General features: G+C 69.3%; 53 protein-coding genes and 1 pseudogene (1 of these 54 only partly in view). 29 read left to right on the top strand and 25 right to left on the bottom strand.

Annotated features, from left to right (window positions below; all coding sequences use genetic code 11):
• From ACFXN1_RS17845 to ACFXN1_RS17830, 4 genes are all read left to right on the top strand, one after another.
• Positions 1–1,104 carry the 3' portion of a condensation domain-containing protein gene (locus ACFXN1_RS17845; protein ID WP_379439774.1) on the top strand. The gene continues 168 nt to the left of window position 1, outside the view, so only the last 1,104 of its 1,272 coding nucleotides appear in the window; its start codon lies beyond the left edge, outside the window; its stop codon occupies positions 1,102–1,104.
• Positions 1,101–2,351 carry a glycosyltransferase gene (locus ACFXN1_RS17840; protein ID WP_379439773.1) on the top strand — a complete coding sequence of 417 codons (1,251 nt, stop codon included), beginning with the start codon at positions 1,101–1,103 and terminating at the stop codon, positions 2,349–2,351. The genes ACFXN1_RS17845 and ACFXN1_RS17840 overlap by 4 nt, the downstream gene beginning before the upstream one ends.
• A gap of 162 nt (positions 2,352–2,513) precedes the next feature.
• Positions 2,514–3,677 carry an MlaD family protein gene (locus ACFXN1_RS17835; protein ID WP_379439798.1) on the top strand — a complete coding sequence of 388 codons (1,164 nt, stop codon included), beginning with the start codon at positions 2,514–2,516 and terminating at the stop codon, positions 3,675–3,677.
• 179 nt (positions 3,678–3,856) lie between these two features.
• Positions 3,857–4,372 carry a L,D-transpeptidase gene (locus ACFXN1_RS17830; RefSeq protein ID WP_354846312.1) on the top strand — a complete coding sequence of 172 codons (516 nt, stop codon included), beginning with the start codon at positions 3,857–3,859 and terminating at the stop codon, positions 4,370–4,372.
• Between the two features lie 88 nt (positions 4,373–4,460).
• Here ACFXN1_RS17830 and ACFXN1_RS17825 read toward each other — a convergent pair whose 3' ends face one another.
• Positions 4,461–4,859, bottom strand: coding sequence for an SgcJ/EcaC family oxidoreductase (locus ACFXN1_RS17825; RefSeq protein ID WP_379439771.1), 399 nt, complete (start codon positions 4,857–4,859; stop codon positions 4,461–4,463).
• Between the two features lie 100 nt (positions 4,860–4,959).
• Between ACFXN1_RS17825 and ACFXN1_RS17820 the strand changes: the two genes are divergently transcribed.
• The gene (locus ACFXN1_RS17820) at positions 4,960–5,949 is read left to right on the top strand and encodes a sigma-70 family RNA polymerase sigma factor (protein WP_379439797.1); all 990 of its coding nucleotides are present in this window, start codon (positions 4,960–4,962) and stop codon (positions 5,947–5,949) included.
• A gap of 3 nt (positions 5,950–5,952) precedes the next feature.
• Here the strand turns inward: ACFXN1_RS17820 and ACFXN1_RS17815 are convergent, their stop codons facing one another.
• Complete coding sequence (locus ACFXN1_RS17815; protein WP_379439769.1) at positions 5,953–8,970, bottom strand: helix-turn-helix transcriptional regulator; 3,018 nt, start codon at positions 8,968–8,970, stop codon at positions 5,953–5,955.
• Between the two features lie 130 nt (positions 8,971–9,100).
• On the opposite strand from ACFXN1_RS17815, the gene ACFXN1_RS17810 reads away from it, so the two are divergent.
• Complete coding sequence (locus tag ACFXN1_RS17810) at positions 9,101–9,646, top strand: hypothetical protein (RefSeq protein WP_379439768.1); 546 nt, start codon at positions 9,101–9,103, stop codon at positions 9,644–9,646.
• Positions 9,647–9,674: 28 nt separating this feature from the next.
• Here ACFXN1_RS17810 and ACFXN1_RS17805 read toward each other — a convergent pair whose 3' ends face one another.
• Entirely contained in the window at positions 9,675–10,313 is a 639-nt protein-coding gene (locus ACFXN1_RS17805; RefSeq protein WP_379439767.1) for a TetR/AcrR family transcriptional regulator, read from the bottom strand.
• Between the two features lie 159 nt (positions 10,314–10,472).
• Here ACFXN1_RS17805 and ACFXN1_RS17800 point away from each other — a divergent pair, with 159 nt between their 5' ends.
• The gene (locus ACFXN1_RS17800) at positions 10,473–11,732 is read left to right on the top strand and encodes a PucR family transcriptional regulator (protein ID WP_379439765.1); all 1,260 of its coding nucleotides are present in this window, start codon (positions 10,473–10,475) and stop codon (positions 11,730–11,732) included.
• Here the strand turns inward: ACFXN1_RS17800 and ACFXN1_RS17795 are convergent.
• From ACFXN1_RS17795 to ACFXN1_RS17765, 7 genes and pseudogenes are all read right to left on the bottom strand, one after another.
• On the bottom strand, positions 11,663–12,988 hold the full coding sequence (locus ACFXN1_RS17795) for a lipase family protein (protein WP_379439763.1): 1,326 nt from the start codon (positions 12,986–12,988) through the stop codon (positions 11,663–11,665). The genes ACFXN1_RS17800 and ACFXN1_RS17795 overlap by 70 nt on opposite strands.
• 93 nt (positions 12,989–13,081) lie before the next feature.
• Entirely contained in the window at positions 13,082–14,143 is a 1,062-nt protein-coding gene (locus tag ACFXN1_RS17790; protein ID WP_379439762.1) for an esterase/lipase family protein, read from the bottom strand.
• A 150-nt stretch (positions 14,144–14,293) separates the two neighbouring features.
• Positions 14,294–14,950: a TetR/AcrR family transcriptional regulator gene (locus ACFXN1_RS17785; protein ID WP_379385237.1), complete on the bottom strand. Its 657-nt coding sequence runs from the start codon at positions 14,948–14,950 to the stop codon at positions 14,294–14,296.
• A 211-nt stretch (positions 14,951–15,161) separates the two neighbouring features.
• Positions 15,162–15,542: pseudogene (locus ACFXN1_RS17780) on the bottom strand (AAA family ATPase); the annotation flags it as partial.
• 34 nt (positions 15,543–15,576) lie between these two features.
• Complete coding sequence (locus ACFXN1_RS17775) at positions 15,577–15,834, bottom strand: Ada metal-binding domain-containing protein (protein WP_379385241.1); 258 nt, start codon at positions 15,832–15,834, stop codon at positions 15,577–15,579.
• Positions 15,835–15,846: 12 nt separating this feature from the next.
• Positions 15,847–16,572: a 2OG-Fe(II) oxygenase gene (locus tag ACFXN1_RS17770; RefSeq protein ID WP_379439760.1), complete on the bottom strand. Its 726-nt coding sequence runs from the start codon at positions 16,570–16,572 to the stop codon at positions 15,847–15,849.
• Positions 16,569–17,054 carry a methylated-DNA--[protein]-cysteine S-methyltransferase gene (locus tag ACFXN1_RS17765; protein ID WP_379439758.1) on the bottom strand — a complete coding sequence of 162 codons (486 nt, stop codon included), beginning with the start codon at positions 17,052–17,054 and terminating at the stop codon, positions 16,569–16,571. The genes ACFXN1_RS17770 and ACFXN1_RS17765 overlap by 4 nt, the downstream gene beginning before the upstream one ends.
• A 235-nt stretch (positions 17,055–17,289) precedes the next feature.
• Here ACFXN1_RS17765 and ACFXN1_RS17760 point away from each other — a divergent pair, with 235 nt between their 5' ends.
• From ACFXN1_RS17760 to ACFXN1_RS17740, 5 genes are all read left to right on the top strand, one after another.
• A complete protein-coding gene (locus ACFXN1_RS17760) occupies positions 17,290–18,264 on the top strand; it encodes an alpha/beta hydrolase (RefSeq protein ID WP_379439757.1) in 975 nt (324 codons plus the stop codon).
• A gap of 24 nt (positions 18,265–18,288) precedes the next feature.
• Entirely contained in the window at positions 18,289–18,741 is a 453-nt protein-coding gene (locus tag ACFXN1_RS17755) for a MarR family winged helix-turn-helix transcriptional regulator (RefSeq protein WP_379403588.1), read from the top strand.
• Between the two features lie 33 nt (positions 18,742–18,774).
• The gene (locus ACFXN1_RS17750; RefSeq protein WP_379439756.1) at positions 18,775–19,353 is read left to right on the top strand and encodes a hydrolase; all 579 of its coding nucleotides are present in this window, start codon (positions 18,775–18,777) and stop codon (positions 19,351–19,353) included.
• A gap of 183 nt (positions 19,354–19,536) precedes the next feature.
• Entirely contained in the window at positions 19,537–20,709 is a 1,173-nt protein-coding gene (locus ACFXN1_RS17745; RefSeq protein WP_379439754.1) for a hypothetical protein, read from the top strand.
• Entirely contained in the window at positions 20,706–21,053 is a 348-nt protein-coding gene (locus tag ACFXN1_RS17740; protein WP_379439753.1) for a hypothetical protein, read from the top strand. The genes ACFXN1_RS17745 and ACFXN1_RS17740 overlap by 4 nt, the downstream gene beginning before the upstream one ends.
• 33 nt (positions 21,054–21,086) lie before the next feature.
• On the opposite strand, the gene ACFXN1_RS17735 is transcribed toward ACFXN1_RS17740, so the two are convergent.
• The 3 genes from ACFXN1_RS17735 to ACFXN1_RS17725 all read right to left on the bottom strand — a co-directional run bounded on the left by ACFXN1_RS17735 (position 21,087) and on the right by ACFXN1_RS17725 (position 25,817).
• A complete protein-coding gene (locus ACFXN1_RS17735) occupies positions 21,087–23,918 on the bottom strand; it encodes a hypothetical protein (RefSeq protein ID WP_379439751.1) in 2,832 nt (943 codons plus the stop codon).
• A 109-nt stretch (positions 23,919–24,027) separates the two neighbouring features.
• Positions 24,028–24,396: a P-II family nitrogen regulator gene (locus ACFXN1_RS17730; RefSeq protein WP_354846270.1), complete on the bottom strand. Its 369-nt coding sequence runs from the start codon at positions 24,394–24,396 to the stop codon at positions 24,028–24,030.
• The gene (locus ACFXN1_RS17725) at positions 24,396–25,817 is read right to left on the bottom strand and encodes an ammonium transporter (protein WP_379403593.1); all 1,422 of its coding nucleotides are present in this window, start codon (positions 25,815–25,817) and stop codon (positions 24,396–24,398) included. Before ACFXN1_RS17725 ends, ACFXN1_RS17730 begins: the two co-directional genes overlap by 1 nt.
• Before the next feature lie 360 nt (positions 25,818–26,177).
• Here ACFXN1_RS17725 and ACFXN1_RS17720 point away from each other — a divergent pair, with 360 nt between their 5' ends.
• The 8 genes from ACFXN1_RS17720 to ACFXN1_RS17685 are packed head-to-tail and all read left to right on the top strand — an operon-like array spanning position 26,178 to position 36,091.
• On the top strand, positions 26,178–27,404 hold the full coding sequence (locus ACFXN1_RS17720) for a hypothetical protein (RefSeq protein ID WP_379439749.1): 1,227 nt from the start codon (positions 26,178–26,180) through the stop codon (positions 27,402–27,404).
• 5 nt (positions 27,405–27,409) lie between these two features.
• Positions 27,410–28,369, top strand: a complete 960-nt coding sequence (locus ACFXN1_RS17715; protein WP_379403605.1) for a glutamate ABC transporter substrate-binding protein — start codon at positions 27,410–27,412, stop codon at positions 28,367–28,369.
• A 7-nt stretch (positions 28,370–28,376) separates the two neighbouring features.
• Entirely contained in the window at positions 28,377–29,558 is a 1,182-nt protein-coding gene (locus ACFXN1_RS17710) for a hypothetical protein (RefSeq protein WP_379439748.1), read from the top strand.
• Entirely contained in the window at positions 29,555–31,978 is a 2,424-nt protein-coding gene (locus ACFXN1_RS17705; RefSeq protein WP_379439747.1) for a tetratricopeptide repeat protein, read from the top strand. The genes ACFXN1_RS17710 and ACFXN1_RS17705 overlap by 4 nt, the downstream gene beginning before the upstream one ends.
• Positions 31,975–33,078 (top strand): zinc ribbon domain-containing protein, encoded by a 1,104-nt coding sequence (locus tag ACFXN1_RS17700; RefSeq protein ID WP_379439746.1) that lies wholly within the window; start codon positions 31,975–31,977, stop codon positions 33,076–33,078. The genes ACFXN1_RS17705 and ACFXN1_RS17700 overlap by 4 nt, the downstream gene beginning before the upstream one ends.
• Complete coding sequence (locus ACFXN1_RS17695; protein ID WP_379439744.1) at positions 33,075–34,364, top strand: VWA domain-containing protein; 1,290 nt, start codon at positions 33,075–33,077, stop codon at positions 34,362–34,364. The genes ACFXN1_RS17700 and ACFXN1_RS17695 overlap by 4 nt, the downstream gene beginning before the upstream one ends.
• Entirely contained in the window at positions 34,364–35,032 is a 669-nt protein-coding gene (locus tag ACFXN1_RS17690; protein ID WP_379439742.1) for an FHA domain-containing protein, read from the top strand. The genes ACFXN1_RS17695 and ACFXN1_RS17690 overlap by 1 nt, the downstream gene beginning before the upstream one ends.
• A gap of 60 nt (positions 35,033–35,092) precedes the next feature.
• Complete coding sequence (locus ACFXN1_RS17685) at positions 35,093–36,091, top strand: phosphatidylinositol-specific phospholipase C (protein ID WP_379439741.1); 999 nt, start codon at positions 35,093–35,095, stop codon at positions 36,089–36,091.
• Here the strand turns inward: ACFXN1_RS17685 and ACFXN1_RS17680 are convergent.
• Both ACFXN1_RS17680 and ACFXN1_RS17675 read right to left on the bottom strand, forming a co-directional pair.
• On the bottom strand, positions 36,088–36,603 hold the full coding sequence (locus tag ACFXN1_RS17680; protein WP_379439740.1) for a hypothetical protein: 516 nt from the start codon (positions 36,601–36,603) through the stop codon (positions 36,088–36,090). The genes ACFXN1_RS17685 and ACFXN1_RS17680 overlap by 4 nt on opposite strands.
• 134 nt (positions 36,604–36,737) lie before the next feature.
• Positions 36,738–37,484 (bottom strand): TetR/AcrR family transcriptional regulator, encoded by a 747-nt coding sequence (locus ACFXN1_RS17675; RefSeq protein ID WP_379439738.1) that lies wholly within the window; start codon positions 37,482–37,484, stop codon positions 36,738–36,740.
• A gap of 87 nt (positions 37,485–37,571) precedes the next feature.
• Here ACFXN1_RS17675 and ACFXN1_RS17670 point away from each other — a divergent pair, with 87 nt between their 5' ends.
• From ACFXN1_RS17670 to ACFXN1_RS17660, 3 genes are all read left to right on the top strand, one after another.
• On the top strand, positions 37,572–38,435 hold the full coding sequence (locus ACFXN1_RS17670) for an NAD(P)H-binding protein (RefSeq protein ID WP_379439737.1): 864 nt from the start codon (positions 37,572–37,574) through the stop codon (positions 38,433–38,435).
• A 120-nt stretch (positions 38,436–38,555) separates the two neighbouring features.
• A complete protein-coding gene (locus tag ACFXN1_RS17665; RefSeq protein ID WP_379439735.1) occupies positions 38,556–39,839 on the top strand; it encodes a GDSL-type esterase/lipase family protein in 1,284 nt (427 codons plus the stop codon).
• A 113-nt stretch (positions 39,840–39,952) separates the two neighbouring features.
• Positions 39,953–40,450 (top strand): hypothetical protein, encoded by a 498-nt coding sequence (locus tag ACFXN1_RS17660; protein ID WP_379404286.1) that lies wholly within the window; start codon positions 39,953–39,955, stop codon positions 40,448–40,450.
• On the opposite strand, the gene ACFXN1_RS17655 is transcribed toward ACFXN1_RS17660, so the two are convergent.
• The 5 genes from ACFXN1_RS17655 to ACFXN1_RS17635 form a co-directional block, all read right to left on the bottom strand.
• Positions 40,433–40,669 (bottom strand): hypothetical protein, encoded by a 237-nt coding sequence (locus ACFXN1_RS17655; RefSeq protein WP_379439734.1) that lies wholly within the window; start codon positions 40,667–40,669, stop codon positions 40,433–40,435. The genes ACFXN1_RS17660 and ACFXN1_RS17655 overlap by 18 nt on opposite strands.
• A 257-nt stretch (positions 40,670–40,926) precedes the next feature.
• The gene (locus ACFXN1_RS17650) at positions 40,927–41,793 is read right to left on the bottom strand and encodes a MinD/ParA family protein (protein ID WP_379439732.1); all 867 of its coding nucleotides are present in this window, start codon (positions 41,791–41,793) and stop codon (positions 40,927–40,929) included.
• Between the two features lie 235 nt (positions 41,794–42,028).
• Positions 42,029–42,349, bottom strand: a complete 321-nt coding sequence (locus tag ACFXN1_RS17645; RefSeq protein WP_379439731.1) for a hypothetical protein — start codon at positions 42,347–42,349, stop codon at positions 42,029–42,031.
• 76 nt (positions 42,350–42,425) lie between these two features.
• The gene (locus ACFXN1_RS17640) at positions 42,426–44,801 is read right to left on the bottom strand and encodes a beta-glucosidase (protein ID WP_379439729.1); all 2,376 of its coding nucleotides are present in this window, start codon (positions 44,799–44,801) and stop codon (positions 42,426–42,428) included.
• Positions 44,798–45,643 carry an alpha/beta fold hydrolase gene (locus ACFXN1_RS17635; protein WP_379463629.1) on the bottom strand — a complete coding sequence of 282 codons (846 nt, stop codon included), beginning with the start codon at positions 45,641–45,643 and terminating at the stop codon, positions 44,798–44,800. Before ACFXN1_RS17635 ends, ACFXN1_RS17640 begins: the two co-directional genes overlap by 4 nt.
• 150 nt (positions 45,644–45,793) lie before the next feature.
• Here ACFXN1_RS17635 and ACFXN1_RS17630 point away from each other — a divergent pair, with 150 nt between their 5' ends.
• On the top strand, positions 45,794–46,393 hold the full coding sequence (locus ACFXN1_RS17630; protein ID WP_354843674.1) for a TetR/AcrR family transcriptional regulator: 600 nt from the start codon (positions 45,794–45,796) through the stop codon (positions 46,391–46,393).
• Between the two features lie 48 nt (positions 46,394–46,441).
• On the opposite strand, the gene ACFXN1_RS17625 is transcribed toward ACFXN1_RS17630, so the two are convergent.
• Both ACFXN1_RS17625 and ACFXN1_RS17620 read right to left on the bottom strand, forming a co-directional pair.
• Positions 46,442–46,834: an NUDIX hydrolase gene (locus tag ACFXN1_RS17625; protein WP_379446023.1), complete on the bottom strand. Its 393-nt coding sequence runs from the start codon at positions 46,832–46,834 to the stop codon at positions 46,442–46,444.
• Between the two features lie 32 nt (positions 46,835–46,866).
• Positions 46,867–47,361: a hypothetical protein gene (locus ACFXN1_RS17620; protein ID WP_379404298.1), complete on the bottom strand. Its 495-nt coding sequence runs from the start codon at positions 47,359–47,361 to the stop codon at positions 46,867–46,869.
• Between the two features lie 258 nt (positions 47,362–47,619).
• Here ACFXN1_RS17620 and ACFXN1_RS17615 point away from each other — a divergent pair, with 258 nt between their 5' ends.
• The gene (locus ACFXN1_RS17615) at positions 47,620–49,755 is read left to right on the top strand and encodes a protein kinase (RefSeq protein ID WP_379446024.1); all 2,136 of its coding nucleotides are present in this window, start codon (positions 47,620–47,622) and stop codon (positions 49,753–49,755) included.
• Positions 49,756–49,842: 87 nt separating this feature from the next.
• On the opposite strand, the gene ACFXN1_RS17610 is transcribed toward ACFXN1_RS17615, so the two are convergent.
• From ACFXN1_RS17610 to ACFXN1_RS17600, 3 genes are read right to left on the bottom strand one after another with little or no spacing between them, the layout of a single operon-like run.
• Positions 49,843–51,807 (bottom strand): acetoacetate--CoA ligase, encoded by a 1,965-nt coding sequence (locus tag ACFXN1_RS17610; protein ID WP_379446025.1) that lies wholly within the window; start codon positions 51,805–51,807, stop codon positions 49,843–49,845.
• Positions 51,804–52,550 (bottom strand): 3-hydroxybutyrate dehydrogenase, encoded by a 747-nt coding sequence (locus tag ACFXN1_RS17605; protein WP_379446031.1) that lies wholly within the window; start codon positions 52,548–52,550, stop codon positions 51,804–51,806. The genes ACFXN1_RS17610 and ACFXN1_RS17605 overlap by 4 nt, the downstream gene beginning before the upstream one ends.
• A 17-nt stretch (positions 52,551–52,567) precedes the next feature.
• Positions 52,568–53,962 carry an MFS transporter gene (locus ACFXN1_RS17600; RefSeq protein WP_379446027.1) on the bottom strand — a complete coding sequence of 465 codons (1,395 nt, stop codon included), beginning with the start codon at positions 53,960–53,962 and terminating at the stop codon, positions 52,568–52,570.
• A 140-nt stretch (positions 53,963–54,102) separates the two neighbouring features.
• On the opposite strand from ACFXN1_RS17600, the gene ACFXN1_RS17595 reads away from it, so the two are divergent.
• The 4 genes from ACFXN1_RS17595 (at position 54,103) to ACFXN1_RS17580 (ending at position 56,461) form a co-directional block, all read left to right on the top strand.
• Complete coding sequence (locus ACFXN1_RS17595) at positions 54,103–55,002, top strand: LysR family transcriptional regulator (RefSeq protein WP_379446028.1); 900 nt, start codon at positions 54,103–54,105, stop codon at positions 55,000–55,002.
• A 64-nt stretch (positions 55,003–55,066) separates the two neighbouring features.
• Complete coding sequence (locus tag ACFXN1_RS17590; RefSeq protein WP_379446029.1) at positions 55,067–55,264, top strand: hypothetical protein; 198 nt, start codon at positions 55,067–55,069, stop codon at positions 55,262–55,264.
• A gap of 11 nt (positions 55,265–55,275) precedes the next feature.
• Positions 55,276–55,692, top strand: a complete 417-nt coding sequence (locus ACFXN1_RS17585) for a nuclear transport factor 2 family protein (RefSeq protein WP_379404306.1) — start codon at positions 55,276–55,278, stop codon at positions 55,690–55,692.
• Positions 55,693–55,846: 154 nt separating this feature from the next.
• On the top strand, positions 55,847–56,461 hold the full coding sequence (locus ACFXN1_RS17580) for a class I SAM-dependent methyltransferase (protein ID WP_379404308.1): 615 nt from the start codon (positions 55,847–55,849) through the stop codon (positions 56,459–56,461).
• Positions 56,462–56,690: the final 229 nt, after the last annotated feature.

The raw sequence follows: 56,690 nt of genomic DNA, 5'->3' as shown, positions 1-56,690 counted from the left end.
CTGCGCAGTCGCTACAGCTACGGCGAGGGCGCGGCCTGCGAGATCGAACCCGAATCCGGTGGCGTCATCGACCCGGCCCGCGTCGACGTGCGGACCATCGATATCGAGAGCCTCGACCCCGGCGCGCTCATGGAGCTGATCGACGCGGAGTCCGCCCGGGCCAACCTGCGGCTGGATCCGCCCGCCGGGAAGGTCGTCACCGCGGTACTGCTAACCCGCTCCTACGACGTGAACATTCTGCTGTTCACCGCCCACCACGTCGCCATCGACGGTGTCGCCATGTGGGTGCTGTGGGACGACATCGCCACCTATGTCCGGCAATGGGAAGCGGGAGAGGCGATCTCGCTGCCGCCCGAGACCACCACCGGCTCGGAGTGGGCGGAGTTCCTCGACGGCCACGCGCCCACCCGGGTGGGTGAACGGGACTACTGGCTGGCGGCCTCCGACAGCGAACCCAATCAGCAGATCCGTTCGGCCACACCGAAATCGGCACACTTCGACGGCGTCATCGACGGCGCGCTGGCCCAGCGGCTGCTGGTGGAGCTGCCCGCGGCCTACGACGCCAGCTACACCCGGATCCTGCTCGTGGCACTGGGACTGGCCATCGAGGACGCCACCGGCGTGGCACGGCCCATCCAGGTGCAGAAACACGGCCGCTACAGCCGCCTGCGGCCGGGCACCGACCTGTCGCGCACGGTCGCCTGGATCTCCGACGACTACCCCTGGCTGCTGCGGCCGGTAACGGGCAGCCTCGAGACGCGCCTGCGCGACGCCATCGCCACCTATCCGCCGCACCCGGAGGACTTCACCCTACTGTGCTGGCATCACCCCGAAAGCTGGCCGCACTTCCTGACCTTCAACTTCCCCAAGTTCTACTTCAACTTCCTCGGCGATGTGGGCGTGTGGATTCCGGACGCGCAGTCGCGCGAACAGTCCCGGCTGACCATGTTCGATCTGAGCATGTTCCTCGGCACCAGCAAGCCCGAAGGCGTTGAGCAGGTGCACTATTCGGTGCATTCGCCCGACGGCGGGCTGGGGGCCGAGCGGATGCGGGCCATCGTCACCCGGTGGCTGTCGATCCTCGAGACCGTGGAGGTGCGATGAGCAGGATCATCCTGGTCGGCATCGGCAGCCGCGGTGACATCGCCCCGCTGACGGGACTGGGCGCGGGCCTGCGCGACGCCGGGCACGAGGTCGTGGTGGCCTCGCACTGGATGTTCGCCGAGCAGATCACCGGGTGCGGGCTCGAATTCCGGCAGATGCCGCTCAATATCGACATCGATATGACCGACACCGATATCAACCGGCTCGCGGCAGGCTGGAAGTTCTCCTCCCCCAGCGGCGTTCACAGCATGGGACTCGGCATGATCGAGACGCTGCTCGACGAACCCGCCGACGTGCTGCTGCTGCCGCCGCCCACCGAGTACGCGGGCCTGCCGCTGGCCGAGGCCAAGGGCATCCCCTCGATCGGTCTGCGATTCCAGCCGCTGTCCGCGACCGCCGCCCACGCCCCGGCGGCCCTGGGCGCCTACGACTTCGGCGCCCGCGGCAACCGGCTGGCCGGCGAGTTCGGCGCCTGGTTCAACGACCGCTTCTACGCCGGCACCATCGCCAGGTTCCGCCGCGCACTCGGACTTCCGCCGATCTCGGCCTTCGACCTGCGCCGCGGCCGGACCGCGGCCGAATGGCCCATCCTGAACGGCTTTTCGCCCAGTGTCGTGCCGCGCCCGGGCGATTGGCGGCCCGGCCTGGAAGTGACCGGGTACTGGTGGCCGCCGCGCCCCGACGACTGGCAGCCGCCCGCCGACCTGGTCGATTTCCTCGACGCCGGACCGGCTCCGGTCTTCCTCGGCTTCGGCAGCATGGTCGACAGCGCCGCGGGCAGCGCCAGGATGTCGGCGATCATCGGCGCCGCACTGCGGCGGGCGGGCGTGCGCGGCATCGTGCAGACCGGCTGGCTGCAACTCGATGTCGCCGGCGACGATGTGCTGACCATCGGTGAGGTGCCGCACGATTGGCTGTTCCCGCGCATGTCGGCGCTGGTCCACCACTGCGGCGCCGGAACCACGGCCGCGGGCCTGCGCGCGGGCGTGCCGGCCATCGGCGCGCCGGTGTACGCCGACCAGCCGTTCTGGGCGCAACGCCTGATCGATGTCGGCGTCAGCCCGGCCACCATCCCCTACTCGAAGCTGTCCGAGGACCGGCTCACCGCCGCGCTGAAGCGCGCCACCACCGATACCGCCCTGCGCGACAATGCCACTCGGCTCGCCGCCCGGATCGCCGCGGAGGACGGCGTCGGCCTCGCCGTGAAGGCCGTCGAGGCCCACCTGGCCGCATACGGGACGGCCTGATCCACCACTCACCCTGTGCCCGAGGGCGGTCCGCCCCGCCCGGGCCCGCCCACGCCGGATTCCACGCCCCGACTGTGGTTAGATAGCGCGCAGTTTCGCCTGGTGTTTGCTATGCATCGATCCGATTAGCGCTGATCAGCGGTGGAGGCGGGCCATTTGAGCGTGCTGCGCGGGCACAAGACACTGATCTCGAACCTGGCTCTGATCCTGCTACTCGCAGTCGGGGCGGCGTATCTGGCGATCCATGTGGCGCGGGTGCGCGCACCGGGCAGCACCTACACCGTCACTGTTCAGCTGGATCGCTCCGGCGGTTTGCAGGCGGGTAACGACGTCACCTGGCGCGGGTACCGGGTGGGATCGGTCAAGGCGATCCAGATCATCGGCGGCGGCGCCATGGTGTCGGCGGTCGCGGAAATCGACAAGCGGTACCGGATTCCGGCCGATACCCAGATCGCGGTCTCGGCGCTGTCGGCGGCGGGCGAGCAGTACATCGACTTCCGGCCCAACACCGACAATCCGCCCTATCTGCACGATGGGCAGGTGGTGCGGTTCAACCCCGGCAAGATCACCACACCGACACCCGTCTCCGAGACGCTGACGAACACCAGCGAGCTCATCGCGCAGATCGATCCGGACAAGCTGGCGGTGATCCTCGATAATCTGGACACCGCGCTCAGCGGCGGGCCCGATCAGCTGCGCGGCCTCATCGACGGATTGAGCATCGCCACCACGGGTTTGGACAACCGGCTGCCGCAGACGGTCAGCCTCATCGAGAATCTGCGCGTCATCGCGGGCACCACCTCGCACGCGCAGCCCGATCTCGGCACGCTGACCCGCAATACGTCGGTCGTGGTCGACCAGGCCCGCATCGCCGACGCCGAATTGCGGCAACTCCTCGACCGCGCACCCGGACAGCTGGGCATCGCCGATGCGGTACTGGACCGGAACATGGATCCGATCCACAGCCTGGCCACCACCATGTCCGCCATCGTGCGGGCCGCGCTGTTGCGGGTGCCCGCGCTGCGCGCCCTGTTCCCGGCGTTGGTGGTCGGCTCCTCCGCCATGGGCGTGCCCGCCCACGACGGCGAGTTCTACACCATCGTGGACGCCTGGCTGCGGCCGTGGTGCAACTATCCGACCCGGACCGTGCCCGCGTTCATCGCCACGGTGCCCGTCTTCAACAGCTGGAACTACTGCGACAATCCGCCCGACGACCAGCAGATTCGCGGATCCGCCAACGCGCCGCGCCCGGATGTCGCCAACAATGGCGCGCACCGGCCGACCGGAGTCGACCCGAATCAGCGCACGCTGCCACCTGTTCGGTGAATTCGGGCGTGTCGGCGCGCCTGTCGCGGTTTATCCCGCGAATCTCGATTTCCACCAGTCAGAATGATCACCGGTACCCAGTGGTCCCATGCTTGTGCCAACGAACAATGTCCCTTTGCCCTGAGAGCGGCATCGAACAGGGCGGCGGGCCAAGGTTAGGAGAGGGTCGAAACTCGATGATGAGCAGAAGTTCCCTCGGCTTGGCGGCGCGATCGGCGGTCATCGCCGGTGTGGCGGTCGCAGGATTCGCGGCGGCGCCCGCGCAAGCCGAACCATTGTGGCCCGGTGGTCCGGACGTACCCGGTGTTCCGGCGATCGTCCCCGGCATCGCACCCAGCGATGTCAACGCGCCGTGCCAGACGGCGGGCACTCGCGCCTGCCTCAAGCTCGGCAGCAACGAAGCGTGGCTGATGGACAACGGCAAGGTCGTCTTCGGCCCAACGCCCATCTCGCACGGCATGCCCGGATTCGAGACGCCGCCGGGCGTGTTCCATGTGTCGTTCAAGAAGCCGTTCCACTGGAGCACCATGCACAACGCTCCGATGGAATACGCGGTGTTCTTCAATGGGGACATCGCCTTCCACATCGGACCGGTGGACAAGAAGTCGCACGGCTGCATCCGCATGACGCCGGATGGGGCGCGCGAGTTCTTCAACTACCTGAACCCGGGTGACACCGTCGAGGTCGTGCCGTAACGGCGACGCGAATGCGTGTGCGAGCCCCCTCCGGCGCCTGTCCGGAGGGGGCTCGCTCATGGCCGGGTCGCGCCGGACATTCGGGCGACTACGCGGGGCAGTTGTGGTACGAGGTCACCAGCCAGCGGCCGTCACGCTGGATCAGGGCCCAGGTGGCCACGATCCAGCCGTCGGCCGGCGGCTCGGTCTCCCCGGCGGGCACCACCGCGCTGCGGCTGACCACGATGGCGGTGCCGGGGGCCGGGAAGCGGACCGACTGCGGTTCGTCGACCGTGTGCGAATCCCGCAGCGGGCCCGCGAAACCCGCGGCCATGGAGGTCCGGACCGCCTCGCGGCCCACGTTCACCATGCCCCGCACGACGGTGGTGGCGTCGGGGTCGTAGTCGGCGACGAAGGCATCCGCGTCATTGGCGGCCCAGGCGCGGTAGAGGTTGGTCAGGACGTCGAGGACGGCCTCGCGGTCGGTCTGTACGGCGGTGTCGGTCATGGTTTCCTCCTCGGATCGCGGCCGCGGTGAGCGACTCACGAGTACCTACCGGCGGGCGGTGCCCGATTCATCGCCGCGGGTGTACAAAGTTCGGCAGGGCCTGGATTCGCGGAGCAGGGGCCCGGATTCGAGGAGCAAGAGCATGGCGAACGTGGACTTCGAGGCGGACACCGGCCGCTACCGACGGGAATTGCTCGCGCATTGCTATCGCATGCTCGGGTCGGTACAGGACGCCGAGGATCTGGTGCAGGAGACCTACCTGCGGGCCTGGCGGGCACGCGACAGCTACGACGAGAAGCGGGCCGGGATGCGGACCTGGCTGTACCGGATCGCGACCAATGCCTGCCTGACCGCGCTCGAACAGCGCGGTCGGCGGCCCATGCCCTCCGGACTCGGCCACGAACCCGGTGACGACCCGCGTGAGGCACTGGTGCACGGCGGGGAAATCCCTTGGCTGCAACCGATTCCGGACGCGCTGCTCGGCGATCCGTCGGAAGCCGCGGTGGCCCAGGGCAGTCTGCGGCTGGCGCTGGTCGCGGCCATGCAGCAGCTGCCCGCCCGGCAGCGGGCGGTGCTGGTGCTGCGCGAGGTGCTCGACTGGCCGGCCGCAGAGGTGGCGCGGGCGCTGGACATGACCCCGGCGGCGGTGAACAGCGCGCTGCAGCGGGCCCGGAAGACGCTGAGCCAGAGCGGTATTCGCGAGGACGAGGTGTCCGAGAGCGCCGAGCAGCGGGCCGTCGTCGACAGCTATGTCGCCGCGTTCCGCAATGCCGATCTGGCGGCGCTGGAGAAGCTGCTGTCCGACGACGTGATCATGGAGATGCCGCCCATGCTCAATTGGTACGTCGGGCGCGCGGACTACATCGGGTTCATGGCGCGTGTCTTCGACATCAACGGCAGCGATTGGCGCCTGGTGCCGATCGGGGCCAATGGCCAGCCGGCACTGGCGGCCTACGTCCGCGACGGCGACGGGTACGCCCTGCACACCCTGCAGGTCTTCACGATTCGCGGCGGCCTGGTCACCAACCTGATCGCCTACCAGGTCGAGGAGATCTTCCGGCTCTTCGACCTGCCGGCCCGATTGCCCTGAGCCTCAGTCGTTGTCACCGGAGGACGCCAGCAGGCCGTGATCGTGTGCGAAGGCCGCTGCCTCGGTCCGGCTGGCCACGCCGAGCTTGGTGAGAATCCTGGAGACGTGCACACCGGCGGTGTTGGCGCTGATGAACAGCTCGGCCGCGAGGCCGCGATTGCTCATGCCCTTGGCGACCAGCCGCAGCACCTCCAGCTCGCGCGGAGTCAGGCCGTGCCGGCCGGACACGGTGCCGCCGTGCGGTTTCGGCGCTTCCGCCGTTCGCCCGGCGGTGAGGCGGGCCCGGTCGGCCAGCCGTGCGGCCGCCTCCTGCAACGGCAGTGCACCCAGCCGGGCCGCGATCTCGGCGGCCTCGCGCACGGCCAGGTCTGCGGCCGCTCGATTCCCTTCGGCCGCATACGATTCCGCCGCTTCCAGGAATGCGGCGGCGATCTCGTACGGCCGCTCGACGGCGCGCCAGGCGGCGACCGCCTCCGACCAGCGCGCCGCCGAACCGGCCAGCCGCGCGGTGAAGACGGCGCGATAGGCGGCATCGACCGGCGACACCGCGGGCAGCGTGTCACCCAGCGCGAGCAGTTCGGCGGGCGCTCCGGCGGTTCGGGCGGCCAGCGCCACCAGCGGCCATGCGTCGTGCGGATGCGCGAACAGGGTTGCGGCACCGTCGCCTTGGGCGAGCACGCCGGCCAGCACCGCCGCCGCCCCGGTCTCGTCGCCCGCCGCCGAGTCCACGGCGCAGGTCAATGCGACGAGTTCGAGCCGATATTGCGCGGCCCACCGGCTGTCACCCAGCAACCGCCCGGCCTCGGCCGCCGCTTCCCGCGCCGCGCCGATGTTCCCTTCCGCCAGGGAGATTCGCGCGAGACACAGGGTCAGCGCCGCCCGGCTGAGCGGCGGCAACTGGTCGAACTGCGTCTCGTCGACCACGGCCCGGGCCTCGTCCCAGCGGCCGAGCGCGGCGAGCGCCTGCGCCCATTTGACGAACAGGATCGGTGCGGACTCGGAGAACCGGAACGACTCGTGCGCGGCCCGCAGTCCCTGCCGGACGGCGGCGATGGCGGCTTCGTACCGCCCGGCCGCGACCAGCACCGCCGATTCCCAGGTGGCGACATCCACCACGATCCGCGCGTCCCCGGCCGCGGCGGCCGCCCGGTGCGCTTCGGCGAAATGATCCAGCGCCCAGTCGGTTTCGTCCGCGACCGCCGATTCCGGCCCGGATGAACCATCCCCCGCCACCTCCGCCGCGGCGGCCCCCGCCAGCCCGAGATGGGCGTGCGCCCGCGCCACGAGGGCGTCCGCCCCCAGTCGCTGGGCGATAACCAGCGCGGCACGGGCGTCCGACGCCGACCCGGCGGCGTCCCCTCGGAAGATCCGCGCGGAGGCCGATTGCACCAGCGCCTCCGCCCGCTCCGCACCGGCACCCGCCACCGGCAACAGCTGCAGTGCCCGCGCCAGATCCGTTCCCGGTCCGGCCCCGGTGGTCCCCCGCAGGTACGCCCGCCGCCGATACATGCGCGCCACCCGCTCGACCTCGCACCGGTCGGCGTCCGCATCGGCGGCGCGCTCGCCGTCGTCCCGGCCGGCCGAGCGGCGGCCCGACCTCGACTCGGTACTTCCGGTGGCGGACTCGGCGGGGGCGGTGTCGCCGGTGGGGTCGAGCAGGGCCAGCGCCGCGTCGGCGGCGGCGATGCCGCGCTCGGTCGCGCCGCAGGCCACCGCGACGTCGACGATCTGTTCCAGGACAGCCAGTTTCGTGGTGGGCAGGATCTGCTCGGCAGCGGGCACCCGATCCCAGAGGACGAGGATCTGTTCGAGGAGCCGGAGGCGTTCCGGGTGGGTGGCGGGGACGGCGGTGGCCGCCGACCAGTAGGCGCGCAGGGCCTGCTCCAGATCCCCGGCGGCGCGGGCGTGGCGGGCCAGGTCGGCACGGGATTCGGCGTCGAGGGCCTCGCCGCGGGCGCGCAGCGCCGCGGCCGCGCGGGCGTGCAGGCGGGTGCGCTCACCGGGCAGCAGCCGGTCGTAGATGGCCTGGCGGATGAGGCCGTGCCGGAATTCGTAGCCGGTCTCGGTGGTGTGCAGCAGGTGGCGGTCGACCAATTCCCGTAGGGCGCGGTCCAGTTCGTCCGGGGGTAGGCCGACGATGGCGGCCAGCAGTTCGTGGTGGATCGGGGAGCCGAGGACGGCGGCCGGGGGGACCACGGCGAGAGCGTCTGCGGAGAGGCCGGATTGGAAGCCGAGCAGCAGATCGGTCAGGTCGGCGGGCAGCTGGTCGGGGCACTGGCCGAGCGCCTCGACGAACAGCGGGTTGCCGCCGCTGCGTTCGAAAACCTTGGTGATGAGCCGGGGTTCGGGCTCGCGGGCGAGCAGGGCGGCGAGCTGGCGGCCCACCTCATGGCGGGTCAGCGGGTGCAGTTCCAGCACCCGCACGCCCGGATTGCGGCGCAGTTCGGCGACCAGGCCGCGCAGCGGTCCGGCCTCGCCGGGACGGTAGGTGCCGACCAGCAGGGCGTCCGCGTCGGCGAGATTGGCGGCCAGGAAGGTGAGCAGTTCACGGCTGGCGTCATCGGCCCAGTGCAGATCCTCGAGGATGAGCACCACCGGCCGGGTCATGGCCAGTTGCTCCAGCAGCGTGAGGATTTCGCCGAACAGGCGGATGCGGTCGGCCTCCGGGGCGGCGCCGCCGGTGTGAACGGCCAACTGCGGCAGCCAGTTCGCGAGCGCCGGATGCGGCGGCAGCAGCGTGGCCACCGCCTCGCCGCCGAGCTGCCGCACCAGCCCGCGCAGCACCGCCAGAAACGGCGCGTAGGCCACGCCCCCGGTTCCGAGCTCCGGGCAGCGACCGAGCAGCACCATCGCGCGAGAGTCCAAACGCTCGGTGAACTCCCCCACCAGCCGGGATTTCCCGATCCCGGCCTCCCCCGCGATCAACACCGTCTGTGTACCGGGATCACCCACCGCCTCGACCAGCGCGGACACCTCTGCCGCCCGCCCTACGAGGACACTGCTGCCGGGAAAACTCACCACTCCCTGATCATGCCGTGACTGTCGCAATTCGCCCACTCGACAGGCCATTTCGCACCCCGTTCACAGCTTCGGGCAGCTTATAGTGCACGCGGCGCTAACGCGTGAGCTATCGGTATGTGGATGGGCAGGAATGACAGTCGAGAACCCGGCGGTGGTGTCGGTGCCCGGATTGTGGGCCGCGGCGGATCCCGGCGATCGGCGGCGTTGGTGGCCGGGCTCTACCGCGACCGAGAACGCCACCGACTCGGAAACCGAGATCACCGTCGCGGGCAGCCGGAGCGACCCGTGCGGACCGGACTGCACCGCGATCGAAACCCTGACCAGCGCACGGCAACCCTTCGGCGCGGCAGCGATCCCCGCGTCGCACCCGGACGACATCTCCGTGTGGTACCAGATGGTGCTCACTGTCAACGGGATCGTCATGCCCACACCGCTGTGTACCGGCGTCCAGCCGATGCCGGGAAACGGAACGGCGACGGTGTCCTGCCCGTTCACCATCGACGCGGACGGCGGCACCGTCGACGCGGTCCTGAAGAACCACCCGCTGATGGGCCGGGCACGCGCCGACGCTCTCGTGAGCACCGTCGACAGCAATGCCGCACGCAGCCGGGACAAGACCGCATGCCCGGTGGTGCAGGTCGAGGGCACGGCCTTCTGGACCAAGCCCGGCTGCTGATCGTACGCGGGCCCGAACCCGAAGGGCCTCACCGCTGATCAGGGTTGGTCAGGAAGCCCTCGACGGTCCGGCGCACCTTCGACACCGCACTGTCGTCCCCCAGACGCAGTGCGGTATTCGCCGCTGCGAGCACCGCGTCGATCTGGAAGGCCGCCAGATCGGCGTCCAGAGTGGCGATTTCGCCGTGGTCGCGGGCGTAGGACAGCTCACCGGCCAGCAGGTCGAGCCAGTCCTGCTGATTGGCCACCAGCGCGTCGCGCACCGGCCCGGGGCGGCTGTCGAATTCGGCCAGGTTCGCGGACTGGAAGCAGCCGCCCTCGAAGCAGGGGCCGGCGGCGTAGTCGATCCACAGCTCGATCAGGGCCCGCAGGCGTTCGGCGCCACGGGGTTTCGCCCGGGCGGGCCGGGTGACGGTGTCGATGAAGACCGTGCGGAAGTAGTCGATGGTGGCGAGCTGCAGGGCTTCCTTGGTGCGGAACAGGGTTTGGATGCCCGCCTTGCTGAGGCCGGTGTCGGTGGCCAGGCGACCGAAGCTCAAGCCCTCCAGGCTGTCCAGCGAGGCGATGTCCACGGCCCGGCCGAGCACCACCTTGCGGGTGCGCGAGCCGCGCAGCAGTCGCTTGTCGGTGATCTCGGTGGTGTCCGCTGCCGGAACCGGGCTTTCCATACGGCCGATCGTACTCCTGACCCGCGCCGGAAAAGGTCCTGACAATGGGCCGTGCACGGCGGAAGAGGTCAATCGATATTGCCGCGCCAGGTGACCCACGCTACTGTTACGGGCCAGTAGGAACGCTGGCGTTCCCAGACAGCTGTGGAGGATTCGCGCATGATCAAGGCAACGCAACCCCTCACGGCCGCACCGATTTCCGGACCGCTGCGCGATGCGCGCGGCCTGTCCGCCGCCCTGGTCGCGCACTTCGCCGAACACGTGGCCCGCTGCGGCACCCTGCCCGGGGACGCGCTGCGCGGGGAGGTCACCGCCGTCACCCGCACCTGCCTGGAACTCGCGGCCGGGGTGCTGGAGGGCCGTGACGTGAGCGCCAAGGTCGAACGGCTGCAGCGCGCTGGCGCGGACTGGGCGCGCGAGGGCATTCCCATCGGGACCATCCACCGCGCCGTGCACGACGGCTTCGCCGTGGGTTTCGATCTCATCGTGGACGCCACCGGGCCCGAGGACTACGCCCGGCTCGCGGTCACCGCGCGCCGGCTGTTCGAGGTGCTGGCCATCGTGGATTCGGCGTTCGCGGTGTCCTATGTGCGCGAGCACCGGGCGGTGGTGGCCGAGCATCACACCGCGGTGCACACGGTGGCGTCGGCCCTACTGGCCGGGCATCCCGCCTCGACCATGGCCCGCGCCGGCGGCATCGAGATCGACGAGTCGTATTACGTGCTGGCACTGAGCATTCCGTCGCATCCGGGCGAGGACGATCCCCGGGTGGACGGTGAGGTGGTGGCCCGCCGCAAGCTGCGGCGGGTCCAGTCCGAGCTGGCCCGCGGCGGTCGGGGCCGGGCGCTGTCGCTGCTCAGCGCCGACGGCGGCACGGTGCTGCTGCCCGCGGCCGAGGTGACGCCCGCCGAACTCGGCGACCTGGTCGACGGATTGTCCACGGCCGCACAGGTTCCGGTGACCGCCACCGTCATCCACACCGAGACGCATCGCATTCCGGAGGCCGCCGAGCAGGCGCACGAGCTGCTGGACATGGTGCACCGCCTGGAGTGCGCGCCCGGCCTGTACCGCTTCGACGACCTGGCCATGGAGTACCAGCTGACCCGGCCGGGCCCGGCCCGCGAATACCTCGGCACCCTGCTCGATCCGCTGGACGCCTACCCGGAACTGCTGGAAACCCTGCGCCGCCATATCGGCAACGACCTGAGCCGACGGCATACGGCGCGCGTGCTGGGCGTGCACACCAATACCGTCGACAATCGGCTCAAACGGATCGGGCAGCTCACCGGATTCGATCCGGCCCAGCCGTCCGGGCTGTGGTACCTGCGGTCCGCGCTGGTGGCGCGCAGCTATCGGAAGTCCGAGCGGGTGCGGATCGGGCGGCCGGACACCATGGTCGCCAGCAGCGCGGCGAAGTGACGGTGCTCGGACAGGGCGCGCCGCGAGGCTGCCACCGACCAGACGGTGCGCACCTCCGACGGCGGCAGCGGTCGGTCGGCCAGGCGGTCGGCTAGCCAGTCCACCATCACCGGAATCGCGATGAACTGCAAGGGAAGATGCGTGCTGAGCCGGTCGCGCAGATAGCGGACATGCGCGCCGCGGGCGTGATAGCGCCGCACATGCGCATCGACATCGGCGACCGCGATCACCTCGTCATTGACGCCCTGGACCACGAACAGCGGCATGGCGGGAGCCTGCGCGCCCGGCTGGATGTCGTCGAGCACCGCCCGCATCTCGGGCCGGGTCAGCAGCGCGCCGAGACCACCTTTGATGTGCCGGTTGGCATTTCGGCCGGCATAGCGGGCCAGCAGCGGGAACGTCGCGATCGATTCGGCGCGGTCGAGCAGTTCGAGGTACTCCGCCGACACGAGACCCTGCACACAGCCGTCCAGTTCCGGGTAGGCGCGGCGCAGCCCGGAGGTGAACACCATCGCGAATCCCGCGAAGGGAGAACCGTTCAGGCGTACGAAGGCCGAGGCGGGATCGCCCACGGGTGAGCCCGCGACCGCGCCCACGATATCGAGTTCGGGGGCGTAGCTCGCGGTGAGTTCGGCCGCCCACACCGTGGCCAGACCGCCGCCGGAGTAGCCCCACAGGCCGATTCGGGTGCGCGGATGCAGACCCAGCGGTGCGAAGCGCAGGGCGGCCCGCAGGCCGTCGAGGGCGCGGTGGCCGGGCTCGCGGGCCGCGCCGAAGTGGCCGTTGATGCCCTCGTGGTCGGGCACCGAGACCGCCCAGCCGCGGGCCAGTGCGGCGGCGATGAGCGGGAACTCCACCTGCGGGATGGCGCCCAGCGCGCGGGCGCGGTGCTGTAAAGCGTAGGAGGGGAAGCATTTCGGCGCGACGGCGTCGATGGCGCACTGGAACGACACCAGCGGGCGGTCCGCGGACGGTTCCGCGTCCCAGGGCAGCAGGACGGTGGTGACCGTCGCCTCCGGCCGGCCGTTGAGATCGGTGCTGCGGTACAGCAACTGCCAGGCTCGGACGCGCTGCGGAATGCGCCCGAACAGGCCGAGCCGCACCGGCCGCGACCGCAGGATCGTGCCCGGCGCAACCGATCCCGGGTCGATCGGCGAACGGTAGAACGGATCCTCCCCGGGTAGTAGAGGATGCCCGCGCGGCAGGTCGGATTCCATTGCGAAACTGCCGGTTTCGACGGCATCGCCGATCGTCATCGTGGTCCCTTTCGGAGAGAAGCCAGAGGGCCGGGGCGAGTCCCCGGCCTCCCTCGTGCTGGTGATTCGGGAGCGAGAGCCCCCGGACGTCGCTCAGATGTGCCCGCTGCCGCCGATCATCCAGGGGTTGAAGGTGCAGACCAGGTCGGGATGGGCGGCCGGGTCCAGGGCGTGCAGCGCAATGGAGGCCGCCCGGGGCGAGTACATGATGGTGAGGTGATCGGAGATGTCCTCGGGGCAATCCTGTTGCAGCGTGATGTTTTCCACGGGGGCGTCGGGGCCCGGGGTGAGGAAGGTCCACTCGTAGGGGTTGGAGATCTCGTCGTGGGTGGTGCCGACGGCGGTGTACGCCACGCCGGGCACCGTGTCGCCGTCGGCATTCAGCTTGGCATAGAACGGCGAGCCGAGGACCTGCTCGGTATTGGCCTGGCCGATCAGCGGCTCGTAGAAGCCGAGGATGTTCAGGCCGAGATCGGTGATGATGCGCCCGAGGGTGGCGATGCCGAGCAACGAGGTGCCGTGGGTGGTCGCGCCGAAGCTGATGACCTTGCCGACTTTCCCGAGGCCGCCCTCGAATTTCAGGTACTGGCTGGTGACCGGTCCGCCCTGGGAGTGGGCGATGACGTCGACCGCGGGCGCGCCGGTGGCGGCCAGCACCCGATCGATGAACTGACCGAGCTGCCGAGCGGAGTCCTCCATCGGCCCGACACCGTAGCGGCCCGGCAGGATCGGCCCGACACCGCCGCCGCCCAGCGGCGTCTCACGGCCGAAATTGAAGGCGTAGACACAGAATCCGGCGCGGGCGACCTGCGGGGACAGGAACGAGAAGCTGTCGTAGGTATTGAGCCAGGTGCCGTGCACCAGCACCACGGGATTGGGGTGCTCCGGGGTCGGTTTGCAGTTCCAGTCGTTGGATCCGGGCGGCGCGGTATCCGGGTGGGTCAGGCCGTAGCCGAAAGCGGCCAGGAAGGACGACATCTCCGGGCCCACGCCGACGGTGTCGGAGGCGGTGCTGACGGTCGCCGAGCCGGAACTGCTGCCGGAGTCGGCGATGGAATCCGGCTCGGAGCGCGCCACGCCGGTCGAGAACGCGACCGCGAAGGCGGTGGCACTGGCGAATACGGCACTGCCGAGGGTACGGATGGTCGGCCTCATGAAATCTCCTACTGCGTCCAGCGGATCCGACCGAACGCGTCGAATCCGATTGCGACCGTAGGAGCGTGCTGTGGCCCGTGTCACGGGCGCTGTGCCAGGTGACAGCGCGGCCCGGCGTGGATGCCGGGCGATTGTGGCGACCAACAGCCGTCAGGGGGCCGGAGTGCTCACAATGGCCATGGCCGTGCGGGTGAACAACGGCGCCAGTTCGGGCAGCGCCTGGGCGCCCTTGGTGTGCAGGCAGGCGCGCACCCGATCGTCGATGCCGCCGAGCAGCATGTCGACCAGCTGCCGATCGGGTTCGGCGGTCAGATCGCCGTCGCGCACGCCGACCCGGGCCACCGCCATGATGTAGTCCGCGAATCGCTCGTGGACGCGCAGCCGATGTTCCACCAATCCCGGTCCGGCCGCCAGGGTTTCGACATACAGTGCGCGGGCCGCACCGGGCTGCATGGACAGCACGCCGAGATAGATCTCGAAGGAAATCCGCACCCGGTCGGCGAAATTCACGCCTTCGAGGCCGGTGACGGTCTCCTGCAACTGTTCCAGTGCCGCGCCGACCGCGAGATCGTATGCGGCGGCGAAACATTCGTCCTTCCCGCCGAATACCGCGTAGAAAGTGCGGCGCGCCACCTGCGCCCGGGTCACAATATCGGCGACCGTGGTGGCCGCGAAGCCGAGCTCACCCACCGCCTCCAGCACGGCGGTGCACAGGCGCCGGTACTGCGAGGCCTCCACCTGTTCGCGGGTCAGCCCGTGCCGGCCACGCGGCAGCGGTCCCGGTTCACCGATGGTTTCCACACTCACGTCCCCAGAATAAGTTTCCACGTCACCGAGCGACTAACGGTCCGGCCAATACCAGGGCGGTTCATCCGCTGTTCCCTGTTCGGCCACCGTCGTCACGCCTTCCTGTTCGAGCAATTCGATCATGGTCGCGTCGTCGGCGTACTCGTCGATGACGCCGATCAGTTCGTCCGAATGGCTCACCACCACCAGCTGGGTATCCTCGGCGGGCCAGGGCCAGGGCCAGGGTGCGGGTGCCGATCTGCGGTGCGCGGGCGGGGGCCGCGGCGTCGGTGCGCAGATGGTCGTAGAAGCGCCACGAGCGAATGCGCTCGCGCGGCGCGAGCAGGTCCGGCGCGCGTTGCGGATCGGCCGGCACGAGCGGGGTGTTCGGTCCGGAGCGGCCGGGTCCGGCGAAGATGGTCGATTCGAGCCCGCCCTCGCGGGCCAGGCCGGCGACCGCGCCATTGCGGGCGAAGTCGGCGAGCGGGCGCAGGACGCGGTAGTGGCTGGATTTGCCGCTGCCATTGGCACCGGTGACCACGTTCAGGCGGCCGAGCAGCACCCGCAGTTTGCGCAGGGACCGGCAGTTCTCCACGGCCAACGTGGTCAGCATGGGGTCCAGCGTATTAGCTACCAACCGGTCTCGATCAGTCGGTGAGTCCGGCCCGCCACTCCCGATAGGCCGACCGCGAGCACACCGCGCAGGGGCGATAGCCGGCCGCGACCGCGGTGGCCTCGTCCGCGAAGAAGACCCGATGGGCGGTGTAGCCGCCGCGGGCGAGGGCGCGCAGCGCGGCCGGACAGTCCAGGCGGCCGTAGATCTTCAGGCGGCGATGGCCGCCCAGGACGCCGGGGGTCCGGCTGGCATACGGGCGGCCGTCCGCGCCGAGCAGGGTGTACGCCATCGCCCTCCCCTCTCAGGCGTCGTGGAAGACCAGGCCCAGGGTGTGGCGCTGACCGGACCGCACCAGGCTCACCCCGTGCCGCATGGGCGCGGCCGACCAGCCGCGTGTTCCGCGCACCGGGCGATCGCGGGTGGTGAAGATCAGGCCGTGCCCCTGCGGCAGCGCCATGGCCGCGCCGCGGGATTGCGCGCGCGGGCGCTGCTCGACCATGAGGAATTCACCACCGGTGTAGTCCACGCCCGGTGCGTCCAGACCGATCACGACCTGGAGCGGAAACACCATGTCGCCGAACAGGTCCCGGTGCAGGGCATTCCAGTCGCCGGGACCGTAGCGCAGCAGGATCTGCGAGCCCTTCACCTGACCGGCCCGATGACACTGGGCGATCCACTCGTCCAGGCGTTCCGGCCAGGTGCCGGGCCGGCCCAGCCGGGCGGCCCAATCCCGCGCTATGGGAAGCAGTTTCGGATACAGAGCCCACCGCAGCTCGGCCACGATCTCGGGGAGGTCATGGGTGAAGTAGCGGTATTCGCCCGAGCCGAAACGGTGGCGGGCCATGTCGACCGTCGAACGGAAATGCTCCTCCTCGTCGTAAAGCCCTGCGAGGGTCCGGCATTCGGCGGCGGTGAGCAGCGGACCGGTGAGCGCGTGGCCGTGGTCGTCGAGCTCACCGGCCAGGGCCGCCCATTCCTGCTGGGCGACCCGGCCGGCCCACACCGAGCCGAGGGCAGCGGTGGTCATGCGGCCCGCTCGAGGGCCAGCAGTTGCTGCTTGCGCTCCACTCCCCCGGCGTACCCGGTGAGCGAGCCGTCGAAGCCGATCACGCGGTGACAGGGTCGCACGATCAGCAGCGGATTCGCACCGATGGCCGAACCCACCGCGCGCACGGCTGCCCTGGGTGCGCCGATGCGCGCCGCGATCTCCCCGTAGGTGGTGGTGGTCCCGTAGGGGATCTCTTCCAGGGCACTCCACACGCGCCGCTGGAAATCGGTTCCGGCGCTGCCGAATCGGAGATCGAACTCGCTCCGCTCCCCGGCGAAGTAGGCGGTCAGCTGCCCCACCACCTCGGCGAACGCTTCGGCGTCCGCAGTCCACTCCCCCTCCACCAGCATGCTCTTGCTCCCGGCCATCGATACCGCGGTCAGCTCCACCGAGTCGCCCCGCAGCTCCCCCACCAGCAGCAACTCTCCGACCGGGCTGGCCATCGTGGTGTACACGCGCATCGCTTCCTCCTTCGTCGTCTTCTCTCTTCCTCACCTACTCTGGCCCAGTCGATCCCCGATGACCGGCGGGAATCAGCCATCGCGCTGGCGGCATTCGGACAGACGTCAGCCCGGCCCATGGCCCGGAACGGGAACATTTCTTCAATACCTCCGGCGGGGTGCCGCCGATGCTGGGGGCATGTTCAGACACGACAGGAATGACACGAACCGGGCGGGCACGGGAGAGCGGCCGCCGTTGGGTATTCGGCTGCTGCACGCCCTGCGCACGGACCCGGATTGGGAAACGCTGACGGCGGCGGAGTTGGCTACACACAGTGAGGCGGCCAATCGTCTCTTCGGGTCGCGGGCAGTGCGGGTGATCACCGGTTTTCCGGAGCGCGGCACCACTACTGATTGGGAGGAGGTGGCGCTGGGTGATCGCGTGATCCCGGTCCGGGTGTACCGGCCGTCGGGCGAACGCGGCGGCACGCTGCCGCTGGTGATGCACGTCCACGGTGGCGGGTTCGCGGGGACGGCGGCGCAATGCGATTGGGGGAACAGTCATCTCGCGGCGCGGCTGCCCGCGGTCGTCGTGTCGGTCGAGCATCGCCTGCTCGCGCCGGGGATTCCGCTGTCGGCGGCCGCCGACGACGGCTGGGATGTGCTGCGGCACATTGTGAATCACGCCGGAGAATGGGGAGTCGACCCCACACGGGTGGCCGTCGCCGGGGAGAGCACCGGCGCATTGATCACCGCGCTGTCCGCGATCCGCGCCAAGGCGTCCGGACTGACGCTGCGGGCACAGGTATTGGTCAACCCCGCGAGCGATCTGGCCGGGTCGTTCGATGACTATGCGTCGATCTCCCGGTACGCGGACAGTCCGACGCTCAGCCTGCCGAAGCTGAACCTGTTCCGGCAGTTGGCCGTACCGCCCGGCTCCGATCCTCGTGCGGTATCACCTCTGTATGCCGACGACCTCGGCGGGCTCGCCCCGGCCCTGGTGGTGGTGCCGACCCTGGACCCCCTGGCAGACCAGGGCCGCCGCTATGCCGAGCGGCTGCGCGAGTCCGGCACGCCCACACAGCTTTCCGAGTACCCCGGCGCGACACACGCGTTCATCACGATGCCCGGCCTGGTGCCCCAGGCCAGAGCGGCGCGCGCGGAGATCACCCGCTTCCTCCGCGACCGCTTGGCCGGATCACAAATTCGACAGGCAAACTTGCAAGTTTGACTTTGCTTGTGGCACTCTGGGCCGGTGAGCGTGAACGGAGAGGACAGGTCGGCCGCAGCAGTGGCCGCCGCCGCGAGCGAACTGCGTGTCGCCGCAAGTCGGCTGCTGCGGCAGTTGCGGACGGCCCGGGCCGGGATCGAGATGACGCCCTCGCAGGCCGTGGCGCTGAGCCGGCTCGGACACGAGGGGCCGATGTCGGTCGCCGATCTGGCGCGGGCCGAGCGGGTGCGGCCGCAGTCCATGCGCACCACCCTCGCCGTGCTGGAGGAGCGCGGGCTGGTGGTGCGCGCGCCGCATCCGACCGATCAGCGGCAGGTGCTGCTGTCACTGTCCGAGGCGGGACAGCGGTTGCTGCGGCTGGCGCACGACGCCAAGGAAGACTGGCTGGCCACCGCGATCACGACCAAACTCTCGCCGGGCGAACAGGATTCGCTCATCGCCGCGATCCCGCTGCTCGCCCGGCTCACCGAAGACTGACCGGAATCACCACTCCCAGAGAAGGATTGCACCTTGACCGACACCCTGCTCGATCCCAACACCGCTCTGGTTCTCATCGACCTGCAGCGCGGTATCGTCGCCGCCCCCACCCAGCCCTACCCCGCGGACGAGGTGGTGCGCCGGGGAACCGAGCTGGCCAAGGCCTTCCGCGACAAGGGCCTGCCGGTCGTCCTGGTGCGCGTCACCTTCGCCGCGGACGGCAGCGACATGCCACCCGGCCGCACCATGCAGCCCGCCGGCGCGTTCACCCCGCCGCCCGGCTGGGACGAGCTCCTCGACGAACTCGACATCCAGCCCACCGACATCCGGATCACCAAGCGCCAGTGGGGCGCCTTCCACGGCACCGACCTCGACCTGCACCTGCGCCGCCGCGGCGTCACCGCCATCGTCCTGGGCGGCATCGCCACCAGCATCGGCGTCGAATCCACCGCCCGCGCCGCCCACGAACACGGCTACCACGTCATCGTCGCCACCGACGCCGCCGCCGACCGCGACCCCGCCGCCCACACCCACTCCATCGAGAAGATCTTCCCCCGTCTCGGCGTCACCGCCACCACCGAGGAAGTCCTGGACGCCGTCACCAAGCTCTGACCGGATCAGGAGCATCCAGCAACCAAGATCAGGGAGCTCTCACTGCTGCGGAAATCCGTCCGATTTCCGTCGCTGAGAGCTCCCTGATCTTGTTGCCGACTGCGCACTGCGATCCCGGCTGCCGATGGATCGGGGTGAAAATCGTTGTCGCAGTGGGCCGGGTGGGGAATGTACGTTCGGCTCATGGGGAGTCCGATCGAAATACTTCGACCACACAGGTTTCGGCGTTGGGTTGCGATTCTGGCCTGGCTGCTGGCTGCGTTGTCGGTGGCGGCGTTGGTGCCGGGCTGGTGGTGTGGGCGCGATGCCGATGCGTGGTTCGATGGGGATTCGGGGCGGGTGCGTGGGCTTGCGGAGGAGCTCGTGGCGTTCGAGGATGCCGATGATCAGCTGCGGGAGGGCGGCGCGGGTGGAGAGATCACCGGGATGTGGGGGCTGCTCGCGCATCAGATGACCGCCCTGGGGTTGGCTCAGGTGTGTCTGGCGCACCCGGAATGGCGGGAACGGTTCGCGCCCATCGCGACTCGTGCGGCAGCGAAGAGTCTGCGGCCGGAGATGCGGGACTTGTTCACCGCGGCCTGGAACGGCGAGGATGGGCTGGCGGTTCCGGACAGTCCGCACGGGCACGCGTATCTTTCGTATCCCGCGCTCGCGCTCGGGATGGCGCGGCTGGTCGACCCGGCGTTCCCGCCCGACCTCGCGGCCCAGGATGACGCGCTGGTCGCCTCCTACGAGCGCCGCCTGCTCGCCTCGCCCGCCGCATTGCTGGAAACCTTTCCGGGCGAGGCCTATCCCACCGATGTGGCGGCGGTCGCCGCGGCCATCGCGGTGCACGGCCGCGCGACCGGCGTCGACCACACGGCGGTACTCGCCCATTGGGCGCAACAGGTCCGCGCGGTCCAGATCGATCGAGGCACCGGACTGCTGGTGCAGCGCATGGGAGTCGACGCGCACGCGCACGATGCCCCACGCGCCTCGGGAACCGGGCTGGGCGCCTATTTCGCCGGTTTCGCGAACCGCGCACTGGCCGAGGAGTTGGCGACCGGACTGTTCCACCAGGAGCGAAACATCCTGGGCTTCAGCGCCATCCACGAGTACGGCCGGGGTTCCGATGGCACCGGAGACATCGACAGCGGTCCGGTCATCCTCGGAATATCGGTCTCGGCCACCGGCTTCGCGCTCGCCCCGGCCCGCGCCCTCGGCCACCGCGGCATCTTCACCCGCCTGTTCCGCACCACCGACCTCGCCGGCCTCCCCCTGCGCAGCGGCAACCGCCTGCGCTTCGCCAACGGCGGCGTGATCGGCAACGCCCTCCTACTCGCCTTCCTCACCTCCGGCCCGGAGCTCGCCGCATGAGAATTCCCGCCACCCAGTGGCTGCGCGCAGGATGGCGTCTCATCCGGCTCCCACTGATCCCGATCGTCCTGTACCTCGCCCTGCGCCCCGTCCTGGCGGCACTGTCGGAGCGACACGGATTCGGCTCCCCCGACGGCATGAGCGTGGGCTATCTGGCAGTCGCCGCCACCCTGATAGCGCTGCGCATGGTGTTGCTGGTGATCGTGCCCGCCTACCTCTCGTACCGCGTTGTGGCACACACGGTTACGCGCTTCCTACGCCGAGGCGATCCGCAGAACCTGTCCGAAGCTGTCGACCGGTCGCCGGATTCGATCACGGCGAACAACAGCGACCAGCAACCGTGAGCCCGGTCCGAGAAGCTTCGAGGGAGGGCGACGCTATTCCCGGTGGGCTCGGGACCAGAGGGCCGGCCAGCCGCCGGCGCCGAGCCAGGCGGTCGGGATGAGGAGGCCGTGGTCGGCTATGTGGGCCCAGAAGGTTTCGTGGCCGGGGCCGGGGTCGGGGGTGCCGAGTTCGAGGGCGGCGGGCCAGGCGGTGAGCCAGGGGCCCTCGGGGGCGGAGAGGGAGGTGGCGGGGTAGCCGGGGACGGTGGTGGCTCGGGGGGCGCTGATCGCGGTCACCGGGGTGGAGTGGGTGGGGGTGCAGGTGGTGGCCAGGATCAGGGGGCAGAGCAGATCGGGGGTGGGGTGGCGGCTGATGGCGTGGGTGAGGGCGGGGTCGCCGCGGCGGGCGAGGCGGCCGAGGACGGCGCGGACGCGCTGGGCGATCAGGTCCATGCTGCGGGCGGTGGCGATGTCCGGCTCTTTTATCAAGGCGCGCAGCCGCTTCGACGGTACGGGCGCATCGGCCGTGACGGTGGGCAGGCGGGGGTAGCGGGTCAGGAGGGCGGCGTCCAGGGATTCGATCGCGGCGGCGAGGGGGCGGCTGCCGCCGGCGGTCCACACGGCGGGCAGGGCGGCGGGGTCGGCGTCGAGGAAGGTCGCGCACAGGGCGGTGAGCCGGTCGATGCCCGAACGGCGCAGAGCGGTCAGCGTTTTGGGATCGCCGTCGGTGTCTCCGGCCAGAGCGGCGAGGACGCGCAGGGCGGCTTCCGACTCGACCATCGCCTTGCGGACCGCTTCGTGCAGTGCGGGACCGACCTCACGAACCGGATCAGGTGCCGAGCGCCGGGCCCGAGCGGGCGGCTCGGCAGTCACCAACTCCACCGGATCAGGTTCCGGCTCCTCGACGCGGAGGGTCGCGGCCCAGTCCCGGACCGCCTGCCGCACTGCGGGATCGGCTTCCTGGTTGAATCGCCCGGCGATCTCGCTGACCGTCCACCCGCGGCCGGCGCGGCGCAGTTCGGCATTGACCTGGAGGTGGTCGTGCTCGTCGCGCAGGCCGAGCAGGATGCTGCGCCCGCGCACGGCCTGACTTTGATACCACTGTCCCGCAATGCAATTGCCCATATGGTCCGACCACTCCGCGAGCCGGGTGGCGGTGCGGGCGATCTGAATCCGCAGCGACGTCCCGGGCAACCCGGCACCGTCGTGGGCGAGGACCGGTTCGGCGACCTCGAATTCGCTGGTGAGCGCAGCGGCCACGACACCGCTGCCCACCAGTCCGGCGCACAGGCGCGCCCAGTCCCGGCACCGGGCAGGCACGGTCGCCCCGAGGTCGACCAGCTGGGCGGCTCCGGCGACCGCGAGCGGTATGGAGTCCGACCGCGGCGTCAGCGGATCCGGCTGCGGTGCCGCCGGATTCGTCTCGAAGTCGGGTACCCGGTAGTAGTGCGTCGGCACGGCGGCCTCATGTCCGCGCGCCCGCGCCATGGCATCGGCGAGGTCGGCGAACCACAGCAGGTCGGAGGCATGCTCGGCCGCGGCGGGATCCCCCGCCAGCCGGACCGCGAGGCCGGGCTGACCATGGACGCGCACCATCGGGTCGAAACGCCAGTCCTGGGGTGGCCGCTGCGCGGTGTAACCGGCGACCGCGCGCCAGGCCCGCAGCGAGCTCGAATCCCAGTGTTCCGCCGGGAACGACCGTGCGGGGATATCGATGCCGAGCAACATCCGGCACCGCTCGTCGACCACGATCGCGGAGGCGAGCGCGGTCCGCATCCGGGCGCGCACGAACCGTTCGTAGGCGGCGTTGCGTGGCTGCTGTTGCCGCAGCCACGCGTCGATCTCACGAACATGGACACCGGGCCGCACGGGCAGGGCGTTCAGCTCGCCGACGGGATACCTGGCCGCCTTGATCTCTCGCGAGGTGAGCATCCCCGAGACCACGGCGATCTCCTCGCGCACCCGGTCGATGCCCGCGACCACCCCGAGTTCGTGGACCGCGACCGCGGCCCGCAGCAGCACGGTGGCCGCGAGCGCGTCCTGGATCATCCGTTCGACGCAGTGCTTCCAGAGATTGCGCCAGGTCGGGCGAAATCGAATGGCCGTCGGCAGGGTGAGCGGCCCCGGGGTCGATCCCTGGACGAGTTCGACCAGCTGCTGCTCGTAGAACCGGTCGGAGCGTTCACGCAGCGACTCCAGCACGCTCAGATCATGGCTCGCCAGCAGCCGTTCACGCTCGAGCACGGCGCGCTGCCGCGCGCACACCTGCTCCCACAGATCCAGCACCAGCTCCAGCCGCCGTGGGCGCGAACAGGATTCGAGGACCCGGCCCAGATTCGCCGCCAGCACCGACGCCGCGCCGTCGGGCACCGGATCGATGCCGTCGGGCGCGCGCAGCTCGAGCACACGCACCAGTTGCTCGGGTCCGAGCAGATCCGCCGCCGCGGACGCCAATACCACTGCGGCCCAGCGCCCCTCGCCGATAGCCTGCTCGGCGGCCGCGCCCGCGGGTTTGGTGGCCGTCACCCCGAACAGCGCGACCAGGGTCGCCGTCCGCTCCCCCAGCCGCCACCCGCCGCCGACCTTCAGCACCCGCAGTGCCGCCAGCACCGCGTCCCGCCGGTCACCGCCGGCGCCCGCCAGCCGCGCGGACACGAAGCCGTCGCCCAGATCGATTCCGGCCCCGGCGATTACGGTGCCGCCGAACTCGATGAGCCCGGCCAGGTCGGCGCAGGCGATGGCCACGCGGGCGGGATCGCTGTCCCGTGCGCCCAGGACGACCGCCGCGCCCTCGGGCCCGTCATGCTCGATCGCCTCCCCCGTCTCGACCAGCCAGGCGCGCCGATCACGTTCCGCGACCACGCCGAATGCCAACAGCACTGCCAAACCCGAACTCCCACCGATGAATTGCTACGCCGCCTCGAATCAGCACGGCACACTCCCGCCCCGACCATACGATCGGGGCGGGAGCGCGGCAATCGAGTTTCCCGGCCGTTCACAACCGGCGGGCGTCGATCATCCAGATCTGGATATTGGAGGCTTCGTGGTTGGAGCCGATCCGGCCGATCATGCGCACCAGGTCGGTGACATCCTCGGTCCGGGCGAGTAATTCGACTCGCAGGCCGGCGGAGACATCGGTTTCGAAACGTTGTCCGCGATAGCTTTCGACGCGGTTGTCACGGTCGTCCACACGATAGACCTGGGTGACCACCATGCGCCGCACACCGAAGGCGGCGAGGGCCTGTTTGATCTGATCGAACAGGCCGGGCGGCACCACCAGCGTGAGGAGTTTCGCGTCCGCACCGCCGCCCGGGTCCATATTGTGGTAACCGATCATGCCGCCGAGGTGCAGCGGCGCCGACATCAGGATTCCTTGGCCGGAATCTCCGCTCCGTCCTGCCGCACTGCCGCTTCCGTTCGCACCGCTTTCCGCACGGACGGTTGCGCGTGGACGAGCGTGTCGTCCGGATACGCCTCTTCCTCGTGTGCTCCGACGTCACCGGTCTCGAGCACGTCGTCGGGCATGCGCAGGCTCATGAACAGGCTCAGCACCTTGAGAATGACGAAGGTGACCAGCGCATCCCAGACGATCACCGTCGCGGCCGCACCCGCCTGCCAGAGCAGCAGTTTCGGATTGTGCCCGTAGAGCCAGCCGCCGTAGGTGGCGTCGGCCGCGCCGCCGGTGCCCAGGTACACCCGGATGTTCGGGTCGGCCAGCACACCGACCAGCATGCCGCCCGCCAGCCCGGCCACGCCGTGGGTGTGCACCACGCCGAGGGTGTCGTCGACCTTGCGGAACAGCCGGGTGCGCCCGAGCTTGTTCCAGGACAGCCACACCAGGGTCGAGGCGATCAGACCGATCACCATGGCCCCGAAGCTGTTCACGAAGCCCGCCGCCGGGGTGATGGCGACCAGGCCGGCGATCATGCCGTTGACCGCGCCCAGGAAGTTGGGCCGCCGCGACGGACCGGCCAGCATGTCCCAGATCACCCAGGTCAGCACCGCGACCGCGGTGGCGAGATTGGTATTGATCACCGCGAGTGAGGCATCCGCACCCGAGAAGTACGGGTCGCCGCCGTTGAAGCCGTTCCAGCCCAGCCACAGGATGCCCGCCCCGGCAGCGGCCATGGGCAGGTTGTTGGGCACCGCCCGTTCCCGGTCGCGGGTCAGCCGCGGGCCGATGACCGCCGCGGCCACGAAGCCCGTGGTGCCCGCGGCCAGGTGGATGACATATCCACCCGAGTAGTCGAGCGCACCCATTTGCGACCACCAGCCGCCGCCCCAGATCAGGAATGCATTGACCGAATACGCCAGCGTCGACCAGAGCGGGACGAAGATCAGCCACACCTTGAAATTGATGCGCCCGATCACGCTGCCCAGGAACAGCAGCGGTGTGATGCCGGCGAACACGAACTGGAAGTAGGCCAGCGTGGTCTGGGAGAATCGGAACTTGGGCATGAGTCCGTCGAGCAGCGGAATCACGGCCTGCTCTTGATTATTGGAACTCAGAATTGTGTGCGGCTTGCCGATTGCGGCCCGCAGTATTCCTGGGCCCAGTTTGACGGGCTCGCCGAACCCCATCTTGAAGCCCCACAGCACCCACACCACCAGGACCAGCGAGAATCCGGTGAACGCCATGAGCATGGTATTGACGGCCCATTTGCGTTGCACCAGACCGCCGTACAAGATCGCGATACCGGGAATGCTCATCAGGCCGACTAGAGTCGCAGCTACCAACTGCCAGGCATTGTCGCCGGGATTCAGCCAGTCGGGATACGGTGACATGGTTCAGCGCTACCTCACCGCGGAGCGGGCAGGCACCAGACCCGCTCCAGCACTAAATTACGTTGTGACATAAGGTGTCTAAGGTCACATCGGGTGAACCAAGTGTTGTGCCGGAACATTTCCCGGCGATTACACGCGGTTAAATCTGGATTTCATGGTTCGGTCGTGAATGCACGTGCATTCGAAATGATGGACCCGCTCAGCGAATTCCGACCGGTTGGAACTCGATCGACAGGGTGCGATCGCTACCGTACGATCTGGCTACGGGGAGCATCGGCCGGTCGAACGGGGGAAACGGAGTTGAGGAGTCGCTTACCGGCGACCATTCGCAGTCGCTCAGCGGCGATCACTCGCGGGGGCATGCAATGGACGCGGCGCTTCGTGCGCACCGCGCCCGGCGTCATCGGTGCGGTGGGCGCTGCCCTCGCACTGCTGGCCCTGCTCGGCGGCCTGGTGACCGCCGATCAGCAGAGCACCAAGATCACTCGCCACGACACCGTCCTGGCGCACACCGAACCTCTGGCCAATGCCGCGCAGCGGCTGTACGTGGCACTGTCCACGGCCGACGCGGCGGCGTCCACGGCCTATCTCTCCGGCGGCATCGAGTCGCCCGAGGTGCGGATCCGCTACGAGAACGCGCTGACCGACGCGGCCGCCGCGCTCGCGGAGGCCACCACCGGCGCCGCGGACGCCGAGACCCGCACCATCCTGGGCCGGATCTCGGCCGAATTGCCCAGTTACACCGGCTATGTCGAGGCGGCGCGGGCCAATAACCGGCAGGGCCTGCCGGTCGGCTCCGCGTATCTGCGGCAGGCGTCGGCGCTCATGCAGGGCTCGATCCTGAAGGACGCGGGCGAACTGGAGCACATTCGCCTCGCACAGCTGCACAGCGATCAGGGCGCGATCACCGGGCTGCCCTGGTGGAGCGCGGGCACGCTGGTGCTGCTGCTCGCGGCCTGCGGCTACGGCTCGTGGATTCTGGTGCGGCGCACCAACCGCTGGATCAATCCGGGCGTGGTCACGGCCGGCGGTCTGACGGTGGTCGCGCTGCTGTGGGTCCTGGCCACCACGGCCGCGACCACGGCGGCCATCGACACCGGGGCCACTGCCCGCTTCGAAAAGCTCGCGCAGGCAAGAATTCTCGCCCAGCAGGCGCGCACCGAGGAGACGCTGCAGCTCATCACCCGCGGCGACGTCGACGCCAGCGAGCAGCGCTTCACCGCCGGCAGCGACCAGTTGCGCGCGGATCTGGCCGGCTTGCTGAGCGGCAATTCCGCGGCGTCGAAAGCCTTCTCGGGCTGGCAGGACGGCCATCAGAAGGAGCTCGCCGCCTACAAGTCCAACGACTACCGCGGGGCGGTCGACCAGTCGATCAAGACCGACGGCGCGGGATCCGCGGCCCAGTTCACCGCCCTCGACGACGCCTTGAAGACCGAACTCGAGCGCACCCGCCAGGAAGTGCGCGACGATGTGAACACGGCCGGAAATGCCCTCACCCTGAGCCCGCTGGGCACGCTGGTGCTGCTGCTGGCGGCGGCGGGATCGATCGTCGTCGGGGTATGGCCGCGGTTGAAGGAGTTCCTGTGAAGCGGATGCGGATGCTGATGGTGGCAGCCGTGGCGCTGCTGGCCGCCGCGTGCGGGTCGACGCCGGATGCCGCGCCCTTCCAGCTGCCGTCCGGCAGCCGGCTGCCGGCGGGCGCCACCGTCCTCGCCACCGCGCCCAATCAGCGCGCCGACCAGTCCTGTAACCCGACCGCGAGCCTGCGGCCGCTGAGTCCGCAACCGCAGCCCGGGTCCATGCCCGCCCGGTCGACGATGGCGAACATCGTCGCCGGCGGGAAGATCCGGATCGGGGTGGACCAGAACCAATTCCTGTTCGGTTACCGCAATCCGTCGACCGGCGAGCTCGAGGGCTTCGATATCGATCTCGCCCACGAGATCGCCCGCGACCTGTTCGGTGACCCGGGCCGGGTGGACCTGCATCCCATCGACTCCGCCCACCGCGCGGATGCGCTGGCGAACAACGAGGTCGACCTGGTCGTGCAGAACTTCACGCCGACCTGCGCGCGCCGCCAGCAGGTCCAGTTCTCCGCCGTGTATTTCGAGACCGACCAGCGGGTGCTGGTGACCAAGGGCTCGGGCATTCGCTCGGCGGCCGATCTGGGCGGCAAGAAGGTCTGCGGTATCCCCAACTCGACGACGCTGGACGCGGTGTTCGCACTTCCCCAGCGCCCCATCGTGATCGGGATCGAGAACTGGCTGGACTGCCTGACCGCGCTGCAGCAGGGCGAGGTCGACGCCGCCAGCACCGACCTGCCGCTGCTGTACGGCTTGAAGATCCAGGACCCGAATCTCGAGGTGGTCGGCGACGCCATGGCCACCGATGTGTACGCCATCGGAGTGCAGAAGCAGAACACGGATCTCGTGCAGTTCGTCAATGGCGTGCTGGAGCGGGTGCGCGCCGACGGTACCTGGCAGCGGATCTACAACCAGCGGCTGAGCGTGCTCGGGCCGTCCAACGGTCCCCCGGCGCCCAAGTACAGCGACTGAGCCGGTCATGCACGAGAATCCTGGGCACATTCTCAGCGTCGCCGAGATAGATCGTGAAATCGCCGAGCGGGCACGCGAAATCGAGACCATCGCCGCGACCCTGGTGGAACTGGACAAGCATCCCGGGCTGGTGCTGTTGCGCCGCTTCCCGCCGACCGGTGTCACCGAACAGCGCTGGGCGCCGGCGCGGGCGGCGCTGGAACTCATGTGGGAGGACTTCGGGCGGCTGGGCACCGTGCTGGACCAGGCCCGGACCGCGCGCGGGCGGCGACGCCTGGACGCGCTGGACCGGGAGGAGCTCACGCGCCTGCTGCGCGGACAGCCGGTCGAGGTGTCGCGCAGCACGATTCCGATGTCACAGCGTTCGCTGGGCGGGCCGCGCGAGCAGATCGAACTGATCGGCATCACCGAGATGCTGGACCGCATGCGCGCGGCCTTCCCGACCGTGGTGCGGGTGCTCGACGCGGTGGAGGCGGTGCACACCCGGGTGATGACCGATATCGCGCCGCTGCAGGCGGAGCTGACCCGCACCGGCATGTCGATTCCCGAATTGCAGTCGCTGACAAGCGATATCGATGCCCTCGCCATGCAGGTCGCCACCGATCCCCTGGCCCTGGCACCCGATGCGCTCGACCGTCGCCTGGGCGAGCTGTCCCGGCGCATGCGCGAGGCCGCGACCGTACTGACCGAACTGCGGGCCATCTCGACGGATTGGGACGCGGCGATCGAACGGTCCCGGGCCCGGGTCGAGGCGCTGCGCAAGACCTACGAGCGGGCCGATCGCGCCCGCGCCGAGGTGGAGCACACCATTCTGGCCGCGCCACTCCCCCGGCATCCGGACGACAGTGCCGTGTTCAGCGCGGAACTGACCGCGCTGGAAGCCAATCCGCCCGTGCCCACGGTGCTGTGGGAGCTGCGGCAACGCATCACCGGGGCGCTCGACGCGGCGACCCGCAATGAACAACTCGCGCAGGGGCTGCTCGATCGGCGGATGGAACTGAAGGGGCGGTTCAGTTCCTACCGTGCCAAGGCCGCCCGGCTGGGGGTGGCCGAGGATCAGGATGTGCTCGCCGCCGCCCGCATCGCCGCGGGGCTTCTCTCGCGCCGGCCCTGCGATCTGGCCGCGGTCACCCGCGCCATCACCGACTACCGCCAGCTCATCGACCAGAAATCGGGGAGGCGATCATGAACTGCACCGAGCCCGGCTGCACCGGGACCATCGAGGACGGCTACTGCACCGTCTGCGGCACCGCCCCGAGCGCGGCGCCCGCGGCCACCGGGGGCGGGCCGACCACGTCGACCGGGACCAGCGCTTCCGGCGCGGCGAGCGCTGTCGTCGGCTCCGACCGCTGTGCCGAACCCGGTTGCACCGGAACGATTGTCGACGGCTACTGCGATGTGTGCGGCAGCGCGCCCGCGTCGCCGTCGGCGCCGGCCACCACCGCGCGCGACACCGGGCACGCGGCGGCGATGAGCACGGGATCGACGGTCAGCGGCCGGTCCTCCCGCAGCGGGCGCTCGGTGCGCACCGGGCGGTCGGGAGCCTCCGGGGCCAGCCGCGGCCGGCTCGGTGCGGGCATGGTCAAGGTGCCGTCGGTGCCGCGCCGGAATCCGGCCGAGGCCGTGCTCGTCGATCCGGAGGTGCCGGAGAACCATCGCGAATGCGGTAGGTGCAATCGGCCGGTCGGGCGCAGCCGCAATGGTCAGCCCGGTCGCGCCGAGGGCTTCTGCGCCCACTGCGGGACGCGATTCTCCTTCACCCCCAAGCTGTCCGGCCGGGATGTGGTGGGCGGCCAGTACGAGGTGCTCGGCCCGCTGGCGCACGGCGGCCTGGGCTGGATCTATCTCGCCGTGGACCACAAGGTCGACGACCGGCCGGTAGTCCTCAAGGGCCTGCTCAATACCGGCGACGCGGACGCCATGCGGGCGGCCGTGGCGGAGAAGCGGTTCCTCGCGCAGGTCGATCACCCGAATATCGTGCGGATCTACAACTTCGCCGAGGACACCGGGCCGGACGGCAAGCCGGTCGGGTACATCGTGATGGAGTACGTGGGCGGTAAATCGCTCAAACAGCTGCTGCGCGAACAGCGCACGGCCGATCAGCGGTATCTGCCGCCCGCGCGGGCCATCGCCTACATCCTGGAGATGCTGCCCGCGCTCGAGTACCTCCATGACCGCGGGCTCGCCTACTGCGACTTCAAACCCGACAATGTCATGCAGACCGAGGAGCAGCTCAAGCTCATCGACCTCGGCGCGGTCGTCGGCCTGCACGATCAGAGCGAAACCATCTACGGCACACCGGGTTACCAGGCCAAGGAGATCGCGCAGACCGGGCCGACCGTCGCGTCGGAGGTGTACACGGTGGGCCGCACGCTGGCGGCGCTCATCATGCGGATCCCGCCGGTGAACAACGAACTCGGCCCGCTGCCCGGTCCCGAGCTCGAACCGCTCTTGGCCCGCCACGAATCGCTGTACCGATTCCTGGTGCGCGCCACCGATATCGAGCCGGACGCGCGTTTCACCTCCATGACCGAGATGGGCGATCAGCTCACCGGCATTCTGCGCGAGGTGCTGGCCACCGAGGACGGGCGGCCCCGGCCGGGACTGTCCACCCGGTTCGGCCCGCCGCGCGGGGTGTTCGGCGTCGGTGACCAGCTGCCCGGCGATCCCCGCGCCCTCATTGCGGCGCTGCCGGTTCCGCTGGTCGACCCGAGCGACAGCGGCGCGGCACTGCTGGCCTCCACCAGCGCGGTCACGCCCGAGAACCTGGAGCGCGAGATCACCGCGGGCCTGCAGTCGGTGGTCACCGGCCGCGAGGAGTCGGTGGAGATCCCGCTCCGGCTGATCCGCGCCGCACTGGAATTCGGCGATCCGGACGACGCGCTGCGCCGGCTGGACGCGGTGGGCGAGACGCTGTCCGGCGACTGGCGGCTGACCTGGTTCGCGGGCCTGGCCCGCCTGCTGCAGCGCGATTGGCCCGCCGCCGCAGCCGAATTCGACGCCCTCTACAGCGCCCTGCCGGGCGAGGCCGCCCCGAAGCTGGCCCTGGCCGTCACCGCCGAGCTGATGGCCGCGGACGGACTGGACCCCGAGACCGCGCGCGAGGGGGCCGCCCGCTACTACGACCTGGTCTGGCGCACCGACCGCTCCTTCACCAGCGCCGCCTTCGGCGCGGCCCGGCTGCGGCGCGCGACCGGCGACCGGGCGGGCGCGGTCACGGTGCTCGATCAGGTCGACGCCGCCTCGGCGGTGCACACCGAGGCCGGGGTCACCGCCGTCGAGACGCTGCTGGCCGTCGCCGAGCCCGCCGAGCTGACCGAACAATTGGTTCGCGATGCCGGCAAACGCATCGATGGTCTGACCCTCGACTCGAAACGCCGTGCCGCGCAGGCCCGTCTGCGAGTCCTGGACGCGGCGCTGCGCTGGCTGCGCCTGGGCAGGGTGCCCACCGACCACTCCCCGCTGCTGGGGGTGGCGCTCGATCAACAAGGGGTACGCACCGGTTTGGAACGCTGTTATCGCGACCTGGCGCACGAGACCGAGGACATGTGGGAACGGATCGCCCTGGTGGAGCAGGCCAATGCGGTGCGCCCGAGGACGCTGCTGTGACGGCCCGCTGCCCGCACTGCGGCACCTTCGTCGCCGACACCGACCGGTTCTGCGAGGCCTGCGGCCGCAAACTCGGTATCCGGGTGATCGCGCTGCCGCCCAAGGAATTCCGGCCCGGCTCCGGCTCGACCGTGCCGGTGGCCGAGGCGGCGCGCAGTGCCCGGCTCGCACCCACCGGCACCACGGCCACCGTCGAATCCGGTCCGCCGCCCGACTGCACCGGCTGCGGCGGAAGCGAATTCGACCCGGACGGCTACTGCGCCACCTGTGGTGAGCTCGGGCCCGAGCGGGATCGCTTCGAGTTCGACCTGGGCACCGCGTGCCTGATCACCGATCGCGGCCTGCTGCACGCCCGCAACGAGGACGCGGTCGCGGCGGCGGTGCTGGAGGGCGCGGTGCCGAATCGTCCGGCCGCCGCGGTCGTCACGGTCTGTGACGGGGTGTCGACCTCCGAGGATCCGCAGGCCGCCTCGGGTGCCGCGGCCCGGGCGGGGCTGGATGCCTGCCTGGCCGCCCTCGCTGCGGACCGGCCCGCCGAGGACTGCGTCATGGCAGGGCTCACCGCCGCCGCCGACGCGGTCAAGGCGGTCGGCTCGCCGAACGGCAAAGCACCGTCGTGTACCTATGTCTCGGCGATCGTGCAGTTCGACGCCGAGGGCGGCGCGGACATCACCGTCGCGAATGTCGGTGACAGCCGCGCCTATTGGCTGCGCGGCGACGACTCCGACCGGCTCACCGTCGACGATTCTCTCGCCCAGGCCATGGTCGACAACGGCGTGCTGGACGCGGCCACCGCCATGGACGGCCCGCACGCGCACGTGCTCACCCGCTGGCTGGGGGCCGACAGCGAACACCAGTGGTCGCCCACCTGCGTGCGTACCCTGCACACCGACGCGCCCGGGGTGCTGCTGGTGTGCACCGACGGGTTGTGGAACTACCTCCCGGAGGCAGCGGCCCTGTCCCGCTTCACCGGCTCGCTGGCGCCGTTGCCCGCCGCGCGCGCCCTGGTGGAGCACGCGCTCGGTGCGGGCGGCAAGGACAACATCACCGTCGCCCTCGTACCCGTCCCGTCCCTCGCACCATCAGGAGACACACCGTGACTTCCGCTGAGAACCAAGGCATTTCGGTAGCCATCGACCAGAACGCATTCCTCGCCGAGGGGGTGCGCACGGTCGACGCCATCGTGACCGTCGAGGCCACCGGCGATCTGGTGGTGTCGGTGGCGCCGCCGCCGCGGGTCGAGATCCTGATCATCGACACCTCCGGGTCCATGGGCGCGGCCGACAAGTTCGCGGGCGCCCGGCGGGCCACGCTGGCGGCGCTGGACGTCATGCCCGACGGCACCCGGTTCGCGATCGTGGAGGGTACCGACAAGGCGCAAGTGGTGTTTCCGCATCGCGGGCCCTCGGCGGTGGCCAGCCCGCAGGAGCGCGCCAACGCACGGCGAGCATTGGACAAGCTGGTTCCGCACGGCGGCACCGCGATCGGCACCTGGCTGGGACTGTCACGCCTGATCGCCCAGCAGCACCCGGGGGCCATGGTGCACGCGATCCTGCTCACCGACGGCAAGAACGAGCACGAGACGCCCGAGCGGCTGGCGGAGGAGATCCGCCAGTCCATCGGTGTCTTCACCTGCGACTGCCGTGGCGTCGGGGTGGACTGGGAGCCGAACGAGGTGCGCCCCATCGCCTCCGCGCTGCACGGGACGATCGACACCGTGGCGACCGCGGACCTGCTGGCCCAGGACTTCGCGGCCACGATGGAATCGTCGATGGAGAAGGCGATTCCGGACCTGACCATGCGGGTGTGGACACCGGTGGGCGCGAAGATCGTGTTCCTCAAGCAGGTCGCGCCGTTCATCGAGGATCTCACCGCGCGACGCACCGAGGTGGGGCCGCAGGTGGGCGAATATCCGCTGGGCTCCTGGGGCGCCGAGGATCGCGACTATCACATCCAGCTGGAGCTGGAGCCGGCGGCGCCGGATCGGGAGAAGCTGGCCGCGCGGGTGAGCGTGCTGGCCGAGGGCGACGTGCTCGGGCAGGGTCTGGTCAAGGCGGCCTGGACGACCGATACCGACAAGTCGGCGATCATCAGCCGCCGGGTCGCGCACTACACCGGACAGGCCGAGCTGGCCCAGACCGTTCAGGAGGGCCTGACCGCGCGCAAGCAGGGCGACTTCGCCACGGCCACGGCCAAACTCCAGCGCGCGTACCACCTGGCCAGCGAGTCGGGCAATGAGAACACCGCCAAGCTGCTGCTCAGTGTCGTCGACGTGGTGGACGAGCGGACCGGAACCATCCGCCTGCGCAACAAGATCGATCCCGCCGACGAGATGGCCCTCGACGTCCGCTCCACCAAGACCGCCCGAGTCCGCAAGGAGCCGTGATGGCGCTCTGCATCGAGGGGCACGAAACCACCGCCACCGACTACTGCGATTTCTGTGGTGCGCCGATGGGCGGTCAATTCGGTGGTGCCGCACCGCAACTCGCGGTGTGCCCGTCCTGCGGGGCGCCCTCGGAGGGGCGGTTCTGCGAGAACTGCGGACACGACTCGGCGCTGCCGCCGCCTCCGCTCGCACCAGCGGTGAGCGCGGAGCCGGCGACGACCGGCGGCGAGTCCGGGGCGGTCGAGAACGGAGCCGCAGCGCCGGTCTGGGTCGCCACCATTTCCGCCGACCGGGCGCACTACGCGCGCATGCAGGCGCAGAAGGGTCCCGATCTGGAGCGGGTCGACTTCCCCGGCTACTACCCCGACCGCCGAATCCCCTTGCAGGGGCCCAATATCCTGATCGGCAAGCGCAGCGTCTCGCAGGGCGTGCAACCCGATATCGACCTCTCGGTCGCGCCCGCCGATATCGCGGTCTCGCGCTCGCACGCCATCCTGCACATCGACGGCGGGACGCTCACGGTCACCGACCTGGGTTCCACCAACGGCACCTGTCTCAACGACAGCCCGCACCCCATCCCGCCGAAGACGCCTGTGCCACTGCAGGAGGGTGACCGCATCCACGTGGGCGGCTGGACCACAATCACCCTGACCACCGAACCGGGCTGATCACCCAATTCGGGTAAAACGGCGATGTTGGTCCAATGTCCAGGTTAGGCTCCCCGCTCTATGAGCTTGACCCGCCGAGACTTCGCCCGCACCACCCTGGCCGCCGCCGCAGGCGCGCTCGCCACCGGCCTGAGCAGCCCTGCGGCGCAGGCGATCCCGCACGCGCGAACCGTCGGCGCACCACCGCAGGCATGGATGTCCGCGCTCCCCGACGCCACCTCGCTGCTGCGCCTCACCATCCCCGGCACCCACGACTCCTGCTGCACCAGCGCCGCCAACGGCACCGAGTGGGCGCACACCCAGAACTGGTCGCTCCCGGACCAATTCGCGCACGGCATCCGTTTCCTGGACATCCGCTGCAACGGCCTGCAGGACCACACCGCGGACTCCTTCGGCGTGTACCACAGCGCCTTCTACCAGGGCATCACCTTCGATACGGTGCTCGACCAGTGCCGGGCCTTCCTGGCCGGCAATCCCGGCGAAGTCCTCGTCATGCGGGTCAAGAAGGAGGACGGCACCAATAACGACGTGGGCGCCGATTTCGCGCGAATCTTCAACGGCTACCTGGACACCAAGGGCTACCGCTCACTGTTCTGGCTGGAGAATCGCTTCCCCGCGCTGGGTGAGGCCCGCGGCCGCATCGTCCTCATCGCCCAGTTCGCCAATTCCCTGGGCTGCCTGCAATGGCCCGGCGGCGACAACGGCGTCTTCAGCACCGACCGGATCTATCTACAGGACCACTACAAGGACCACGGCCTGGCCGGCCTCGACTCCGGCTCCTCGAACTTCGGCTCCTCCGGCGGCGACAAATTCGACTACGTCAAAGCCTGTCTCGACAAGGCCGCCGCCGACCCCGCCAACACCCTCGAGTACATCAACTTCACCAGCTTCGCCGACAATGCCTGGCCCAAGGACAACGCGGCAGCGATCATGCCCAAACTCGCCGACTACCTCACCACCCACACCACCCAGTCCGCCCACTACGGAATCGTCCCCATGGACTTCCCCGACCAATACACCCGGGTGCTCGACCTCCTGCTCGCCAAGAACATCGGTTAAGGCTCGACCTTGGCGAGAATCGTGTCGCCGTCGTAGAGTTCGCCACCGAATTTCCAGCCCTGCGCCGCGAACACCGAGACCAGCTCGTCCCATCGGTCCGGCTCGATCTTTCCGGCCAGCCGGACCAGCCGGTAGCCGGTCATCGACCGCAGCGTCACCCAATCGGTGCTCACCACGAACTCATAGTCCTCGGCCGGCTGAACCGACCAGCCGGACCGGCGGAATGCGGCGGCCACTTCCCCGGGGTCCGGGCCGATTCCATCCCCGTATTGCTCGCCGGGCTCGGCGTGGATAGCGAAGTACGCGTTCGGGACTCGGTCCAGGATGTCGGTGAGCCAGCCGGGCATGTGCTCGGGATCCCGTGGGAACCACTCCATCTCCCGGGCGTAATGCTCCGGAATCGCGCCGAGCGAGGCGGGTTCCCCGTCATAGTCGAATTCCGCGCGGAAGGCGCCCTCGGCGTCGATCTCGCAGCTGATCGTGAACCACGTCCCGGTCCTGGGCTGCTCCACGGGTGCCCGGCCGTCTCCACCGCTGCCATCGCCACCCTGGTCCCCCTCACGAAACCGCTGAGGCGCAACCCCTTTCGGGGTCGACGAGTGGATGGCAGCGCCTGGTCGAGCCCCGACCACGCTGCGTGGCGCGGTCAGTGGTCGGTTGCGAGACGGTCCAACCACTCTCGGAGTAGGTGTTGCTCGGCGGTGGTGAGCGTTGTCTCTTCGGGGAGGACGGCGCGCAGAGCGCGAGCAGCGCCCGCCGGGCCGGCGTCTCGAACGGCAGGCTGTTCGGTGGTGACCGCGGAGACCATGGCCTCTCGGAGAGCGGTGAGCAGGGCCGGATTGCGGTCGGCTTCCGGGAGCGACAGCCAGGTCAGGACCGCACCCCGGCCGGTGGCGTGAATAATCCCGGCCGCTAGCTGCTCGTCGACACGTAGCCAGCCGCCCGCGGCGAGCCGACGGACGCGCCCGCGCAGGATCTCCAGTCCGACCTGGAACGCGGCCGACTCGGCGCCGGCGGGTTCGCTGTACATGAGGGTATAGAGCGCGGGGTTGGACAGGCCGAACTCGACCGCGAGGTCCCACCCCGTCCGGAGGTCTTCGATGAGATCGGCCGGGTCGGGGTCGATGCGTTTGCCAGCCACGAATTTCGCGAAACCGTACTCCGCGACGGCGTCCAGCAGCCCGTCCTTGTCACCGAACAGCCGGTAGATCGCCGGTGGCTGCAACCCGGCCGCGTCGGCGACCGCGCGAGTGGTCACCGCGTCCCGGCCCCCACGCTCGAGCAGATCGGCCGCGGCTTCGATGACACGCTGCCGATGCTGATCGCGAGCCGACGCCGTGCCGTCGGATTCGACGTTGGTCGTGGCGCTCGTACGTGACGTGGGCGATGTCATGAATCAACGATAACGCTTGACTGTTTCCAGCGGAAGTATCACTGTTATCGCCATAGCGTTTCCATTGGAATCGACAGGGAGAACAGCATGATCATCGTGACCGGAGCCACCGGGCTACTGGGCCGCCGGATTGTCGAGAGCCTGCTGATGCGGGCGCCCGCGGATCAGGTGGGTGTGAGTGTCCGCGACCCGCGAAAGGCGCAGGACCTCGCCGACCGCGGAGTACGGGTGCGACAGGGCAACTTCACCGACCCCGACAGCCTGTCCCACGCTTTCGAGGGCGCCGACCAGGTGCTCGTCGTCTCGGTCGACAAGCTCGGCGCGGAGGCCATCCGACAACACCGCGCAGCCATCGACGCCGCCGCGGCGGCAGGCGCGCGCCGCATCCTCTACACCAGCCATATGGGCGCCAGCCCAGCCTCCCGCTTCGAGGCCTGCCGCGACCACGCCGCCGACGAGGAGGCGCTGCTCGTCCGCGGCGTGCCATTCACGTCGCTGCGCAACGGTTTCTACGCGGCCAGTGCCTTGCGGTTCTTCGGCCAGGCCGCCGAGACCGGACAGCTAGCGCTGCCCGCGGATGGAGCGGTGAGCTGGACCGCGCACGCCGACCTTGCCGACGCCGCCGCGGCGATCCTCGCCGAGGAAGGTCGATTCGACGGTCCCACACCGCCATTGACCGCCGCACAGGCCGTGGACTTCGACGAGGTCGCCGCCCTCGCCTCCGAGCTCACGGGCCGAACCATCAAGCGCGTCACCGTTTCCGACGAGGAATTCCGGCAGCAGATGGTGAGCTACGGCGTCCCGCTATGGCAGGCGGACATGATGGTGGATATCTTCGCCGCCGCCCGAGCCGGTGAATTCGCCACGGTCGACCCGACATTGGCGGAGTTGATCGGCCGCGAGCCGATCGGCTTCGATACGGTGCTGCGCGAGGCATTGTCGGTGAGCTGATCTTCTTGCCGAAAACTCTGTAAGGAATTACAGGGATTGCTAGGGTCGGCCAGCATGACACCGCGATGCCGCCCGACCTCTCCGTCTGGTCTCGCAAACGCCGGCAGGAGGGGTGGCGCGGTGGCGGTGGCGATGCTGGCGGCCATGGCCTGGCACGGGATCGTTCCGGCTGCGGCCGAGCCATCCGCAGGCGAGGCGGGCGATGGCGGGCACTGGGTGAGCAGTTGGGTGGCCGCGTCGTCGGATTCGTTCGGCGTCGTGGATCCGTCCGAGGCGCCGCAGCTGCACCTGTCCGACCAGACCTACCGGCTGATCGTGACGCCGCATCGGGGCGGCGCGACGGTGCGGATCCACCTCACCAACCGCACCCGCCGCACGCCGGTCGAGTTCGCTCATGTCACCATCGCCAAGCAGTCCGAAGGCGCTGCGGTACAGCCGGAATCCATGCGCGAGGTGACCTTCGACGGCAGCCCGAGCGTGACGGCCGCGGCGTGGGGTGAGGTCGTGAGCGATCCGGTCGATCTGTCCTTCGGCGCTTTCGAGCCCCTGGCCGTGAGCGTCTACGTCGCCGGCCCGGATGTCCTGCCCACCGAGCATTTCGACGCGAACGCCACCAGTTTCTACAGTCTCCCGTTCGCCGGAGACACGGCCGGCGACCCCGCCGGGGCGAGTCTGCCGCTGCACACCACCTCGATGCCGTTCCTGTCCGGTCTCGATGTCCGAGCGCCCGGAACGGTTAGCACCATTGTCGCCCTGGGTGATTCGATCACCGACGGCTACGTCGCCTCGAACTTCCTGGGCCTCCCGCAGGACCCCGGGGTGGTCGACCGTGCCCAGCGCTACCCCGACTTCCTGCAGCGGCGGCTCGATCAGGCCGGTCTGCGCTACAGCGTCGTCAATGCCGGCATCTCCGGAAACAGGGTCACCAGAGACGGATTCATCCCCCAGTTCGGTCCCGCCGCCACCGCCCGGCTCCAGCGCGATGTGCTCGACCAGCCCGGCGTCACCGACGTCATCATCCTCGAGGGCATCAACGACCTGGGCATCCCGATCGGCGCCGACTACAACCAGCTGGTCAGCGGCTACACCGAGCTCATCGACCGACTCCACGCCGCCGGTCTGCGAGTCCACCTCGGCACCATCCTGCCCGCCGCCAACGCCCTCAACGACGGCATCCTCACCTTCCCCACCGCCGACCCCGTTCGCCGGCAACTGAATTCCTGGATCCGCGGGCAGCAGCTCGCCGACAGCGTCATCGACTTCGATGCCGCCCTCCGCGAACCGGCCGACCCCTCCGTCCTGGCCCCGCGCTATGCGGGCCCCGACAACCTCCACCCGAACGCGGCCGGATACCAGGCCATGGCCGATGCCATCGACCTCACCACCTTCCGCGGCCAGGGCTGATAATTCGCCGCATTGCATCGAGAGACAATCGCATTCGGAAATGCCACGCCATGGATTCATGCTCGCCAGTTCGATTGCCGCACAAATGGTCTCGGTTAGATTACGATGATCTTGTGAGTTATCCAATTCCGTCGGCGAAGTTGTTGCTGGAGAGCCGCCTGCGGATGGTGCTCGACGGCAGCCCCTACACCGTGCGCTCGGTCCACGACGGCCTGCGGGTCGAACGGCCCTACGACAAGCACCGCACCCGGACCCCTTACAGCTATTCCCTGCGGCTCAATGAAAAGCACAGCCGAGCACAGTTCTTCCGGTATTACTGGCCCAACAGCGAGGGCGAGGCCCCGCACCACTGGAACCGCGATCCCGACCGGATCGGCGAGTCCATCAAATCGGAACTGGCCACGATGGGATGGCAACTCGGCCGCAGCCCCGCGGAATGGCTCTCCGCCATCCTCGGCACGGTCATCTGGCTGGCGGTCCCGGGCACCATTGCCGCATTCTCCGGCCAGACCTGGTTCCTCGCGGTGTTCGGTTCGGTCCTCCTCGCGGTCGGCATCGTCATCGTCGTCGGGGCAGTCGTTCTGCTGCGCCGATCACGTACCCGAGTGTGATCCCGGGGCCGGGCTGCGCCTGACCGTCCAGAACATCCAGGATCCGGCCCCCAGCGTGAGTGCGGTGAAGGTCGCCATTCCGATCAGCGCCGCGATTGCCCCCGGCCCGGTGGCCCCACCCCCGCTCGCCTCGATCAGGAAACCTGCGGCTACCGGCCCGATGAGCACCAGGCCGAGGGCCGTCAGCAGGAATGCGACGTATGTCGCTCCCGCCGGCAATCGTGTTCTCGCTGCCGAACGCGCATGTCCCCCACCATCAACCTGCCGCTGTAACCGCCGAGCATTCGTCATATGCCCTCGAATCCATGTCTCGTGAGATGCATTCGAACAGGGAATTACGCCAACATCGTGAACTTCTCAGCGGCTGCACCGCAATCGAACGGTCATCGCCACCTCGAATGCGTTCATGGCGTAATCCTGCCAGCAAGAGCCGCGCCGACGGATCAAGCCGCACAGGCATTTCGAAATGTCGGGTACTAGCGGAGCAGGTTCACGAGTTGGCGGTAGGCGGCGCGGGTGGGTGGCGCCAGGCGGCGCCAGCTGATGGGGCCGCCGGAACCCAGGTGGGCGTCATAGGGGATTTCGGCGACCGCCCGGACCACGTCGCCGAGATATTTGCGGACGTGTTCGGTGACCAGCGGCCCGTCCTTCGGGTGCTGACGCGTGACGACGATGACCGCTTCGGCCAGGTGGTATTGGCTGTAGTTGTCGTCGAGCCAGATCAGCGCGGGTTTGAGCCGATTCACGGCGTCGGGGCGGGCGGCGAGGGTGATCACCAGCGAGATCCGGGAGTCCGACAGCAGCGGGGCGACCATGCGGTTGGTGACGGGCGCGCCGCCGTCGTAGACGGGCAGGCAGCCGGCTTCGACCAGGTCGCGATGCACCGACGAGTAGGTCTCGCGGCGGGGCAGCGCCTCGGGGCCGCGGGGCAATACGCCTACGCCGGAGCTGTTTTCGCCGCAGCTGTCGATCACGGTGGACGGCAGGCTGCGGTGGGTCATGCTCAGCCAGGACTGGACGGTCCCCGCGGCATCGATGGTGTCGCACCCGCGGGCGGCCAGGTCGCCGCCGGTGGTGGTGGCATCGACGACGATCGGCGAGTGTTCGCCGTAGTCGTAGGCGGCCGCGCCCGCGATGCCCAGCGCGGTGGTGGTCGCGCCGGAGCCGCCGGAGCTGCCCAGAACGAGAACGGGTGGCAGGTCGGCCCACAGCAGGTAGCCGTTGCGCGGCTGCATGCGCACCATGTCGGTGGGCGCCCCGGGCGGGGCCGGGCGCAACAGCAGGGAAAGGTCGGTGGGAGTGGAAGAAAGAGCGGCGGGATGTTCCGGGAAATTTTCGGACACTCTAGATTCCTTTGGTGCGAGCGGCAGACGATGCTGCGGAATCTTCTGGTCACCACGTCGCGGAGGACGGCTACGCCGGCGTCATCCATCGCGTGCACGATCGGTGGCGCAGCCGGCCCCTGTCATTTCGCCGTCAACACCCCCACCGCGTCGACGAGCGGCCCCTGCGCCTCGACAACTTCGCTGAAGCCTCGAGTTCTGTCCCCCGGATACCCCCTACCCGCCTAGCTGTCGATCAAGAGTGCAAAAGGGTTGCCGTGCAGCCCCTTTCAGTGTGGCCAGATATTACCTGATCTTGGCATGCAAGCAGGAATATCCATAGCCCCACCGAAACTCCGGCACTGAATGTCAGCGCACCGCCCGAATCGGCACAACCGCGGCCGCCCCCCAGCACCGAAAGCAGGCCACCGACCAGGAATAGGGGCGGGTACCCGCCGAAGCTCACCACCGCCGACGCCACCACGAGACCGAGGTTGGCGACCTTCGACGCGGCATCGATGTGCTCGATCTGCAGCGGCAGCAGGACACTGCCGACACCGATGTACAGCGCGTACATCGCGGCGTTCCCGGCGAACAGCAGCGGCAGCAGGCCGCGGGTGGGCGTCGTCCGGGTGGAGGGGACGGTGAGGCGATCAGCCGATGTCGGCGGTGAGGGGGAGGGCGGTCACCGAGGTGCCGACGTGCAGGGTGAAGGTCCCGGGTTCGATGGCCCAGCCCTGATCGGTCCAGTGCTCGAAGGAGCGCTTGGGCACGTCGATGGTGGCGGTGACGGATTCACCCGGGTTCGCCTCCACCACCGCGAATCCGGCCAGCCACCGCACCGGACGGTCGATGTCGCTGTGCTCGCGCGACAGATACGCCTGCACGACCTGACGGCCCCGGCGGTCACCGGTATTGCGGACGGTGACGGTCGCCGTCCGGCCGGACACCGCCAGTTCGTCGAGCTCCCAGGTGGTGTAGCCGAGACCGTGGCCGAACGGATAGGCCGGGGCCACACCCGATTTCAGCCAGGCGCGGTAGCCGATGTGAATGCCCTCGCCGTAGGGCAGCGCATTGTCGGGTGCGGGCTTGGTGTCGAGCACGGGCACGTCGGCCATCGTGTCGGGCCAGGTGGTGGGCAGACGGCCGCCGGGTTCGGCGGCGCCGGTGAGCACGTCGGCGAGCGCCGCGCCGAATTCCTGCCCGGGGAACCAGGCCAGCAGCACGGCCGCGACGTCGTCGCGCCACGGCATCTCCACCGGCGAACCGGAGTTCACCACCACGATGGTGCGCGGGTTCACCGCGGCGACCGCGGCGACCAGATCGTCCTGCCCGCCGGGCAGCCGCAGCGTGGTGCGGTCGAAGCCTTCGGATTCGATCCGCTCGGTCGTGCCGACGACCACCACCGCCACCTCGGAGGTCCGCGCCAATTCGACTGCGGCAGCGAACTCTTCGTCGTCCGATCGGCGCGGACGGCCGACCGCGCAGGTGATGCCCAGGGCAGGGAAGCCGTTGTCCGGCATCATGCGCACCAGCACGTCGACCTCCTGCCCCTCGGCGAGGGTGCGGGTCACGAACCGCTGCGGCGGATTCAGCAGCATCTCGACCGGATCGGCGCCCGCGGGCACCACGGTCTCCGCGAGCACCTGCTCGCCGTCCAGTGTCAGGGTCAGGGTGCCCACACCGGCGAACCCGATGCGCCACTCCCCCGCCACGTCCGCCCGCAGTCGTCCGTGCAGCTCGATGGCCTTGGCCTGCAGGGCATTCGGGTTGCCGAAGAGCATGAGGCTGCCCGCCCGCCGATGCTCGGTATCCAGCACGGCGTCGCCGTCGAGGTACCGCAGCGACAACCCCGGCTCACCGGTCTCGGGGTCGGTGACCAGGTCCAGCGGAACCGGAATCATGTTCTCGCTCAGGTGCACACCCGGTGTGTGGACCACCGGCAGCACCTCCGACAGCCCCTGCAGCGGGGAGGTGGTGTGCGCCGGAATCACGGTCGCACTGCCGCCGCCCATGAAACGCGGTTCGGCGGCGGCGGATCCGAGCAGCGCCACCTGCGCGGGCTTACCGAGCGGCAGGGTGCCGTCGTTGGCGGCGAGCACCATGGCCTTGGCCGCGGCCTCGCGCACCAGGCGCTGCGATGCCTCGTCGCTGAAGGTCGGAACGAGCTTGGGCGTTCCGTTCAACGCGCCGACCCGGACGGCGAATCGCAGAATGCGCCGCACCTTCTCGTCGATCGCGGACTCGGGCACCTCGCCATTGCGGACGGCCGCTTCCAGCGGCGCGCCCCACAGCTCCCACGGACCGGGCATGGCCAGGTCGTTGCCCTTGGCCGCGCCGAGGGTGGAGCGCACCGCGGTCCAGTCCGACACCACCACGCCGTCGAAGCCCCACTCCCCCTTCAACGGTTCGTCGAGCAGGTCGTTCTCGGTCATGGTGACGCCGTTGACCGAGTTGTAGGCGGCCATGATCATCCACGCGCCCGCCTCGACGGACCGCTCGAACGGGTACAGGTACAGCTCCCGCAGGGTCCGCTCGTCCGCGACCACATTCGCGGTGAACCGCTCGGTCTCGGAGTCATTGGCGACGTAGTGTTTCGGGCACGCGCTCACCCCGTGCGCCTGCACCGCCCGCACGTAGGCGTCGGCGATCTCGGCGGTCAGCATCGGGTCCTCGGAGAAGCATTCGAAATGCCTTCCGCCCAGCGGGGATCGGTGCAGGTTGATGGTCGGCCCCAGCACCGCGTACACATCCTTGCGGCGGGCCTCGGCGGCGATGAGCGCGCCGATCTCGGTGAGCAGGTCGCGATCCCAGGTGGCGGCCAGGGCGGTGCCCGAGGGCAGGCTGACCGAGGGGTCGCGCTCGTCCCACTGCTCGCCGCGCACGCCGGACGGGCCGTCGGAGACCGGCATCTCGGCCAGCCCGATGCCCGGTTCGCCCGCGAAGCGGAAGAAGCCCGCGCCCGAGATCAGGCGAATCTTGGCGGGAAGATCCAGCTTCCCGAGGAGGTCGTCGATGACGTCGGTCATTCCTGCTCCTTCCAGAAGGTCACCAGGTCCGCGCTGACCTGCGCGGGCACATCCTCGTTCGGCACATGGCCGGAGCCGTGATAGACGGCGGTCTTCGCGTTCAGCTGCTTCGCGAACCGCTCGTGCGCCTCGGGCGCCCACAGGTCATTGGTGTCGCCGTAGGCGACCAGCAGCGGCACACCCGAATCCCGCAGCATCGCCGGATCTTTCACCGGCGGCTCGGCCATGCAGGTCAGGATGCCGATGATGTTGGCCTTCTTGGTGCGCAGGATCCGCTCCCGCAGGAACTCCCGGCGCTGCGGCGCGGGCTGCTGGTCGGCCTGGGCCATGACCGCGTTCATCTGCTCCCAGATGACCTCCTGCCCACCGGCTTCCACCGCCTGCGCGACCAGCAGCGGCGGCGGGAAATCGATGTCGGCGACCGAGGACGGCCCCGACGCCAGCAGGGTGAAGCTGCGGCACCGCTGCGGACGCTCGATCACCGCGACGCGGGCGACGTAACCGCCGAAGGAATGCCCGACCAGGTGGATGGGCTCGGCCGGCGAGATCTGGTCGACCACGCCCTGCAGGTCGCCGACGAAATCGGCCAGGGTGTACCCCGAAACCTCGTCGGGCCCTTCGGACTCCCACTGACCGCGCTGGTCGTAGGCGACCGCCCGGTACCCGGCCGCCGCGAGCAGCGGCAGCATCTCCTCGAAGTCCTCCTTGGAGCCGGTGAAGCCCGGCACCAGCAGCGCGGTGCCGCGACGCTCGATCCCGGCGGGCGGCTCGACCTCCCATGCGGCCAGCTTCCCGGCCGCTCCGCGCAGCGTGATCGGCGTGATGATCGGGGCCTGACTCATCGGCAATCCCTTCCCTCGTACTGCCCTGTACGGCTGGCACGAGTGTGCCAGTGGAAATCCAGTTTACCGAGTGGCCACTAGGTACTGTTATCACTTCGTGACCATGGTCCGGTTTTGCCTGATCAACCAGGTTGACTAGTGTCCCACCTCATGACGCCCCACCCCCGACGCCGCAGACGGGGCGACGACCGTCGCGAGCAGATCATCGACGAGGCACTGAAAGCCTTCGCCGACAACGGCTATCGCAGTGCCTCCATCGCCGAGATCGCCGACCGCTGCGGCCTGTCCCAGCCCGGGCTGCTGCACTACTTCCCGAACAAGGCCGCGCTGCTGTCGGCGGTCCTCGACTACCGCGACCGCCTCGACTACGACCGCCTCGGATTCGACCAGCAGTTGCGCGGCAAGGACGCACTCGTCCGCCTGGCCCAGCTGGTCGAGCACAATATGCACGTGCCCGGGCTGGTCCGGCTGTTCACCGTGCTCACCAGCGAGGCGGTCACCGCCGACCATCCTGCCCACGAGTGGGCGCTGAACCGCTACCGCCTGCTCCAGGACTACCTGGCCGGAGCGCTACAGGCGGGCATCGACGACGGCAGCATCCGCAAGGACATCGACCCCGCGGCCATAGCCCGCCAGGTCTTCGCCATGATGGACGGCCTGCAGTTGCAGTGGCTGGTGGATCCCGACACGGTCGACATGGCCACCCTCTTCCGCGCCTACGTCGACGAACTCATCGCCTACATCTCCTAGCGCGTCATCCGGCATCTCGCAGCGGCTGGTCCGGCATTTCCTATCGCTTCATCCGGCCACCGCGTCGCGGAAGTGGTCGGCGAGATCGAGCCCGGCGGCCTGCTCCGGCGTGATCCAGGCATGGTCGTCGTGCTCGTCCGGGTTGAGAATCACCGCGCCACTGCCGTTTTCGCGCACATCGAAGACGCGTGCGTGAATCCGCAGCGGACGGCCGGCCACATCCATCCACTCGTGCGCCGAGCGCTCACCGAGGACCTCGATGGTCAGGCCCGTCTCCTCCGCGACCTCGCGTACCGCGGCCTGCTCGGGTCGCTCCCCCGGCTCGACGCCACCGCCCGGCAGCTCCCACCGCCCGGCCAGGAAAACCCCGACGGCCCTGCGGATCAGCAGGATCGTGCCGGCGCGTTCGATCCGGCAGTACACCAAATGCTTTTCTTTCACCCGTTGATCATGCGTGAGCCGACGGGGACGGATTACGCGGAGTCCGCCGCGTACTGGTACTTCCCGCGATCGAGTTTGCGGACATTACTGTTGTCGCGCTGCGCCATTCGCCCCAGCGCGACCGCGACGTGGTGGCGGGCGCTGATCGGCAGCTCCACGCCGCGACTCTGGAGCGCGGCGATCACCTCCGCCGGGGTCCAGGTCTGCTCGGGGTGTTCGGCGAGGAAATCGGCCACCACCCGGGGCAGCGAGCGTCCCTGCGACGGCCCGGCCGACTCGCCGGGCTCCGGCACGTCGGTCAGCTGCTCGTCCCGGGCGGTGTCCAGCCAATTCGCGACCGTGAGCAGCTTCGAGCAGGCAGCACGCAATTCGGCTCCGGGCGAACGGATGTCACCGAGGTTGTACATGGCCTGGTAGTAGCGACCGATATTGGTCAGCAGATCGATGGCTTGCTTCTCGGTGTCGGCGACGATGGCTTCGCTGCTGCGACCCGACTGCGCGGCCGCCGCCACTGCTCCCACGTCCACGTCCGACAATCCCCTTCTCTGTTGATCGACAGATGCACGGCTCACCCGACACTAGCCAAGCGTGGTGGCCGAATTGTGAAAGACTACAAGGTCATTGCCGCCCGCGCGTCCCCAACGGCGTTTCGCGTGACCGGAATGCCGGGTTCACTCTGCGAGAAGCGCTGGTTACCGCGGTCCCGCCCGATCGTCGCGGGGCCGCCCACCCGCGCCCGACACGCTGAACGTTTCGGTGCGGGCGCGTGGCGCGATATTCACTCCGTGGGGAGCACGCTCGAACCAGGCGAGGTCTTCGCCGGCTACCAGATCCTGCGGAAACTGGGGGCCGGCGGGATGGGCGCGGTCTATCAGGCGCGCGATCGGGACCTGCCGCGATTCGTGGCTCTGAAGCTACTGACGCTGCCCGGCGGCGAGTCGCAGCACCGGGTGCGGTTCCGGCGGGAAGCCGATACCGTTGCGCGGCTGCAGCATCCGAACATCGTGACGGTGTACGCGCGCGGCGAGGAGGACGACCGGCTGTGGATCTCCATGACCTTCGTCGACGGCACCGATGTGGCGCGGGCGCTACGGCCGGGAGCCATGCACCCGGCCCGGGCGGTGCGAATCATCGCCGAGACCGCCGCCGCGCTCGATCACGCGCACGACACCGGGATTCTGCACCGGGATGTGAAACCGGCGAACATCCTGCTCTCCGACGGGCGGCCGGAACGGGCGCTGCTCACCGACTTCGGCATCGCCAAGACGCTCGACGAGAGCAGGCAGCTGACCCAGCGCGGCGAGATCCTGGCCAGCTTCCAGTACGCCGCCCCCGAGAGGCTGACCCGGCCGGGCGAGGCCGATCGACGCGCCGACGTCTATTCCCTGGGCTGCACGCTTTACCACATGCTGACCGGCCAGCCGCCGTACCCGGGACAGAACGTCGGCCAGATCATCTACGGACACGCGTACGAGGCAGTGCCGGTGCCGTCGGAGCGAAACCCCGGTCTACCACGGGGTTTCGATGAGCTCATCGCGCGCGCCATGGCCAAGGATCCCGGCCGTCGCTTCACCACCTGCACCCAGATGGCATGGTCGGCGCAACAGATCCTCCGCCAGCCCGCGCCACCCCTGACCGGGCCCCCACCGGCCACCATCGATCTCAGCGGACCGAGACCCGCTGCGACGCAACCCAGACCGGCCGCCACCACCCTGCCGCCCGCGCCCGCCCCCACCCATCCCGTCTCCACCCACCCGCCCTCCACCCCTCCGGCCCCCACCGGCACCGGACCGACCACCACGGTGTCTACTCGAACCGGACCGACCCCGATGCCCAATCGAACCGGCCCGATACCGGCGCCCAGTCGAGTCGACCCGACACCGGCACCCGCGCGAACCGGCACGACACCGATACTCGCGCAAACCTCTCCGGCTCCCGCGCCTGCGCCTGCGCCTGCGCGTACAGAGTCCCCAACTGGACACGCTCGAACTGACCCGACACCCATGCCCATTCGAAGCGGCCCGGCACCGGTGTCCGCGCGAAGGGCTCCGGCCCCTATGCCTACGCGAACTGAGTCCCCAACCGGGCCCGCGCGGATCGGCCCGCCACCTGCGCCTACCCATCCGGTATCCGAGCCCGGACCGTCCGAGTGGGTCGAGCGGGACCCCATCGGTATCGGCATCGGCACGCCCGTGCATGGCAAGCGCGGCAGCGGGTTACGGATTCTCATGGCGCTGCTCCTGGTCGTCGCCCTGGCGGCGGTCGGGTACCTGCTGGTGCGGATCGGCGATCAACACCAGGACCTCACACCGATGGCGACGACCGCACCAATGACCACGACGACCTCACCGGCGGTCACAACCACATCGCCCGTTGCCTATGCCGAACCGACTCCGATCAGTCAGGTCGTGATCCCGCCGGTCACAACGCCGTACACGTCTCCGATCACTTCATACCCACCCAAAACCATTGCGGTGCCGGATGTGGTCGGCACCGCGATCGCGCAGGCGAAGGCACAGTTGGAGAAGGACGGCTTCGTTGTGCAGCAGGCCGAGCGCGAGGACAAACATGCGAAAGGGACTGTGGTGGGACTGGACCCGGCAGCAGGCACGGTGAAGGCGGTCGGTTCCACGGTGACCGTGTACGTCTCGACCGGCGCGGCCACCATCACCCTGCCGACCCTGACCAATCTGACACCCGCGGCCGTGACCACCACGCTGCAAGCCCTCGGCTGGCACGGAACCGTGCAGCAATCCACCGTGAAGGTCACCGATCCCGCGAAGGTCGGCAAGGTGGTCGGCCAGAATCCGGCGGCGGGCACCGCGGTCGCCGTCGGCGCGACGGTGACCATCACGGTCGGCGAGATCGGCACGTCCACCCCGGTGAGCTCATCGATCCCCATCACTTCATATAGCCGGTGAGGTGACCTCGTATGCCGGTGAGTTGACGTCGCGCGCGCCGGTATTCGGCCGAGCCGCGCCCACGCCGACCCGGAATCGCTATGTCAGCTAGGCAGGCGATTGCCCGAGATACCAGGACAGCAGGCCGGGGTCGTCGACCGCGGCGGGGTCGACGACGCGACCGGGGTCTGCGCCCTGTAGCAGGCGTTTGAGCGGGACTTCGAGCTTCTTGCCGGTGCGGGTGTGCGGGATGCCGGGGGCGGCGATGATCACGTCGGGGACGTGGCGGGGCGACAGCGCGGTCCGGATGGTGGCAGCGATCCGCTGCCGCAGCTCGTCGGTGAGCTCGCGTCCCGGGGCGAGCACCACGAACAGGGGCATCCAATAGCCGCCACCCGGCTGTTCGATGCCCAGCACCAGGGATTCGGCGATCTCCGGCAGCGCCTCGACGACCTCGTAGATGTCGGCGCTGCCCATGCGAATACCGTTGCGGTTCAGGGTGGAATCGGACCGCCCGTGCACGATGACGCTGCCGTGCGGTGTGCGGGTGATCCAGTCGCCGTGCCGCCAGACGCCGGGGTACATGTCGAAATAGGCGTCGCGGTAGCGGGCGCCGTCGGGGTCGTTCCAGAACGCGACGGGCATGGAGGGCATCGGCTGAGTGACGATCAGCTCGCCCACCGCATCGTGGACGGAGTGACCGGATTCGTCCCAGGCTTCCAGGGCCACCCCGAGATACGGGCCGGAAAGCTCGCCGGGCCAGACGGGCACGGTCGGGGTGCCGCCCATGAAGGCCGAGACCACATCGGTGCCACCGCTGATCGAGGAGACCGGAACGTCACCGACATTGTCGCGCAACCACATCGACGAGGATGCCGGGAAGGCCGCACCGGTGACGCCGATCTGCCGCAGCGCGCGCAGATCGTGGGCGAGCGCCGGACGGGCGCCAGCCTTCTCACAGGCCAGCACGTACCCGGGGCTGGTGCCCAGGACCGTGGCGCGGGTGCGCGCGGCCAACTCCCACAGCGCATCCGGCGCGGGATGGCCCGGACTGCCGTCGTAACAGACGATGGTCGCGCCGGCGAGCAGCCCGGAGACCTGGAAGTTCCACATCATCCAGCTGGGGCTGGTGTACCAGAAGAAGGTGTCGTCCGGCCCGATATCGGAGTGCAGGGCAAGGGCCTTCAGATGCTCCAGCAGCACGCCGCCGTGGCCGTGCACGATGCCCTTGGGCTTGCCGGTGGTGCCGGAGGAGTAGAGCACCCAGAGTGGATGCTCGAAATCGACGGGCTCGGTGGCGAACGCGGGCGATTGCGGCGCGAACTGATCCTCGGTGGCGTCGTTCCAGTCCAGGACGTCGGGTAGCGTTCGGCCGAGCCGCGACACCAGCACGGTCCCCCGCAACGAGGGCAAACCGTTACGGAGAGCGGCTATTTCGGCGATCTTGTCGTGCGCCTTGCCGCCGTAGCGGTAGCCATCGGCGGTGATGAGCACGACCGGCTCGAGCTGGCCGAGGCGGTCGAGCGCCGCCCCGGCCGTGTAGTCCTGTCCGCACGCGCTCCAGACGGCGCCGATACTCGCGGTGGCCAGGAAGGCGATCACGGCTTCGGGAATGTTCGGCAGGTAGCCCGCCACCCGGTCGCCGCGACCAACACCCAATTCGCGCAGTGAGCGAGCCAGAACCGCGGTGCGGGAGAGCATTTCGGCCCAGGAAAGTTCCCGTAGTGGGCTGTCCTCGCTGAGCGCGATAATCGCGGGCCGGTCGGTACGGGCGTGCCGGATGATTTGGTCGACGTAGTTGACCCGGCTGCCGGGGAACCACCGCGCCCCCGGCATGTCGCTGGAAGCCAGCACCTCGGCGGGCTCCTCGCCGACCTCGAAGTACTCCCACACCGCCCGCCAGAATCCGGCGATGTCGTCCACCGACCAGCGCCACAGCTCCGCGTAGTCCTCGGTGTGAATCCCGTAGCGCCGCTCGACAAACCGACCGAAGTCGGTGATCCGCGCCGCCGCGATAGCCTCCTCGTCCGGCACCCACTGCGGCACCGCCGCGAACTCCGCGATCTCGGTCATCGGGCGCTCCACCCGCCGTCCATGGTGTAGGAGGCCCCGGTCACCATCCGCGCGGCATCCGATGCGAGCCAGCCGACCAGCGAGGCCACCTCCTCCGGCTCCACCAGCCGCTTGATCGCGTTGTCGGTCAGCATGATCCGCTCCACCACCTGCTGCTCGGGGATGCCGTGCGTCGTGGCCTGATCGGCGATCTGCTTGTCCACCAGCGGGGTTCGCACGTAGCCCGGATTCACGCAGTTACTGGTCACCCCGCGCGGCCCGCCCTCGAGAGCCGTCACCTTCGACAGCCCTTCCAGCGCATGCTTTGCGGTCACATAGGCCGATTTGAACGCCGAGGCCCGCAGCCCGTGCACCGACGAGAGATTGATGATCCGGCCGTACCCCTGGGCGTACATGTGCGGCAGGGCCGCGCGGGTGAGCAGGAACGGGGCCTCGACCATGAGCCGCAGCATCATGCGGAACCGTTCCGGCGGGAAGTCGGTGATCGGGCTGACGGTCTGGACTCCGGCATTGTTCACCAGGATGTCGGCCTCCAGCCGGAGGTCCTCCAGCGCGGTCACGTCCGACAGATCCACCTGCCATGTCCGCCCGCCGAATTCGGCGGCCACCTTCTCCGCGCCTTCGCCGTCGATATCGGCGACGGTCACCTGCGCGCCATGGGCGGCGAGCTCGCGGGCGCAGGCCGCTCCGATCCCGCTCGCCCCGCCCGTCACCAGTGCCCTGCGTCCCGCCAGTTCACCCAGGGGTCCGGTCGTCTCGGTCATGCCACCTTCACCTCTGCACTAACTTGCGTCGAATTGCGCTGCGCTGCCAGGCTTTCCGCGTCGGCCCGGTCGATGTCCGCCAGGTCCGCGCCCTTGGTCTCGCGGGCGAAGAGCACCGCCACCACGGTCACCGCCGCCGACGCCGCCAGGTACCAGGCGATCGGCACCGAGGATTTGTAGGACTCCAGCAGCCGCACCGCGATGATGGGCGCGAGCGACCCCGCCACCAGCGAGGTCACCTGATAGCCCAGGGACACACCGGAATACCGCATACGGGTGGGGAACATCTCGGCCATGATCGCCGGCTGCGCGGAGTACATGAAGGCGTGGAACACCAGGCCGATGATGACCGCGCACAGGATAACCGCGTTGTGCTTGCTGTCCATCATCGGGAAGGCGAAGAAACCCCAGGTCGCTGTGGCCAGGGCACCGACCAGGTAGACCGGCCGCCGCCCGATGCGATCGCTGAGCCGTCCGACCAGCGGGATGACCAGGAAGTGCACGGTATGCGCCGCGAGCAGCCACCACAGGATCACCTTGGTGTTCGCTCCCACATGGACTTTCAGATACGTGATGCTGAAAGTGACCACAAGATAATAGAAGACGTTCTCGCCGAACCGAAGTCCCATGGCGGTGAACACACCTCGCGGGTACCGCTTCAGCACCTCGAGCGCACTGAAGGAGTTCGCCTTCTCCCGCTCGGCCACCTGTTGCGCGGCCACGAAGATCGGCGCGTCGGTGATCTTGGTGCGCACGTAGTAGCCGATCAGGACCACCACCGCCGACAACCAGAAGGCCACCCGCCAGCCCCAGGACAGGAACGCCGCGTCCGACAGTGTCGAGGTCAGCACCAGCAGCACGATGGTGGCGAGCATATTGCCCACCGGCACCGCCGCCTGCGGCCACGACGCCCAGAACGCGCGGCTGCGGCTCGGACTGTGCTCGGCGACGAGCAGCACCGCGCCGCCCCACTCACCGCCGACCGCGAAGCCCTGGATGAACCGCAGCACCACCAGCAGTACCGGGGCCAGATAGCCGACTTGCCCGAAGGTCGGCAGGCAGCCCATCAGGAAGGTGGCCGCGCCGACCAGGATCAAGCTCAGCTGCAACAGCTTCTTGCGCCCGTACCGGTCGCCGAAGTGGCCGAAGACGATGCCGCCCAAGGGCCGTGCCGCGAAGCCGACCGCGTAGGTGATGAAGGCCGCCAGGATGGCGTCCAGGTCGCTGGTGCCCTTGGCGAAGAACACCTTGTTGAACACCAGCGTCGCCGCGGTGCCGTAGAGGAAGAATTCGTACCACTCGACCACGGTCCCCGCCATGGACGCGGCGACCACGCGCCGTAATCCGGCCAGGCCGCCGCGGGCTTCCGGTTCGGTATCCGGGAGGCTCATCGCGCAACTCCTTCACGCTCGGGCCGCCTCACCCCTCATCTGTGATGCGTCCCACATACTTCGATGCCAAGGAGTATTCGTGCACATTCGGCTGCCCGGCAATGACCAGATCCGCAGCCATAATCTGCAAGAATGCAGAAATGAGCGTGACCTCCACCACAACCCGTCTCAGCCCCGACGATCTGCTGGTGCTGCTCGCGGTGGGCCGCACCGGCCGCTACGTCTCGGCGGCGGAGGAACTGGGCATCAACCACACGACCATCTCGCGGCGCATCGCGGCGCTGGAGCAGGCGCTCGGCGGCCGGGTGCTGATTCGCGGTGCGAGCGGATGGGAGCTCACCGATCTGGGCCGGGAGGCGCTCACCGCGGCCGAGGCCATCGAATCCGCGGTCCGCTCGCTGACCTCCGACACCCCGGAACTCGAAGGCGTGGTGCGCATGTCGGCCACCGACGGGTTCAGCGCCTACGTGGCCGCGCCCGCCATCGCGAGGATGCAGCGCCGTCATCCCGGGCTGTCGGTCGAGATCGTCACCGCCACCCGGCTGGCATCGTTGCAGCGGTCGGGCTTCGATATCGAAGTGGTGGTGGGCAAACCGCAACTGCGCCGCGCCCGCGCCATCGCACTGGGCGACTACACGCTCGGGCTCTATGCCTCCCATGGCTATCTCGCCGACCACCCCGCCCCGGAAGCTCTTGAAGACCTGTCCCGTCACCCGCTCGTCTACTTCATCGACTCCATGCTCCAGGTCGACGACCTGGACCTGGCGCCCACCTTCGCGCCCGCCATGCGCGAATCCATCTCCTCCACCAATGTTTTCGTGCACGTGGAGGCGACCCGGGCGGCCGCCGGGCTGGGCCTGCTCCCCTGCTTCATGGCCGACCGCCACACCGATCTGGCCCGCGTGCTGCCGGAAATCTCTGTGCGCCTGACCTATTGGCTCGTCGCGCGCCCGGAAACCCTGCGCCGCCCCGAAGTCGCCGCCCTCGTCGAGGCGCTGCGCGAGCAGGTGGACACCCACCGCGACATGCTCATGGGTTGACCCACCCCACCGGATCACTGACGGCGAACCGGTATCCGAACCACCGGGCTGTTATGTTCTGCCGATGGGTGGGCAAGTCTCGGTGTGGGTACCGATAGTCGTTGCGGCGCTGGGCTTCATCGGTGTGCTCGGAGCCCAGTTGATCGCCGCGTGGCGAGAGGATCGCTATGGAGCTGGATTCGGTAACCACGCCGCGAATTCACTCACGGGCATCGCGACACCGCGGCCGATTCTCGCCAGCGTGGGCGGTGAGCGTCGATGACCATCGTGAGCATGACAACCGATGCGATGACCACCCTGCGGGCCTTCTATGCGGCCGAGGCCGCCTACCTCACCGAGGGGGCCCAGTTCGAGGAGATGGCTCGGTATCTGGCGCCGGATGTCGTGATGTACCAGGCCTCGAGCCTGCCCTACGGCGGGCAGTGGCACGGGCACGACGGCATACGCGAATTCCTCGCCGCCATGGGAGACAGCTGGGACGGCCTGTGGTTCGACGAGCAGCACTTCCTCAGCGAAGGGGAACGGGTCGTCGCCTACAGCCGAGGCCGGCTGCGTGCCCGCCGCACCGGACGGGTACTGGAAACCTCGCTGCTGCAATGGATCAGCTTCCAGGACGGTCTGATCACCGAATTCCGGCCCTACTATCACGACACCTCGGCGGTCCTGGCCGCTCTGGCCGACAACGCCTGATCACCGGGGCACAGGCCCGCGATCGTGACGACGCAGCCCGGGTCCAAGGGGCGAGACGGCCTGGGTCGAAGGCGGAACTGGGACCGACCGGTTGGCCTCGGAGCGGCGGTGGCACAGTGGACCGGGCACGGACCCGACCGAGGAGGAGCCATCCATGAACGGACGTACCCCCAGCCGTTGGGAGGAGCTCACCGCTGCCGACCCTGCGCATTCGAAGTGGTACGTGGAGCGGTTCCGGAGATTGGCGGCCGAGGGCGCGGATATCGTCGGGGAGGCGCGCCTGATCGACGCGATGCTCGACCGCGGTAGCCGGGTCCTGGATGCGGGGTGTGGTCCGGGGCGTGTGGGTGGCTACCTGCACGACGCGGGTCACGTCGTGGTCGGCGTCGATGTCGATCCGGTCTTGATCGCTGCCGCAGAGCACGACCATCCCGGCCCGACCTGGATTGTCGGTGATCTCGCCGAACTGGACCTTCCGGCCCGCAACATCACCGCCGACTTCGATGTCATCGTGTGCGCGGGGAATGTGATGACATTTCTGGCGCCCTCCACCCGAGGAGCGGTGCTGGCCGGTTTCGCCCGCAACCTCGCTCCGGGCGGCCGGGTGGTCACAGGTTTCGGAGCCGACCGCGGCTACGAGTTCCCACAGTTCCTGACCGACGCCGAGAACGCCGGACTCACAGTGGATTTGCAGCTTTCGACATGGGACCTACGCCCATTCACCGACCAGTCCGACTTTCTGGTGGCGGTGTTCTCGCGCGCAGACTGAAACCTGCTCAGCCCCAGGAAATCCCAACCCTGACCGGCGGAATCTGGTCCGCTGCAACACCGAACATCCTGTAAGTCAGGTCCAGGGCATCCATCTCCGGTGCAGTGGCGCGCGGCCTTATGGTCGGAGATGCGGGGCATACGAGATGGTCGCGGGGGGGGGGGGGCCCTCCCCCCCCCCCCCCCCCCCCCCCCCCCCCCCCCCCCCCCCCCACCCCCCCCCCCCCCCC

Origin of the sequence: Nocardia sp. NPDC059154, from assembly GCF_042755705.1 — a bacterium.
In the GTDB taxonomy this organism is placed as follows: domain Bacteria; phylum Actinomycetota; class Actinomycetes; order Mycobacteriales; family Mycobacteriaceae; genus Nocardia.
The sequence above is the reverse complement of the archived record's forward strand: the minus strand, read 5'-3'. Positions and strand labels throughout refer to the sequence as shown.

Excerpts from the sequence above, each read along its gene's own strand:
- ACFXN1_RS17840 (WP_379439773.1), top strand. The coding sequence starts at position 1,101 with ATGAGCAGGATCATCCTGGTCGGCATCGGCAGCCGCGGTGACATCGCC.
- ACFXN1_RS17830 (WP_354846312.1), top strand. The coding sequence starts at position 3,857 with ATGAGCAGAAGTTCCCTCGGCTTGGCGGCGCGATCGGCGGTCATCGCC.
- ACFXN1_RS17825 (WP_379439771.1), bottom strand. The coding sequence starts at position 4,859 with ATGACCGACACCGCCGTACAGACCGACCGCGAGGCCGTCCTCGACGTC.
- ACFXN1_RS17810 (WP_379439768.1), top strand. The coding sequence starts at position 9,101 with ATGACAGTCGAGAACCCGGCGGTGGTGTCGGTGCCCGGATTGTGGGCC.
- ACFXN1_RS17805 (WP_379439767.1), bottom strand. The coding sequence starts at position 10,313 with ATGGAAAGCCCGGTTCCGGCAGCGGACACCACCGAGATCACCGACAAG.
- ACFXN1_RS17800 (WP_379439765.1), top strand. The coding sequence starts at position 10,473 with ATGATCAAGGCAACGCAACCCCTCACGGCCGCACCGATTTCCGGACCG.
- ACFXN1_RS17795 (WP_379439763.1), bottom strand. The coding sequence starts at position 12,988 with ATGACGATCGGCGATGCCGTCGAAACCGGCAGTTTCGCAATGGAATCC.
- ACFXN1_RS17790 (WP_379439762.1), bottom strand. The coding sequence starts at position 14,143 with ATGAGGCCGACCATCCGTACCCTCGGCAGTGCCGTATTCGCCAGTGCC.
- ACFXN1_RS17775 (WP_379385241.1), bottom strand. The coding sequence starts at position 15,834 with ATGGCGTACACCCTGCTCGGCGCGGACGGCCGCCCGTATGCCAGCCGG.
- ACFXN1_RS17770 (WP_379439760.1), bottom strand. The coding sequence starts at position 16,572 with ATGACCACCGCTGCCCTCGGCTCGGTGTGGGCCGGCCGGGTCGCCCAG.
- ACFXN1_RS17765 (WP_379439758.1), bottom strand. The coding sequence starts at position 17,054 with ATGCGCGTGTACACCACGATGGCCAGCCCGGTCGGAGAGTTGCTGCTG.
- ACFXN1_RS17745 (WP_379439754.1), top strand. The coding sequence starts at position 19,537 with ATGGGGAGTCCGATCGAAATACTTCGACCACACAGGTTTCGGCGTTGG.
- ACFXN1_RS17740 (WP_379439753.1), top strand. The coding sequence starts at position 20,706 with ATGAGAATTCCCGCCACCCAGTGGCTGCGCGCAGGATGGCGTCTCATC.
- ACFXN1_RS17730 (WP_354846270.1), bottom strand. The coding sequence starts at position 24,396 with ATGTCGGCGCCGCTGCACCTCGGCGGCATGATCGGTTACCACAATATG.
- ACFXN1_RS17725 (WP_379403593.1), bottom strand. The coding sequence starts at position 25,817 with ATGTCACCGTATCCCGACTGGCTGAATCCCGGCGACAATGCCTGGCAG.
- ACFXN1_RS17720 (WP_379439749.1), top strand. The coding sequence starts at position 26,178 with ATGCAATGGACGCGGCGCTTCGTGCGCACCGCGCCCGGCGTCATCGGT.
- ACFXN1_RS17715 (WP_379403605.1), top strand. The coding sequence starts at position 27,410 with ATGCGGATGCTGATGGTGGCAGCCGTGGCGCTGCTGGCCGCCGCGTGC.
- ACFXN1_RS17710 (WP_379439748.1), top strand. The coding sequence starts at position 28,377 with ATGCACGAGAATCCTGGGCACATTCTCAGCGTCGCCGAGATAGATCGT.
- ACFXN1_RS17705 (WP_379439747.1), top strand. The coding sequence starts at position 29,555 with ATGAACTGCACCGAGCCCGGCTGCACCGGGACCATCGAGGACGGCTAC.
- ACFXN1_RS17690 (WP_379439742.1), top strand. The coding sequence starts at position 34,364 with ATGGCGCTCTGCATCGAGGGGCACGAAACCACCGCCACCGACTACTGC.
- ACFXN1_RS17685 (WP_379439741.1), top strand. The coding sequence starts at position 35,093 with ATGAGCTTGACCCGCCGAGACTTCGCCCGCACCACCCTGGCCGCCGCC.
- ACFXN1_RS17675 (WP_379439738.1), bottom strand. The coding sequence starts at position 37,484 with ATGACATCGCCCACGTCACGTACGAGCGCCACGACCAACGTCGAATCC.
- ACFXN1_RS17670 (WP_379439737.1), top strand. The coding sequence starts at position 37,572 with ATGATCATCGTGACCGGAGCCACCGGGCTACTGGGCCGCCGGATTGTC.
- ACFXN1_RS17645 (WP_379439731.1), bottom strand. The coding sequence starts at position 42,349 with ATGTACGCGCTGTACATCGGTGTCGGCAGTGTCCTGCTGCCGCTGCAG.
- ACFXN1_RS17640 (WP_379439729.1), bottom strand. The coding sequence starts at position 44,801 with ATGACCGACGTCATCGACGACCTCCTCGGGAAGCTGGATCTTCCCGCC.
- ACFXN1_RS17635 (WP_379463629.1), bottom strand. The coding sequence starts at position 45,643 with ATGAGTCAGGCCCCGATCATCACGCCGATCACGCTGCGCGGAGCGGCC.
- ACFXN1_RS17630 (WP_354843674.1), top strand. The coding sequence starts at position 45,794 with ATGACGCCCCACCCCCGACGCCGCAGACGGGGCGACGACCGTCGCGAG.
- ACFXN1_RS17610 (WP_379446025.1), bottom strand. The coding sequence starts at position 51,807 with ATGACCGAGATCGCGGAGTTCGCGGCGGTGCCGCAGTGGGTGCCGGAC.
- ACFXN1_RS17600 (WP_379446027.1), bottom strand. The coding sequence starts at position 53,962 with ATGAGCCTCCCGGATACCGAACCGGAAGCCCGCGGCGGCCTGGCCGGA.
- ACFXN1_RS17595 (WP_379446028.1), top strand. The coding sequence starts at position 54,103 with ATGAGCGTGACCTCCACCACAACCCGTCTCAGCCCCGACGATCTGCTG.
- ACFXN1_RS17590 (WP_379446029.1), top strand. The coding sequence starts at position 55,067 with ATGGGTGGGCAAGTCTCGGTGTGGGTACCGATAGTCGTTGCGGCGCTG.
- ACFXN1_RS17585 (WP_379404306.1), top strand. The coding sequence starts at position 55,276 with ATGACAACCGATGCGATGACCACCCTGCGGGCCTTCTATGCGGCCGAG.
- ACFXN1_RS17580 (WP_379404308.1), top strand. The coding sequence starts at position 55,847 with ATGAACGGACGTACCCCCAGCCGTTGGGAGGAGCTCACCGCTGCCGAC.